The sequence below is a fragment of the Paracoccus versutus genome (genome assembly GCF_029909795.1).
GTDB classification, from domain to species: Bacteria; Pseudomonadota; Alphaproteobacteria; order Rhodobacterales; family Rhodobacteraceae; genus Paracoccus; species Paracoccus versutus.
The window spans coordinates 57672-115342 of the sequence record NZ_CP038197.1; the positions used below are offsets into that span (position 1 = coordinate 57672).

Genomic DNA, 57671 nt, shown 5'->3' on the forward strand with positions numbered 1-57671 from the left:
CGCCGCCGGCACCGACATGCCACAGGAAGGCGGCGAAGACGGCCACCGTGGCCGTGGCGATGGCCAGCGACAGCAGCGGCGCCCACCCTGCGCCGCGCAACAGGCCGATCCCGGCCAGGACATAGGCAAATCCCGCGACGAAGTTGAACCACAGCACGAATGGCACCACTGCGCCCATATCGACGCCGCCGAACAGCGCCCTGCCGCCCGAAACGATGGTCAGCAGGCCGAAGATCACCGCGACGGCGGCGGCAACGGTCTGGCTGCGCGGTCTTCTCGTCATGTCTGCCTCCGGAGTTCGGGGTTTGGGGAGCGGCCGGGCGGGCGTGGCCCGGCCTGCCATGGGTTGCGGGTTGCGGCGCGCGGAACGGACCCCGCCTCAGGCCCGGCCAAACATGCGCCGCAGCACATCGGTCTTGAGCCAGAAATGATGGTAAAGTGCGGCGAGGATATGCAGGAGGACCAGCGGAACCAGCGCCAGCCGCGCGATGGAATGGGCTTCGCCGATCGCCTCGACGCCGGAAATCCACGCCGCCATGCCGGAAAGCGCCATCAGGATCAGCAGGAGGTTGAGAGCCGCATGCATGCCCGTGGCCAGAACTTTCAGGGCCGGGTGCTCGCCTTCCGGCAGGCCCGGAACGCCGCGCCGGCGGCGCAGCACCAGCCGCCACAGAACGAGAACGAGGATCAGCGCGCCGGCAACGGCATGAGGATTGATCGTCGGCTGGTTCGGCAGCATGCCGTCCATCCGCCCGTCCCATACCTTGACGATGCCGTCATGCATGAGGATCTGGAAAAAGACGAGGGCCGCAATCGTCCAGTGCAGGATGATCTGGGCTCTGGAATAGGATGTCGGTTGCATCTTGGTTACACCTTTTCAAGGTCGCGTGGTATCGGCCACTGTCGTGCGACATCCGATCCGCCGCAGGCATGACGGTGGCGAGGATCGGCGTGTGAGGGCTTGGGTCATGTCTGCCTCCTGACTCCTGACCATCACGCGCTAACCAGATGGCCGTCGCGCAGGTGGATCAGGCGGTCGAAGCGGTCGAAGATCTTCTCGTCATGGGTGACGGTCACGATGCAGGCTTCCTGCTCGACCGCGAGCTTGCGCATGAGGTCCATCACCAGCCCGGCGCGCGCGCCGTCGAGCGCGGCAGTGGGTTCGTCGGCAAGGATGATGCGGGGGCGGTTGGCCAGCGCGCGGGCAATCGCCACGCGCTGCGCTTCGCCACCCGACAGCAGCGCCGGCTTGACCATCGCGCGATGGCCGACCTCCAGATAGTCCAGCAGTTCACGCGCCCGCGTCCGGCCTTCCTCGGCGGGCAGACCGGTAAGATCGAGCACGACCGCGACATTCTCCTGCGCCGTCAGGAAGGGCAGCAGGTTGTGACTCTGGAAGATGAAGCCGATCTTGTCGAGCCTGAGACGCCTCAGGTCGCGCCGTAGCCATTTGCCGTCGAAGACCGGCTCGCCGTCCAGCACCACCCGTCCCGCCGATGGGGCGAGGATGCAGCCAATGATGTTGAGCAGCGTCGTCTTGCCCGAACCGGACGGACCGAGCAGCGCGATCACCTCGCCGGCCCGCACGGTCAGATCGACCGCGCGCAGGGCATCGACGCGGGTTTCGCCCTCGCCGAAATGCTTGGCCACGTTCGAGACCTCGATGAGGATGTCGCCGAGCGCCATGTCGGTCAGCTCCCGAGCGCTGTGGCCGGGTCGACCTTCATCGCCGCCCGCACGCCGAGCGCCGAGGATAGAAGGCAGACGGCGGCGATGATGCCGGCAAGGACCATGACGTTGAACGGCTCCAGCACCACGCGACGGGGAAAATAGTCCTTCACCGCAAGGATCAGCATCAGGCCGATCCCCCAGCCCGAGGCGCCGAGGATCAGCGCCTGCTGCACGATCAGCGCGATGATGGTGCGGTCGGGCGCGCCGATCAGCTTCAGCGTGGCGATCTGCTTCAGCTTCTCCATGGTCATCGTGTAGATGATCAGCGCGATCACCACGGCGCTGACGGAGAGAAGGATGCCGAGGAACAGCCCGATCTGGCGGCGCGCCTTGTCGACGACCGAGGCCAGCAGCAGTTCCTCCTGTTCGGCCTGAGTCATGGCGGCGAGGTGCTTCCATTGGCGCACGGTCGCGGTCAGCAGATCGACATCGGCGCCCGGCGACATGCGGGCAATTATGGCGGCGACCGATGCGGACTTGACGGAGACAGCCCCGCGCGCGGCCTGCACCCGCTGAGCGGCCGGGTCGAGCTCGGTCTGCAGCGCCATCGCGTCGGCCAGCGTCACATAGACCGCCGGATCCCCGCCCGAGTTCATCGCCCCTTCGACCAGGCCGACCACGGTAAAGCGGTTGCGCCCGAGCCGGATCGTCTCGCCGGGCAGCAGGCCGGTCTTGCGGTCGGCCACCAGTTCGAAATGACCGGCGCCGATGCCGCGCCCCTCGGCGATCGCCTGCGGCCCGCCGGGACGCCCCGACTCGTAGCCGACGACATAGAGTCGCAGCGTGCGCCCAGCATGAGGCGCCTCGAGGTTCTGATAGTTGACCGCGCCGGCCTCGGCCACGCCGGGCATCCGCGCCACCGCGTCGCGCGTGTCGGCGGGGATGCTGGAGGCTTCCGCGAACGGTCCCTTGGTACCGGCCTCCACCACCCAGACATCTGCGGCCGGTGCCTTTACCACCGCCAGCGCGTCCGAGACGAGGCCGTTATAGATACCGATCATCGCCAGCACGACCGTCATCAGCAGCCCCAACCCGAAACAGGTCAGCACGAACCGGAACAGGCCATGGCGGATGTCCTTGAGCGCGAGGTTCATGGCGCCTCACTGCCGCGGGCGCGCCGACCCTCGGCCGCGCCCTTGGGCGGATGGGCGACGATGGCGGCTCCCTCGGGCAGTCCGCCCGTGACCTCGACGCGACCGCGATCATCGCGGACGCCGAGGGTCAACTCCACCCGCGCGAGACGGCCGTCTCGCACCGTCCAGACCGTGCCGCGATGGCCGTCGAAGCCGGTGATCGCGACCTCGGGCACCATCAGCGCGGTCGTTCGTGTGCCGGTCAGGATGCGCACTTCGGCCTGTTCGCCAAGAAACATCTCGGCGGGGCAGTCGGCGCAGGTCAGCCAGACGCGGCGTTCTTCGTTCACCCGGTCGCTTTCGATGCCGATGCGGGCGATGGTGCCATGGAATTCGGCCGAAGGCTGCGATCGCAGCCGGATCGTGCCCGGCTGGCCCCGGACAAGCTGGCCGGCACGTTCTTCGTCGACGTACGCCTGGATCCAGATGGTGGCCGGGTCGATCAGGGTGAAGATCGCATCGCCGGCCTTCACCACTGTGCCCGGCTCGGCATGGCGCGCGACGATCAGTGCGTCATAGGGCGCAAGCAGCCGGTGATGGGTGAGAACGGCTTCCTCCTGCCGCAGTGCGGCAGCCGCGTCAAGGCTCTGTGCCCGGATCACTGCCGCATCAGCCTCGGCCACGGCCAGATCGGCGCGGGCCACATCCTCGTCGCGTTGCGCTTCCTCGGCGCGTTGGACCGACGCGATATCACGCTGTACCAACCCTTGCTGACGGCGGTTCGCCGCTTCGCGCTCGGCCAGAACGGCACGGGCGCGCACCACGGCTGCGGTGGCCTTGGCAAGATTGGCCTCATTGGCCGTCACCGCTGCGTCCGCGCGGGCAACGCGCGCTTCCTGCTCGGCGGAGTGAAGGACGGCCAGTTCCTGCCCCTTGGCCACGCTGTCCCCGGCATCGGCGGCCAGCGAGGTCAAGGCAGCGCCCACCTCGAAGCCGACACGGCTGAGTATCCGCGCCTCGACGGTGCCGAGCCCGTAGATGCGAAGGTCCACATCATGTTCGGGCTGAACGACCACCACCGTCAGCGGGCGTTCGGTGAAGAACAGAAAGCCGGCAGCGACAGCCGCCGCCAGAAGAAGACCCGACAGCCAAATGCGCCGCATCGTCTATTCTCCTTCCGCAGCCAAAAGCCGGCACTGTGCGTCGAACAGGCGCAGCCCCTCGGCTCGCAAGTCGAAATCGCGGGCGCCGAGCGCCCAGCGGATCGCCACGCCCTGCACGAGCGACGTCAGTAGCGCCGCCGCATCGTTTGCGGCGATGTCGCCGCGCAACGCGCCGGTGTTCTGGCCGGCCCCGACCTCCATCGCCAGAAGGCCGTGGAAGGTCGTGAGCCTGCCGTGAAAGGTGGCGCGCAGCTTTGCGTTGGTGACGTTCAGTTCGCGCGAAAACAGCAGCATGGGAAGGGCAGGGGTGGCAGCGATCTGCGCGAACTGTGCGGAAATCAGTGCACGCAACCTGACGATCGGGGTGTCTCCGAGGCGCAATGCATCCTCCCACGCCGTTGCCAGCCCCTCGGCCACATGCTCGGCAACGGCCTGCCAGAGTGCCGCCTTGGTCGGGAAGTGCCGGAACAGCGCGGCCTGCGTGACGCCGATCTGCGACGCGACCGCCCCCGTCGTCACCCGGTCCGGCCCGATCCGGTCGGCTAGGTCGAGCACGGTGGCCACGATCTCGGCCTTGCGAAGCTCCGCTGACTTTCGCACGGGGCACCCCGTTAGTTAGTGAGTAGTCACAAACATATTTAGGCAGCCTCATGCGATGCGTCAATCACTGGGCATCATTTTCTGCATGCATTGATTGCCGCGACACCGGGAACTAGGTGGGCAAGAGGGAGGCCGGCCTATCTCTGCCCCCGACGCGGCGAATACGGAAGACAACACGTAAGTTCGTCTAACGAAAGCTAAGCCGCAGCTCTGAAAAGTGCAGAACCATCTGGTTCAAGTTGTTTTATTAGGAGGATTACATTTGGTGCGGGGGAGCGCCGATAAAGATGGTTGCGCGCTCCCGCAACCATCTTTACTTGTTCGGGCAGCAAGTGAAGATTAGATCCAGCCCCCGCAACCACTGAAACCAACACCCCCGAGCGGATCCCGCCGGGAGTTTTGTTTTTTGTGCCGGTCTTTCCCTCCTGACGCGCCACCCATTCCAGAATGGTCGCCAGATCGCCGTGCAGGCGGGCGTAAACCTCGCCGCGGCTCGGGCCGGGGGTGAGGACGATCTTCTCGATCAGCACCCGCATCGGTGCAGCAGCCTCCTGCCGCTCCTCGGGCTGGTTCAGGGCCTCGATCAGCCGGGCGATCTTTCTGGCATAGAGCGTGGCCGCATTCGGCAGCATGTCGGGCACGTCGCGCGGCGCCTCGGCGAGCAGGGCGGCCAGTTCCTGCTTGCGGGCTTCCAGCCCACTCATCTTCTCCTTCATCGACGGATGATACATGCCGTCGGCGATTGCCTCGACGATCTGGGCGATCTGCTTCTCGATCCTGCCGAGTTCGTTCTCCCATCCGGCGGTGTTGGCGCGATGCTCGCGGTTGAGCCGGTTCAGCTCCTCGGCATAGCTGCGCACTGCTGCCTCGGCCGCCTCCGGCGTCATCAGCCGGTCTTTCAGCCCGGCCAGAACCCGGTCCTCCAGCACCTCGCGCGGGATCGTGCGGTTGTTGGTGCAGGTGCCCTTGGTGCTTTAGGTCGAGCAGGCGAAGCGGCCGGAGCCGCGAATGGCGTAAGGCCCGCCGCAGCAGCCGCAGAACACCAGACCCGAGAGCAGGGTCTTCGGCCGATGGGTGCCGTTCAGCCGGTTCTCCCGGAAATGCCGGCGGATGCCCTCGCCGACATTGTGACCTGCCCCCCCCCGGAAGTTCCCTCGCCGTGATGTAGCGTCTGCCCAATCTGAAGGAGCAGACGAGATGAGGAAGAGCCGTTTTACCGATGAAGAGGGGACCGTGGCCCCAGTGGGGCCGCGTAAGCCCCGATGAACAGATTATCGGGATGATCAAGGAACAGGCGGCTGGTTTGCCCACGTCCGAGCTTTGTCGGAAGCATGGGCTGAGCCCCGCGACATTCTACAAGCTGAAGGCGAAATATGGCGGCATGGACCTGTCCGACGCCAAGCGGCTGAAGCAGCTTGAGGACGAGAATGCGAAGCTCAAGCGCCTGCTGGCCGATGCCATGCTTGACAACGTGGTGCTGAAGGATCTGCTGGGAAAGCCTTGACGACGCTGGTGCAACGGCGGGACGCGGTGCTGCGGGCGCTGAGGGATCATCCGATCTCTCAACGTCGCGCCTGCGTTCTGATCGGTGTCGATCCGAAGACGGTGCGGCGCAAGCGGCCGCCCGACAACCCGGAGATCCGTGAGGAGATGCACAAGATCGCCGAGCAGCGCCGCCGCTTCGGCTATCGGCGCGTGGGCATCATGCTGGAGCGCAAGGGCATGGTCATGAACGAGATCGGAGCCCGTAAAGCAAACGATCCGGGGGATCGTTTGTAGGGCGAAGGGCTCTACCGGATTTACCGGGAGGAAGGTCTGTCGGTGCGGCGCAGGCGCGGTCGCAAGCGGGCGCGTGGCAGTCGGACCCCCATGCCAGTGCCGTTGCTGCCGAACCAGCGGTGGTCGCTGGACTTCCTGGCCGACACGTTCGGGGCCTGCCGCAGGTTCCGCATTCTGGCCGTGAACGACGATTGCTGCCGCGAAAACCTCGCCTTGATCGCCGACACCAGCATCTCGGGGGCCAGGGTGGCGCGGGAACGGGATGCGCTGGTCAGGATCTACGGCAAGCCGGCCTGTGTCGTCAGTGATCGACGAGGATCAGAAAACGATCCGGGGGATCGTTTTCCCGAGGAGGGGCACCGAGTTCACCAGCAAGGCGATCCTGAAGTGGGCCAACGAGGCCGGCGTCGAATGGCATTATATCGATCCGGGCAAGCCCCGGCAAAATGGCTACATCGAGTCATTCAAAGGCAGCCTGCGCGACGAATGCCTCAACGAGGAGATCTTCGAAAGCCTGGCCGATGCCCGCCGAAAGCTGGCCCTCTGGCGCTACGACTACAACCACGTCAGGCCGCATTCCTCGCTCGGCAACCAGACCCCGGCAGAAGCGCGCAGGGCGCTTGAGCAAACTGGGGGCTCCGCGCCCGACCCGCTTGCCCAACCCGAAACCAACCAATATCAACCCAAAGGACTCTCGTTATGAACGAGGGACGACCGGGGGGCAGGTCACAAGTCTCGAACATGGTCTTTTCCTTAAAGGCCGGGAACGTCCAGCAGGTGCTGGAAGATCACGTGGACAATGCCGGTCATCGCGAGGCTGAGGATCAGCAGCCGGACCGGGAAGCCCAAGGTCCGCGGGCCGAAAGGGGTGCCCAGCCCCAGCATCAGCAGGAATACCGCCGTCGCGCTGATCTATTTCGTCGTCGCCTTCCCGCGGACGCGGCTGGTGACATGGCTGGAAAAGCGCATCCTGAAACGCTTCGCGATCTGATGGGGGTGAAGATGTTCCAGATCCGTCGAAAATCCCAGTCATGGTATGGGAAAGCATCGGTATCCTGATCCTCGATGCCGCCTATCCCTGCATTCCCGGCAATGTCGGCAATGCCAGCACCTATCCCTTTCCGGTGCGCTATCACCAGGTCGAGGGGGCGTCGATCGACCGGCTGCTCAATCAGGCCGATCCGGCGCTGGTCGCGCCCTTCATCGAGGGCGCCCGGAAATTGCAGGCCGAGGGGGTCAAGGCCATCACCGGCGCCTGCGGCTTCATGGCCCTTTTCCAGCGCGAGGTTGCGGCGGCGGTCGAGATCCCCGTCCTGCTGTCGCCGCTGCTGCAGATCCCGTTCATCGCCCATATCACCGGCCGCCCGGTCGGCGTGATCACCGCCAACGCATCCCGCCTGACGCCGGCGCATTTCGCGGCTTGCGGAGCCGATCCCAAGGTTGCGCTGCATATTGCCGGGATGGAGGATCAGCCGGAATTCCGCAGCGCCATTCTGGAGGAAAAGGGGACACTCGACAGCGCGCGGATCGAAGAGGAGATCATGACCGTCGCCGCCGATCTGGTCCAGCGCCATCCCCGGATCGGCGCGATCCTGCTGGAGTGCTCGGATCTGCCCCCCTATGCGCAGGCGATTCAGGCCGTGACCGGAAGGCCGGTTTTCGATTTCAACAGCATGATCCGCCATGTCGAACGCGCCTGCGTCGCCTGCGCATAGGGGGGCGATGTAGTGCCGGCTTTCCGGGCCGTCGCCCCGACGCGGTCATTCCCGACGGGCATGAGGTCAGCCCCATTCAACGAAAGCTGCCCCGGATGCCGGAACAGCGCGCTGCGGTTGCGAGGGGGAAATGAAAGAGTTTCGGTGTATTGGCCGTATTGTGGCCAAGGTGCTTTCTGAACCCCGGATGGCGGGCACGAGGTCGATGGCAGGGAAATATCTGACAATCGCTTTGTGGCCAGCTTTATGCTGACGCCCGGTGTAAGACAGGAATAGCCCCGAGACGCACAATCGGTCATGCGGTATCCAGCCCGCGCATCAGAGCTTGTTCACCGACGTCTTCAGACCTTGTGCCCACCTTTGGGCGTCCAGATCGCAATAAACGCCCCGGCGTCCCCGATCGCGTGAGAGAACCCTTGAAAAAAGACATCAGAGCGGTCACTGGACACCACCTTCCGGTCCTGTGCCTGATCGTCTCAATGGAGTGTTGTGCCATCCCAGTGCGCCATAGGGCGCCTCGATTAGGACCAGATATCGGCGTCGACGCCCTTTGCCATTTCGGGATGTTCGCGAATGCTGAACTTCGGGATGCGTCCCGCTTCGCGTTGCGCGAAATAATGCTGCGTCAGCGCCACAACCGTTCCCGACAGGGCGACAATGGCGATCAGGTTGATCGTCGCCATCAGCCCCATCGAGGCATCGGCAAGATCGAACACCGTCGTGACCGCCTGCAGCGCTCCCCACAACACCATGACCAGTACCAGGCACCGCAGGGTGGTAAGCCCGGCCTTGTTGCCGATGCCAAGAAAAGTCATCGCCATTTCCGAATAGGCGTAATTGCCGATGATCGAGGTAAAGGCGAAGAAGAAGATCGCCACCGCCACGAATAATGGGCCGGCGGTTCCGATATGGTCGGCCAGGGCAGACTGGGTCAGTTGCGTGCCCGTCAGTTCACCCCCCGGCACATAGACCCCCGAGAGCAGGATCATCAGTGCAGTGCAGGTGCAGATCAGGATGGTGTCGATGAAGACGCCGAAAGCCTGCACGAAACCCTGGCTCGAGGGATGGTGCGGGTTGGGCGTCGCCGCCGCCGCGATGTTCGGCGCCGAGCCCATCCCGGCCTCGTTCGAGAACAGCCCGCGCTTCACCCCGTTCAGCATGGCGGCGGCGATGCCGCCCGTGATGCCGCCGGCCGCCTCGGTCAGGCCGAAGGCGTTGGACACGATATGGCCGAGCATTCCCGGAACCGCGCCCAGGTTCATCAGCACGACGATGATCGCGACCAGCAGATAGATGCCGGCCATGAAGGGCACGACATATTCCGCCACGGTGGCGATCTGCCGGATGCCGCCGAAGATCACCACGCCGGTCAGCGCGGCGATGGCAAGCCCGGTGGCCAGCTTGGGCATGCCGAAGGCCCCCTCCATCGCATCCGCGATCGAGTTCGCCTGCACCGCGTTGAACACCAGCCCGAAGGACAGAATCAGGCAGACCGAGAACACGCCGCCAAGCCAGGGCAGGCCAAGGCCGCGCGCGATGTAGAAGGCGGGACCGCCGCGATAGACGCCGCCGGGCTCGCGGCTGTCCTTGACCTTGTAGAGCTGGGCCAGCGTCGATTCCGAATAGGCGGTCGCCATGCCGACAAAGGCGACCATCCACATCCAGAAGATCGCCCCCGGACCGCCAAGGACCAGCGCCACCGCGACCCCGGCAATGTTGCCGGTCCCCACGCGCGAGGCCAGGCTCGTGCAAAGCGCCTGAAACGGGGAAATCCCCTGACGGTCTGCCGCAGGGGCGGCGGCGATCGACCGGATCATCTCTCGGAAATGCAGAATCTGCTGGAAACGCAGCCGGATGGTGAAATAGATCCCGACGGCCAGCAGGCCGTAGATCAGGACATATCCCCAGAAGATCGTATTCAGAAAACCGATAACTGCCGTCACCTTGGGTTCTCCAGTTCGGAACGGATAGGGTTGACGCCTGTATGGAAAGACTAGCCTACGTCCGGGGATTGGGCAATTCCGATGGTCTTTCGGACTGCCCGCCTCCCGGCATCGCCGGGATCAGTGCCGCGCGGAAGGGCGAGAAAGGCTCCGGCTCATCTGGCCGCTTCCGGGCTCGGGCCGGAGCTTCCGGCGAGATACTGCCGCAGGACGACCGCGGCCAGGATCGCCGCGCCGATCACGGTCGAGACGATTTCCGGCGCGATCATCATCAGCGCTGCGACGGGCAGCAGCAGCCGCTCAACCAGCAGCAGCGGTCCCAGCAGCCAGTTCGTGATCGCCGCCGACAGCGCCACGATGCCCAGGACCGCGCCGGTGAAGGCCAGCAGGAAGTCGGGCAGGGTGAACGACTGCGTGACCAGCAAGAGCGAAGGTGAGAAGACGAAGACGAAAGGCACCAGCGCCTTGCCCATCGACAGCCGGAAGGCGGTGTTGCCGGCCTTGAAGCCGTTCGCTCCGGCGATCCCGGCGCCCGCATAGGCGGCCAGCGCGACCGGCGGCGTCACATCGGCCAGCACGCCGAAATAGAACACGAAGAAATGCGCCACCAGCGGCTCGACGTTCATCATGCCCAGGACCGGGGCGGCCACGGCCACCATGATGATGTAATTCGCCGTCGTCGGTACGCCGCAACCCATCAGCACGCAGACGACCGCGGTCATCAGAAGCGTGAAGAGCAGCGTCAGCGTCTGGATGCTGAGCAGTTCAAACGGCAGCACAGCCAGCAGCCCATGGAAGGACGTGGCCCAGTTCTGCGCCACGCTCGTCACCATGAAGGCGATCTTGAAGCCGACGCCGGTCAGGGTGACGACGCCGATCACCACGCCGACAAGCGCCGCCGCCGCCGTCACGGCCAGCGATTGCCGTGCGCCTGCGACGAAGCCCTCATAGATGCCGGCGGCGGTTTCTTTGATGCCCTCGACGGCGCCGGCCGCCATGACCCGCTGGATCAGATAGACGATCATGCAGGCGGTGATGGCCCAGAAGGCCGACAAGAAGGGCGTGCGGCCGGACATCAGCATCCAGACCAGCAGGACCAGCGGAAAGACCGACAGCCACCCCTCGCGCAGGACCTTGCCGGCTTTCGGCAGTTCCTCGCGGCGCAGGCCGCGGATGCCAAGACGCTTGGCTTCCAGATGGACTTGAACCAGCACGCCGAAGAAATGCATGAAGGCCGGGACGACGGCGGCGATCAGGATGGTGCGTAGCGGGATGCCCAGATATTCGACCATCAGGAAGGCGACCGCGCCCATGACCGGCGGCGTGATCTGCCCGCCGGTCGAGGAGGCCGCCTCGACCGCGGCGGCGAAGTGGCGCTTGAAGCCGATCTTGATCATGGCCGGGATCGTCAGCGCGCCGGTGGTTACGGTATTGGCGATCGACGAGCCCGAGATCGTGCCCAGCATCGCCGAGGACACCACCGAGACTTTGGCCGGTCCGCCGGCGAAACGCCCGGTCAGCGCAGTGGCCAGGTCGATGAATAACTGCCCCAGGCCGATCTTTTGCGCCATCACCCCGAAAAGCACGAAGTGGAACACATAGGTGGCGATGACGCCGAGCGCGGTGCCGTAGATGCCCTGCGAGGTCAGGTAGAGGTGGTTGACGATATTGGCCCAGTCCGCGCCCGGATGCACCAGGATGCCGGGCATCGACTTGCCGAAATAGGCGTAGGCGATGAACAGGATCGCGATGACCGGCAGCGGCCAGCCCATCGAGCGGCGCACCGCCTCCATCAGCGCCACCAGCAGCACCGTGCCCATGGCGATGTCGATGGGCTGCGGATTGCCGACGCGGAAGGCCAGCTGGTCATAGATCCACGGCACGTAGAAGGCACTGACGGCGCCGCCTATGGCCAGCATCCAGTCTGTCACCGGCACGCCGAGGACGGCGAAACCGTCCGTCTTGTGGCGATTGCGCGCCAGCGACGAGAAGCTGAGATAGATGATGAACAGCGACACGCCCATGTGCAACCCGCGATGCGTGGTGGCGCGCGGGATGCCGAAGCCTGCCGTGTAGAAGTGATAGACCGACAGCAGGAACAGGATGACCCCGGACAGGATCGCGATGGGGCGCGTGACCGTGCGGAAACGCGCCTCAGGATCGTATTCCTCCTCCAGCGCGCGAAGCTCGTCGTCGGAGAGCGGGCGTGTTTTCTCGGTCATGTCGTTTTCCTGCCGTTCGGTTCAGGACCAAAGGACGCGGACCGGGGTCCGGCCGCGTCCTTTCCGTCAGTTCTTGGCCATGCTCATTCGAGCTTGCCGGCTTCCTTGTAGAAACGCTCGGCGCCCGGATGGAAGGGGATGCCCGCGCCCTGGGTCGCATTCTCCAGCGTGATCTGCTTGCCTTTGGCATGGCCGGCCGCGAACAGCTTTTGCGTGTTCTCGTTGTATAGCGCCTGGGTGATGCCGTGGACCAGCTCCTCGGGCTGGTCGGCGCTGGTCACCAGCTGCGCCCCGACCGAGATCGTGGCGACATCGGTGTCCTGTCCCTCGTAGGTTCCGGCCGGAACCGTGTCGGCGGCGAAGAAATTGTAGGTCTCGCGCAATGTGTCGACCTCGGGACCGGTGATTGGCACCAGCGCCACGTCGTGCTGGCTGGCCAGTTCGGCGATGGCGCCGGCCGGATAGCCGCCGACGAAGAAGAAGGCGTCCATCGCCCCGTCGCGCATGCGGTCCGCCGCTTGGTCGGGCTTGAGATATTCCGGGGTGATGTCGGATTCCGAAAGGCCGAAGGCCTCGAGGATGATCTTGGCATCGACCAGCGTGCCCGAGCCCGGCTCGTCCAGCGACACCCGCTTGCCCCTGAGATCGGCCACCGAGGCGATGCCCGCGTCCTTGCGTGCCACCAGATGGATGCTTTCTGGGTAGAGGTTGGCGATCAGCCGCAGCTTTTCGACCGCCGGCTGGCCTTCCCACAGCCCGGTGCCGGTTTGCGCCCAATAGGCCACGTCGGATTGGCTGAAGCCGGCCTCCATCGCACCGCCGTTGATCGCGTTCACATTGCCGACCGAGCCGTTCGAGGCCACGGCGGTCGCCACCAGCCCCGGCACGCCGCAAGAGCCGCCGTCCTCGCAGGCGCGCGAGCCGGGCGGGTTCGAGATCGCATTCGCGATCAGCCCGCCGATCGGGTAATAGGTGCCGGCGGTGCCGCCGGTGCCGATGCGGAAGAATGACATCTCCTGCGCCACCGCAGCCTGGCCGAAGGAGGCGGCGACGGCGAGGGCCGCCAACATTGTCCTGAATTTCATGTGCATGTCCCCTGTTTCCCAGATCGTTCAGGTCGAGGTTAGGCAGAGCCGCCACGCAAGACAACCGCCGGGATGCGCGAAAATGCGCGGGTGTCGTTGCGTCCCGAAGGCCGAGCACGCCCTTGCCGTCCGGCTTTGGAGGGCGCCGGCGGGAATTTTCGTCGCCCTCGGCCAGCCGCCTTTCGCCGCAGCCGCCCAGCTCGTGGCGTTCGAGCCCAGGATGCCGGACATGTTGCAACAATGTCTTTGATGTGTTTGGCGCCTACATGGCGCTGAACATCGGGGCCAACGATGTGGCCAACAACATGGGTCCTGCGGTGGGGGCGAACGCGCTCAGCATGGGGGGCGCCATCATCATCGCGGCGGTGTTCGAAAGCGCGGGCGCGCTGATCGCCGGGGCCGACGTGGTCTCGACCATCGCCAAGGGCATCGTCGCCCCCGAGGCGCTGGACACGCCTGCGACCTTCATCTGGGCGATGATGGCGGCGCTGCTGGCGTCGGCCCTGTGGGTCAATCTGGCGACATGGATCGGGGCGCCGGTCTCGACCACGCATGCGGTGGTCGGCGGGGTCGTGGGCGCGGGCATCGCCGGGGCCGGCTTCGGCGCGGTCAGCTGGGACCAGATGTTCGCCATCGCCGCCAGCTGGGTCATCTCTCCGGTGATGGGCGGGGTCGTGGCGGCAGGCTTCCTGTGGCTGATCAAGTCCCGCATCGTCTATCGCGAGGACAAGATCGCCGCGGCCCGCGTCTGGGTGCCCATCCTGGTCGGCATCATGGCGGGCACCTTTGCCGCCTATCTGGTGATGAAGGGGCTGAAGCAGCTGGTCGAGGTCTCGATGGGCGCTGCGCTGCTGCTGGGCCTGATGGTGGGGCTGGGCTGCTGGTTGCTGATGATTCCGGTCACCCGCCGCCAGTCCGAGGGGCTGGAGAACCGCAACAAGTCGGTGAAGGTGCTGTTCGGCATCCCGCTGGTCGCCTCTGCCGCCTTGCTCAGCTTTGCCCATGGCGCCAACGACGTCGCCAATGCCGTCGGCCCGCTGGCGGCCATCGTGCAGACGGTGCAGACGGGCGATTTCAATGGCGACGTGACCATTCCCCTGTGGGTCATGCTGATCGGGGCCTTCGGGATCTCCTTCGGGCTCAGCCTGTTCGGCCCCAAGCTGATCCGCATGGTCGGCAGCGAGATCACCAAGCTCAACCCGATGCGCGCCTATTGCGTCGCCCTGTCGGCGGCGATCACGGTCATTCTGGCAAGCTGGCTGGGGCTGCCGGTCAGCTCGACCCATATCGCGGTGGGGGCGATCTTCGGCGTGGGCTTCTTTCGCGAATGGGATGCCGAGCGGCGGCTGAAACAGGCCCGCATCGCCGTGCCCCGGCCGGAATACATACCCGCGGACGAGCGCCGCCGCCGCAAGCTGGTCCGCAGGCTGCATGTGCTGACCATCGGGGCGGCCTGGGTCGTCACCGTTCCTGCCGCGGCGCTTCTGTCGGCGCTCCTGTTCCTGATCCTGCGGCAGATACCGGCCTGATTCGCGCCCCGGCGCGGCAGATCGAAACCCGTGATGATGGCGTCAGAACCACCGCGCCCCCTTGGCGCCGATGGGGCGATGGACGCTGAAGGGATCGCCTGCCGCGCCAAGGCTTCGGCTGCTTGCGCAAGGGGATCCCGAGCGGACCGCCTTTGCGCAGCGGCGCCAAGGCAAACCCGACCTCGCCGGTCTCTGTCCCTGTCCTGGTGGGAACGTCTTTCGCGCCATGGCCGTCTTTCGCCCCCGTTCGCTGCGGCAAGGGCCGTGCCGCGGCCGAACTTGACATCCGGGACCGAACGGTTCCGTTTGCGGCCCTTGCAATCACGAGAGGCGGTATTGATGGGACTCGACCAGATGGAAGCAATCCTGGGGAAAATCGGCGGGATCGTCTGGGGGCCTTACCTTCTTGTCCCGCTGCTGTTGGGCACCGGGCTTTACCTGACGATCCGGTTGCAGGGCATCCAGCTTGTCCGTCTGGGCGCGGCTCTGCGGCTTGGGCTGCTCAAACGCAGGGATGACGATGCCGAGGGCGACATCTCGCAATTCCAGGCGCTGACCACCGCGATGGCCGCGACGGTCGGCACCGGCAACATCGTCGGGGTGGCGACGGCCATTGCGGCGGGCGGTCCGGGGGCGCTGTTCTGGATGTGGGTCACGGCGATCCTCGGCATGGCATCGAAATATGCCGAGGCCTTCCTCGGCGTGCGCTTCCGCACCACCGACGAGGTTGGCGAGAAGAACGGCGGCCCGCAGTATTACCTGGAGCGCGGCATCCCGAACGGCTTTGGCAGGTTCCTTGCGCTGTGCTTTGCGATATTCGCCGTCTGCGCCTGCTTCGGCATCGGCAACATGACGCAGGGCAACTCGATCGCCTCGAACCTCGAGCGCAGCTTCATGATCCCGACCTGGATCACCGGCATCGTCCTGGCCGGCCTGACGCTGGTGGTGCTGGTCGGCGGGATCAAGTCCATCGGCAAGGTGACTGCCGGGCTGGTGCCGGTGATGATCCTGTTCTACGTCCTGGGCGCGCTTTACATCCTGCTGGTCAACATCGGGTCGGTGCCCGCCGCCCTGGGCGAGATCTTTTCGCAGGCCTTTACCGGGACGGCGGCGACGGGGGGCTTCCTGGGCTCCACCATCATGATCGCGGTGCAGTTCGGCGTGGCGCGCGGCATCTTCTCGAACGAATCCGGCATGGGTTCCGCCGCGATTGCCGCCGCTTCGGCGCAGACCACGCATCCGGTGCGGCAGGGCCTGGTGTCGATGACCCAGACCTTCATCGACACGATCATCGTCGTGTCCTGCACCGGCCTGGTGATCATCACCACCGGCGTCTGGACCGAGATCGACCCGCAGACGGGGCTGCAGATCTCGCCCTCGATCATGACCGGACAGGCGTTCAGCCACGGCCTGCCGGGACAATGGGGGCATTGGGTCGTGACCGTCGGCCTGGTTCTTTTCGCCTATTCGACCATCCTGGGCTGGGCCTATTACGGCGAACGCAACCTCGAGCGCCTGGTGGGTCATCGCGGCGTCATGCCCTTCCGCATCCTGTTTTCCCTGGTGGTGCTGCTGGGCTGCACGGTCCAGCTGGGCGTCGTCTGGGGCTTTTCGGACGTGATGAACGGGTTGATGGCCATCCCGAACCTGATCGGGCTGCTGATCCTGTCGGGCCTGATCGCGCGCGAAACCCGCTTCTACCTTCGCCACGACCCCCGGCTGGAGGCCGACCGCCAGCAGATCGAGGGCTTCATGAAGGGCCAGCCGAGCTGGGACGAATGGAGGGCGAGCGAGCGGTCGTAAGCCTTGCCGGCCACCCCGCCGGTGCCGGCGGGGTGGTTCGCGGGCCAGGTGCTTTCTGCCGGCGACCCCAGCGGGCCGACGAGCGCGCCCGCACGGCCTGGCGGTAAGGCACCGCCGACGCGGCCCGACCGGCGCGCGCAGCCGGGCGACCGGAAGGGCCGGCATCCTCCGGCTGCGGACAGCCGGTCGAGCCGCTGCAATCGGAAGGGCTTAGCAGGCTGCTGAAAAAGTCCTTGCGACAGGACAGCGCGGGCGGGGAACCAGGAAATCCGCCTCAACTTTGCCGAAAACACCCCATTTTCGGGCCGATATTAGCTGGCTCCAGAACGATTTCCGCTGCGTCGCCCTCTCAAAATCCTTTTTCAGCAGCCTGTTAGGACCATTCTCAGAGCCGCCCGGAACTATACCAAGCGCGTCCTGAATGAAATTGCAGCAGGTGAGGTGCGGCTGGAAATTTCGCTGCGCCGGATCAAGGGGGGCAATATCGCACAGCGCACCTGAGCCATTCTCCGATGCGCTTTCAGTGAATGCCAGCCTCCGCCAGGTCAATCGAGGCTTGGCGCCGCGGGTTCAACCCTTCCCGCGCCGGAACATGCTGGCGCGTTCATACAGCGCCTCAAGCCGCGTCATGCGGTCCTGCGCCTGTGGCCAGTTCAGTTCCTGCACCGCCGCAAGCAAGGTCTCGATCAGCACCATCAGTGCCGTGCTGCTGTCCCAGGCCGAGGGCACCTCGATCTGTGCAGCGAAGCGGAAGCGGGCATAGGCCGATATCGGGCTGATCCAGGGATCGGTGATCAGGACGACTTCTGCACCCCGCTCGGCTGCCATTTCGGCCAATTGCAGGGTCGCTCTTTCATAGCGGCGGATGTCGAACACGATCAGCACGTCGCCGGGACGCATCTCCAGTAGCGCCGAGGGCCAAGCGCTGGACTGGCTGGGCAGCGCGGATACTCCCGGCCGGACAATTCCCAGCTGAGTCACCAGATAATCCGCCAGCGCATGGGTGATGCGCCCGCCCGTCACCAGAACCCGGCGTTTCGGATCGGCCAGCATCTCGGCGCATGCATCGAAATCGGCGTGGTCGATCCGGCTGAGCGTCCGGGTCAGATTGGCCAGAACGGCGTCTGCGAAACGATTCAGGATATGGGTCTGGGGCACCCCGTCGGTCCAGCGCGCGTGCTTGGACAGGGGCGATTCCAGCCGGGCCTCGATCTCATTGCGCAGTTGCGCCTGAAATTCCGGATAGCCGCGAAACCCAAGCTTCTGAACCAGGCGCAGCACCGTGGGCGTCGAAACCCCCGCTTCTTTCGCAAGATAGGTCATCGAGGCCAGCCCCGCGACGGGAAAGTTCCGCGTCAGGTGGCCGGCCAGCAGGCGCTCGGTCGGGGTCAGGGTGCCGAAGCGCTGCATCAGGCGGTCCTCGATAGTGCCCGCGGCTTCATGTTCCTGCGACATCGACGGCCCTCCCGACAGCGTCACCGTGTTCGTAACATTCTTAACAGGAAAAACACACTCTGAAAAATAATTGACAGACTCGCCCCGGCTGCTTCAACCTGAGCAGCAATGGAGCGCGCGCATGTCTGATCCTGCATTCTTTTTCCAGATAGATAACGCGGAAGGCAGCGGTGATGCGGTCATCGTGTGCGAGCATGCCTCGAACGATCTGACGGCTGCGGCCAATGCGCTTGGGCTGAGCGTCGATCAGCGCCAGGCCCATATCGCATGGGATCCCGGCGCGCTTGGCGTGGCGAAGGGGCTGTCCTCCGCGCTGGACGCGCCGCTGATCCACGCGACGGCTTCGCGCCTGATCTATGACCTGAACCGCCCCCCCGATTCACCAGGCGCGATGCCTGCGCGTAGCGAGGCATATGACATTCCCGGCAATCGCGATCTGACCCCCCGGCAGCGGCTGGAGCGGACCAGGGCGCATTACATTCCCTTTCATGCGGCGCTGTTTTCCCTGTTGGCCCGCAGGCTGGCCAGCGGCAGGCCGACCGCGCTGATTACCGTCCACAGCTTTACTCCCGTCTATTTCAGTACAAGGCGAGAGGTCGAATTCGGCATCATCCACGAGGCCGACGACAGGCTGGCACGAGCCATCCTGGCACGCGACGTCGGGCTTCTCACCCGCCTGAACGATCCCTACAGCGCCGCCGACGGCGTGACCCATACGCTGGCGCTGCATGCCACGCCCCTTGGGCTGGACCATGCGATGCTGGAAATCCGCAACGACCTGATCGCGACGCCGGTGGCGCAGCAGGCCATGGCGAACCGTCTGGCCCCGGCGATCCGCGAAGCCGTGAAGGAGTGCCTGTGATGCCGAACTGGGCGATCTGCTATGTCAGGCGCATCGAGGCGCTGAACTACCGCCTTGGCCGCATCGTCATGTATCTGCTGTTCGTGATCATGGGCGTCCTGCTGTGGTCCTCGTTCACCAAGGTGATCAGGATGCCGTCGCTGTGGACGCTGGAGGTGGCGCAATTCACGCTGGTCGCCTATTACCTTCTGGGCGCACCCTATTCGATGCAACTGGGCGCGAACGTGCGGATGGACCTGCTCTATGCCCGGATGCCGGTGAAGCGGCAGGCGATCTGGGACATCTTCACCATCTTCTGCCTGTTGTTCTATCTGGGCGTGATGCTGTGGGGGGCGGTGGACAGCACCGCCTACAGCTTTCGGATAGGCGAGCGCGCGCCAAGCGCGTGGCGCCCTCCGTTATGGCCGATCAAGGTCGTCATCACGATCAGCTTTGCGCTTATGATCCTGCAAGCCATCGCCCATCTGATCCGCGACATCGCCATTCTGCGCAACGTCGACATTCCCCGCCCCTTTGTCGGCGAGGTCAACAGATGAGCCATGAGTGGATCGCCATCCTGATGTTCTCGACGATGCTTCTGATGATGATCACGGGGCAGCGGGTCTTCGGGGCCATCGGCTTCGTCGCCGTGGTGGCGGCGCTGCTCTTGTGGGGGCCGGGCGGCACCGACATGGGCTTTTCGGCGGTGATGAAGGTGATGCGGTGGAACGCGTTGCTGACGCTGCCGATGTTCGTCTTCATGGGCTATGTCATGTCGGAATCGCGGCTGGCCGACGACCTTTATCGGATGTTTCACGTCTGGTTCGGGCCGCTGCCGGGCGGGCTCGCCATCGGCACGGTGCTGTTGATGGTGATGATCTCGGCCATGAACGGGCTGTCGGTCGCCGGCATGGCCATCGGCGCCACCATCGCCTTGCCCGAGTTGGTCAAGCATCGCTATGACAAGCCGATGATCTCGGGCGTCATTCAGGCGGGGTCCAGCCTCGGCATCCTGATCCCGCCTTCCGTCGTTCTGGTGCTGTATTCGCTGATCGCGCGCCAGCCGGTCAGCCAGCTGTGGCTGGCGGGGATCGGGCCGGGGTTGCTGATGGCCGCGCTGTTCATCGCCTATATCCTGATCCGCACCTGGCTGAATCCGGCGCTGGCCCCCCCGATGCCGGCCGAGGAACGCGCGGCCATCACCTGGCCGCAACGGTTTCGGCTGTTGCGCGCGGGCATCCTGCCGATCATCATCTTCGCCGCCATGATGATCCCTTTCGTCAAGGGCTGGACCTCGCTGACCGAAAGCAGCGTCATCGGTGCCGTGTCGTCGGTGGTCGCCGCCGTCCTCAAGGGCCGCTTCACCCGGCACGTGTTCGAAATCGCGACCCGCCAGACGCTGGCGATCACCTGCATGTTCATGCTGATCATCATGGCCGCGCTCAGCTTCGGTGCGGTCTTCGACGGGCTGGGCGCGGGCCGCGCCATCGGGCGGCTGTTTCTGGGCGAGATGCATCTGACGCCCTTGCAGGTGCTGCTGATCATGCAGGCGTCCTTCCTGATCCTGGGGATGTTCCTGGACGACACCGCGATGCTGGTGATCGTCGCGCCGATCTATGTCACCATGGCGCGCAGCCTCGGCTTCGATCTGGTGTGGTATGGCATCCTTTATACCATCACCTGCCAGATCGCCTACCTGACGCCCCCGTTCGGCTACAACCTGTTCCTGATGCGTGCGCTCGCGCCTCGGGATTTCACGCTTGGGGTGATCTATCGCTCGGTATTGCCCTTCGTGATGATCATGCTGCTGACGCTCGGGCTGGTCATTGCGTTCCCCGGCATCGCCATGTGGCTGCCCCAGTCGATCTATGGACAATGACAACCGGCAAGGAGGTAAAGACGATGAACACGACCAGACGAGAGCTCTTGACCAGCGGCGTCGCCGCGGCCGGGGTCGGCGCCCTTGCCGCCCCCGCCATCGCACAGGGCGCACCGCTGAAATGGCGGATGCAGACCTATGCGGGTGCGGCACTGGGCGAGCATGTCTGCAAGCCTGCGGTAGACGCCTTCAACAAGATCGCCAACGGCCAGATGGAGATCGAGCTTTACTATGCCGACCAGATCGTGCCCACGCCCGAGCTGTTCCGCGCGCTTCAGAACGGCACCATCGACGCGGTGCAGTCCGATGACGATAGCATGGCCTCGCCCACCGAGGTGACGGTCTTCGGCGGCTATTTCCCCTTTGCGCTGCGCTATTCTCTGGATGTGCCGGCGCTCTTCAACCACTATGGTCTGGACGAGATCTGGAAAGAGGAATACGCCAAGCACGGCATCCAGCATATCTCGGCAGGGTCTTGGGATCCTTGCAACTTCGCGACCAAGCAGCCGATCAACAGCCTGGCCGACCTTCAGGGCAAGCGTGTCTTTACCTTCCCGACGGCGGGACGGTTCCTCGCGCAATTCGGCGTCGTGCCCGTCACCTTGCCCTGGGAGGATATCGAGGTCGCGCTGCAGACGGGCGAGCTGGACGGCGTCGCCTGGTGCGGCATCACCGAGGACTATACCGTCGGCTGGGCCGAGGCGACGGGCCATTTCCTGACCAACAACATCTCGGGCGCATGGATCGGCCATTTCTTTGCCAACCAGCAGCGTTGGGACGAGGTGCCCGACCATCTGAAGGAGCTGATGAAAGCCGTCTTCGACCAATCCCATTACTATCGCCAGCATTGGTATTGGGCGGGCGAGGCGCGGCTTCGCGTCGGCGGCGACAAGATGCAACTGACGACGATTCCCGCCGAGGAATGGGCCACCGTCGAGGAGGCCGCCAAGAAATTCTGGGACGAGATCGCCGCGGAATCCGAGGTCAAGGCCCGCGTCGTGGCCCAGATCAAGGAATACAACGAAGCGATGGAGAAGGCAGGTCCACCCTATCGCTATTCGTGATCACTGCGACTGGGCGCATCCGCGATGGTGCGCCCTCCTTACCGGAGTCACCCATGCCTGCCAACCTTTCCTTGAAAAACCTCGAGCAGGCGGTCCAAGCCGGCGAAATCGACACCGTGATCGTCGCGTTGGTCGATATGCAGGGCCGTTTGATGGGCAAACGCTTCCACGCAGCCCATTTTCTCGAGAACCACGACGAGACGCATTGCTGCAACTATCTGCTGGCGACCGATCTGGAGATGAACACGGTGCCGGGCTATGCGGCGGCAAGCTGGGCGGCGGGCTACGGCGACTACGTGATGAAGCCGGACCTTTCGACCCTGCGCCGCCTGCCCTGGGCGGCGGGAACCGCGCTGTGCATGTGCGATCTCTACGACCACAAGACCCACGAACTGGTCCCCCACGCCCCGCGCAGCGTGTTGCGCCGGCAGGTCGAACGCGCGGCCGCCCTGGGTTTCCAGCCGATGATGGCGACCGAGCTTGAATTCTACCTGTTCGAGCAATCCTTCAAGCATCACTTCGACAGCGGCTATCGCTGCCTTGTCCCGACTGCGCGCCACAATGTCGACTATGCCCTCAGCGGCACCTTCGGTGAGGAACCCGTGATGCGGGATCTGCGCAACGGTCTTTACGGCGCCGGCATCCCGGTCGAGAATTCGAAGGGTGAAGCCAACGCCGGCCAGCACGAGATCAATGTCAGATATTCGGATGCGCTGGATACCTCGGACATGCATGTCGTGGTCAAGGCTGCAACCAAGGAGATCGCGAGCAGGCACGGCCTCTCGGCCACCTTCCTTGCGAAAGTCGCGCATGGCCAGGCAGGCTCGTCCAGCCATGTGCATCAATCCCTGTTCAGGGACGGCGAGAACGCCTTTTTCGACGAGAGTGCCGAACATGGCATGTCCGACCTGATGCGGCATTACATGGCGGGCCAACTGGAACATGCGCGCGCGCTGACCTTTTTTCTTGCCCCCTATGTCAACAGCTACAAGCGTTTCGTGACCGGCCTTTTCGCACCGACGAATGCGATCTGGTCGGTGGACAACCGCACAGCAGGTTTCCGCGTTTGCGGCGACAACACCAGGAGCGTGCGCATCGAATGCCGGATCGGCGGATCGGACCTGAACCCCTATCTGGCCTGCGCCGCGCTGCTCGCCGCCGGGCTGGAGGGGATCGAGCGGAAACTGGCGCTGGAGCCGGAATTCACCGGCGACGCCTATGCGGCCCAGGATGCCCGGCAGGTGCCCAAGACCCTGCATGAGGCCGCCGATGCCCTGGATGGCTCGGCCATGTTGCGCGCGGCGATGGGCGATGGGGTCATCGATCACTATGTCCACGCCGCCCGCTGGGAAGTCGAGGAATTCAACCGCGCCGTCACCGATTGGGAACTGGCCCGCGGGTTCGAGCGCGCCTGACACGATCCGCCGGAACCTCCGCCAATACGAGGAAGAGATGAGCAAGACCATCGCCCTGATATCGCCCACCACCGGCAAGACCCTTGTCGAAAGGCAGACCCTGGGCATCGAGGACGCGCGCGCCGCCGTTGCCCGCGCCCGTGCCGCCCAGCCCGGATGGGCGGCGCTGCCGCTGGACGAGCGGGTCGCCCGCATCCGCGCCGGGATCGCGGCGCTGAACGCCATGAAGGACGCGATAGTGCCCGAACTGGCCGATCAGATGGGCCGCCCGATCCGCTACGGCGGTGAATTCGGCGGCGTCAACGAACGCGCCGACCATATGATGAAGATCGCGGCCCAGGCCCTTGCCCCGACCATGGTCGAAGACAGCGATCATTTCGCGCGTGAGATCCGGCGCGAGCCGGTGGGCGTGGTCTTTGTCATCGCGCCCTGGAACTATCCTTTCCTGACCGCCGTCAACACGGTCGTGCCCGCCCTGGTCGCCGGCAATGCCGTGATCCTGAAGCATGCGACCCAGACCCTGCTGGCGGGCGAGCGTCTGGCCGAGGCGCTGCATCGAGGCGGCGTTCCCGCCGACATCATGCAGAATGTCGTCTTGGACCACGAGACGACCGAGGCACTGATCGTCGAGCGCAGCTTCGGCTTCGTGAACTTCACGGGCTCGGTCGCCGGGGGGCGTGCGATCGAGCGGGCCGCCGCGGGGACCTTTACCGCGACCGGGCTGGAACTGGGCGGCAAGGATCCCGGCTATGTCCGCGCCGATGCCGATCTGGATGCGGCGGTGGACGGGCTGATGGACGGCGCCATGTTCAACAGCGGCCAGTGCTGCTGCGGGATCGAGCGGATCTATGTCCACGAAAGCCTCTTTGACGCCTTCGTGGCCAAGGCCGCCGATTGGGTGAACGCGCAGAGGCTGGGCAATCCCCACGACCCGGATACGACGATGGGGCCGATGGCGCACCGGCGCTTTGCCGATCTGGTCCGCGCGCAGGTCGCCGAGGCCGTGGCGCAGGGGGCAAGGCCGCTGATCGACCCGGCGCACTTTCCCGCCGATGATGGCGGCGCCTATCTTGCGCCGCAGGTGCTGGTCGACGTGACCCACGATATGCGCGTGATGCGAGAGGAAAGCTTCGGCCCCGTCGTCGGCATCATGCCGGTTCGCGACGATGCCGAGGCGATCCGGCTGATGAATGATTGCGACTATGGGCTGACCGCCTCGATCTGGACCGCCGATGCCGATGCCGCCGCCCGGATCGGCAGCCGGCTTGAAACCGGCACCGTCTACATGAACCGCTGCGACTATCTGGACCCGGCGCTGTGCTGGACCGGCTGCAAGGACACCGGACGCGGCGCAGCGCTGTCGGGCCTTGGCTATCTGGCCGTGACGCGGCCGAAATCCTACCATCTGAAAAAGGTGACGAAATGACGCTTCGGGCGAACTGGTCCTATCCGACCACCATAAAATTCGGCGCGGGCCGCGTCACCGAACTGGCCGAGCATTGCAGGGCCGCGGGCATCGCGCGTCCCCTGCTTGTGACAGACAAGGCACTGGCGAGCCTGCCCATAGCCGCGCAGGCCCTGGATATTCTGGATGCCTCCGGCCTTGGCCGCGCGGTCTTTTCCGAGGTCGATCCGAACCCCCACGAGGGCAATATGGAGGCCGGCATCGCCGCCTACAAAGCCGGCGGACATGACGGCGTGATCTGCTTTGGCGGCGGCTCGGCGCTGGACCTGGGCAAGATGATCGCGCTGATGGCGGGCCAGACCGTATCCGTTTGGGACCTGGAGGACATCGGCGACTGGTGGACCCGCGCGGATGCCGGCAAGATCGCGCCCATCATTGCCGTGCCGACGACGGCGGGCACGGGCTCCGAGGTCGGGCGCGCCGGGGTCCTGACGAACTCGGCCACGCACAAGAAGAAGATCATCTTCCATCCCAAGCTGATGCCGGCCGTCACTGTCTGCGACCCCGAACTGACCGTGGGCATGCCGAAAGTCATCACCGCCGGCACCGGCATGGATGCCTTCGCCCATTGCCTCGAAGCGTTCTGCTCGCCCCATTACCACCCCATGTCGCAGGGCATCGCGCTTGAGGGGCTGCGGCTGGTGAACGAATACCTGCCCCGCGCCTATGCCACGCCCGACGACATCGAGGCCCGCGCGAACATGATGAGCGCCGCCGCCATGGGGGCCGTCGCCTTCCAGAAGGGGCTGGGCGCGATCCATAGCCTGAGCCATCCGGTCGGCGCGGTCTATGGCACCCATCACGGCACCACGAATGCGGTGGTCATGCCGATGGTGCTGGACTTCAACCGACCGGCCATCGAGGACCGGCTTGCCCGCGCCGCCGACTATCTCGGCATCAAGGGCGGCTTCGACGGCTTTCGCGCGCGGGTGATCGAGCTGCGCAGCGAGCTTGCCATCCCCCAGAACCTGACCCGGTTGGGCGTCCAGTCCGAACGTCTGGACGAACTGACCGAGATGGCGCTGGAGGATCCGAGTTGCGGCGGAAACCCCGTCGAGATGACGCGCGAAAACACTCGCGCGCTGTTTGAAAGCTGCATGTGAATATATCGCGCGGCCCCGCGATCCTCCAGGGGCCGTGCCCGTCCCTGCCTTCGCAAACGCAGTCCCTGCGACGAAGCCGGGATCATCGCACGGCGCAGCTGCTTGGCTGCCCCGATGCGCTGTTGGCGAATGCTCGCCCCCGGATGCGCTGGCGGCGTTCTCTCGGACCGCTGTCACGGTCGGGAAGACGATTCGGGATGACGGATCAAGCCGGCATGTAAAATATTTACAAATCGCATATCCAACCTGTCAATTTATTAACAAAATTTCCTTTATATATAAACGCTTAACATGGATGCGGTGATCGGTTTAACATCGTTCTCGAGCTTTCTTGCAGCGGCCCGACGTGGAGGCGTCGATATGGCGCCGCAGGGAAGGGGAAAAGATGCGATTGCTTATGAGGGGGAGCCATGTCCGTTGAAAATGTTGCGAAACATCCCATTCCGCCCGGCTTCGAGGATGCCCTGGTCCAGCCGGCCGATTACGCCCGCATGTATGCCGAATCGATCTCGGACCCCGACGGGTTCTGGGGGCGCGAGGGCAAGCGGCTGGACTGGATCCAGTCCTATACCAAGGTGAAGAACACCGATTTCACCATGGGCCAGGTCTCGGTCAAATGGTTCGAGGACGGCATCCTGAACGCCTCGGTCAACTGCGTCGACCGCCACCTGCCCAAGCGCGCGAACCAGACCGCGATCATCTTCGAGCCGGACGACCCCAGCCAGCCGGCGCGCCACATCACCTATGCCGAACTGTCGGAAAAGGTGAACCGCTTTGCCAACGTCCTGCTGAGCCAGGGGGTGATGCGCGGCGACCGGGTGGTGATCTACATGCCGATGATCCCCGAGGCGGCCTATGCCATGCTGGCCTGCGCGCGGATCGGCGCCATCCATTCCATCGTCTTCGCCGGCTTCTCGCCCGACGCGCTGGCCAACCGCATCAACGATTCGGGTGCCAAGCTGGTCATCACCGCCGACACCGCGCCGCGCGGCGGCCGGCGCACGGCGCTGAAGTCGAACGCCGACGCGGCGCTTCTGCATTGCTCGGACCGGGTGCGCTGCCTGGTGGTCAAGCATACCGGCGACCAGACCAGCTGGATCGAGGGCCGCGACGTCGATGTCCTCAAGCTGATGGACGAGGTCAGCCCCGACTGCCCGCCGCGGCCGATGAATGCCGAGGATCCGCTGTTCATCCTCTATACCTCGGGTTCGACCGGCAAGCCCAAGGGCGTGGTCCATACCACCGGCGGCTACCTGCTGTTCGCCGCGATGTCGCATCAATACGTCTTCGACTACAAGGACGGCGACGTGTTCTGGTGCACGGCCGACGTGGGCTGGGTGACGGGGCACAGCTATATCGTCTACGGCCCGCTGGCCAACGGCGCCACCACGCTGATGTTCGAGGGCGTGCCGACCTGGCCCGATGCCGGCCGCTTCTGGGCCGTCTGCGACAAGCACCAGGTCAACCAGTTCTATACCGCGCCGACCGCCATCCGCTCGCTGATGGGGCAGGGGCCGGAATGGGTCGAGAAATACGACCTCTCCAGCCTGCGCGTGCTGGGCACGGTGGGCGAGCCGATCAACCCCGAGGCCTGGGTCTGGTATGACAAGCATGTCGGCAAGGGCCGCTGCCCGATCGTCGATACCTGGTGGCAGACCGAGACCGGCGGGCACATGATCACCTCGCTGCCCGGCGCCATCGAGGCCAAGCCGGGCTCGGCCACGCTGCCCTTCTTCGGCGTCAAGCCGGTGGTTCTGGACGCGCAGAGCGGCGTGCCGCAGGACGGCCATGGCGAAGAGATCGACGGCGTGCTGTGCATTGCCGACAGCTGGCCGGGGCAGATGCGCACCGTCTGGGGCGACCACCAGCGCTTCATGGAGACCTATTTCCAGCAATATCCGGGCTATTACTTCACCGGCGACGGCTGCCGGCGGGACAAGGACGGCTATTACTGGATCACCGGCCGGGTCGACGACGTCATCAACGTCTCGGGGCACCGCATGGGCACGGCCGAGGTGGAATCGGCCCTGGTCGCGCATGAGAAGGTGGCCGAGGCCGCGGTCGTGGGCTATCCGCACCCGCTGAAGGGGCAGGGCATCTATGCCTATGTCACGCTGATGAACGGGGTCGAGCCCAGCGACGAGCTGCGCGCCGAGCTGGAGAAATGGGTCCGCACCGAGATCGGCCCCATCGCCAAGCCCGACCTGATCCAATGGGCGCCGGGCCTGCCCAAGACGCGCTCGGGCAAGATCATGCGCCGCATCCTGCGCAAGATCGCCGAGGACGATTTCGGCGCGCTCGGCGACATCTCGACGCTGGCCGACCCCGGCGTCGTCGACGAACTGATCGAGAACCGGATGAACCGCGCCTGAACCCAGGCGCGGAACACGCTCCCGGCCCTTTTCGCCGGGAGAAACGGAGGAGCAAACACGTCGAAAAAGACGGAACGACATGTTTGAAAAAGGGAGGATTTTAAGGACATGAGTGACAGACAATCGTCAAACGCATACTGGCAGGCCAATCTCAAACTGATCTGGCTGTGCATGATCATCTGGGCCCTGGTGTCCTATGGCTTCGGGATCATCCTGCGGCCGATGGTGGCGGGCATATCGGTGGGAGGAACCGACCTGGGATTCTGGTTCGCGCAGCAAGGCTCGATCCTGGTCTTCATCGTGCTGATCTTCTTCTATGCCTGGCGCATGAACAAGCTCGATGCCGAACACGGCGTGGACGAGTGAGGAGCATCCCATGAGCCAATTTACCCTCAATCTCCTGGTCATCGGCGCGTCCTTCGCGCTTTACATCGGCATCGCGATCTGGGCCCGCGCCGGGTCCACGGCCGAATTCTATGCCGCCAACCGGGGCGTCAGCCCGGTCATGAACGGCATGGCCACGGCGGCCGACTGGATGTCCGCCGCCTCGTTCATCTCGATGGCGGGCCTCATCGCCTTCACCGGCTATGACAACTCGACCTATCTGATGGGCTGGACCGGCGGCTATGTGCTGCTGGCGATGCTGCTTGCGCCCTATCTGCGCAAGTTCGGCAAGTTCACGGTGCCGGAATTCATCGGCGACCGCTTCTATTCGGGCACGGCGCGGATCATCGGCGTGATCTGCCTGCTGATCATCTCGATCACCTATGTGATCGGCCAGATGACCGGCGTCGGCGTGACCTTTTCGCGCTATCTGGAAGTGTCCAGCTCGACCGGGCTGTGGATCGGCGCGGCGCTGGTCTTCGTCTATGCCGTGTTGGGCGGGATGAAGGGCATCACCTATACCCAGGTGGCGCAGTATATCGTGCTGATCATTGCCTATACCATCCCGGCGGTGTTCATCGCGCTGCAACTGACCGGCCATGTGCTGCCGCAGACCGGGCTGTTCGGCACGCTGAACGCATCGGACACCAAGTTCCTGGCGACACTGGACCAGGTGGTCACCGATCTGGGCTTCCGCTCCTATACCGGCCATCACCAGTCGACGCTGGACATGGTGCTGTTCACCATGGCGCTGATGATCGGCACCGCGGGCCTGCCGCATGTCATCATCCGCTTCTTCACCGTGCCGAAGGTGGCCGATGCGCGCAAGTCGGCGGGTTGGGCGCTGGTCTTCATCGCGCTGCTCTATACCGTCGCTCCGGCGGTCGGCTCAATGTCGCGCTTCAACCTGACCGCGACCATGTGGCCGGGCGCCGAGGCAGGCCAAACCTTCAGCCAGCCGGCCGTGTCGCTGAGCGACATCGAGACCCGCGAAGACCTGAACTGGATGCGCAACTGGCAGCTGACCGGGCTGCTGAACTGGGAGGACAAGAATGGGGACGGCCTGATCCAGTATTACAACGAGGCCGGGGCCGCCAATGCACCGGTAGCGGCGATCGTCGCCGAGCAGGGCCTGGTGGGTAACGAACTGACCACCGTGAACAACGACATCATGGTTCTGGCCAACCCGGAGATCGCCAACCTGCCGGGCTGGGTCATCGCCATCGTCGCCGCCGGCGGCCTGGCGGCGGCGCTGTCCACCGCGGCGGGCCTGCTTCTGGCGATCTCGGGCGCGGTCAGCCACGACCTGATCAAGGGCGCGATCAACCCCGGCATCAGCGAGAAGGGAGAGCTGCTTGCCGCCCGCATCTCGATGGGGGTGTCGATCCTGGTGGCGACGATCCTGGGGCTGAACCCGCCCGGCTTTGCCGCGCAGACGGTGGCTTTGGCCTTCGGCCTGGCCGCAAGCTCGATCTTCCCGGTGCTGATGCTGGGCATCTTCTCGACGCGAATGAACAAGGAAGGCGCGATGGCGGGGATGCTGGCCGGGGTCATCTCGACGCTGGTCTATATCTTCACCTACAAGGGCTGGTTCTTCATCTCGGGTACCAACATGCTGCCGGACACGGCCGATGCGTGGCTGTTCGGCATCTCGCCGGCCTCGTTCGGGACCGTCGGCGCGCTGATCAACTTCGCGGTGGCCTATCTGGTGTCCAGCGTCACCAGGGAGCCGCCTGTCGAGGTGCGTGAGCTGGTCGAGTCGATCCGCGTCCCGCGCGGCGCCGGCGCGGCGCAGGCCCACTGACGAACGGTCGCGTCCCTTCGTGGGGGCGCGATCTTTCCGCCAATCGGCAGGGCAGAACCATGACCGACATCGCTGCATTCATCGCCTCGGTTCATCCCTATGACAGCCTGCCGCAGGACGAGCTGGAGCGGGCCGCGGCGTCGTTCAAGCGCAGGACCTATCCGGCCGGCAGCGTGATCTATCGCCACGGCGACAGGCTGGCGGGGGTTTACCTGATCGAGAGCGGTTTGGTCCGGGTCTCGGATGCCGTGGGAGATTCCGTTTCCGAACTGATGACGCGCAACTCCTTTGGCGAAAGGGGACTGCTGCGCGACGGGGTGGCGGTTACCACGGCGACGGCCATCGAGGATTCGACCGTGCTGATGCTGCCCCGTGCCGAGCTGATGCGGCTGATCGGCAGCCATCGCGCGGTGGCGCGCTTCTTCGACCGCGGCGGCTTGCCCGGCAATCGAGAAGGCGATCTGGCCCTGCTGAAGGTCGGCGACCTGATCGGGCGGCAGGCGCCGCTGACCTGCACCCCCCAGACCCCTGCCATCGAGGCCGCCCGCGCCATGCGCGACGCCCGCGTCAGCAGCATCGGCGTCCTGGACGGGGATCGGCTGGTCGGGCTGGTCACGATCCGCGACATGTCGAACCGCATCGTCGCCGAGGGGCGCGACGGAAACGTGCCCGTCGCGCAAGTGATGACGCCCGAGCCGATCACGCTGTCGCCCTCGGAACTGGGCTATGACGTGCTGAACATCATGCTCGAGCGCCGCATCGGCCATCTGCCGGTGGTCGAGAAGGCCCGCTTCGTCGGCATGGTCAGCCAGACCGACCTGACGCGGGTGCTGGCGATCTCGGCCTCGGCGCTGATCCGCGATATCGCGCAAGCGGCGGATGTCGCCGAGATGGCGGTGGCGACCGGCCGCATTCCCGCGCTGCTGGTGCAACTGGTCAACGGCCATCACCGGCACGAAACCATCACCCGGATGATTACCGACATCGCCGATGCGGTGACCCGCCGCCTGCTGGTCATGGCCGAGGCGCGGCTGGGTCCGCCGCCCGGCCCCTGGCTATGGGCGGCCTGCGGCAGCCAGGGGCGGCAGGAACAGACCGGCTTGTCGGATCAGGACAATTGCCTGATCCTCGGCGACGATTGCGACTCGGACGATCCGTGGTTCGCCGAGCTTGCGCGCTTTGTCTGCGACGGGCTGAACGCATGCGGCTATGTCTATTGTCCGGGCGAAATGATGGCCATCACCCCGCGCTGGCGCCAGCCGCGCAGGGTCTGGCGCGGCTATTTCCACGACTGGATCGCCCATCCCAGCCCCGAGGCGCAAATGCTGGCCTCGGTCATGTTCGACCTGCGCGCCATCGGCGGCGATGCCGCGCTGCTGGACGGGCTTCAGGCGGAAACCCTGCACATGGCGGCGAAGAATTCGATCTTCGTGGCGCATATGATCTCGAATGCGATGAAACACCGCCCGCCCTTGGGGTTGATCGGCGGCTTCGCGACCGCGCGCACGGGCGAGCATCGCCACCATATCGACATGAAACTCAATGGCGTCGTGCCCGTGGCGGATCTCGCGCGGATCTATGCGTTGCAGGGGCAGCTGACCCCCGTCAACACCAGGGCACGGCTGGTCGAGGCGCAGGCGGCGGGCGTCATCTCGGGTAGCGGCGCGCGCGACTTGATCGCGGCCTATGACCTGATCCAGACCACGCGGTTGGAAAACCAGGCCGCGCAGATCCGCGGGGGCGAACGGCCGGGGAACCACCTGTCCCCCGCCGCGCTGCCCGACTTTCAACGCAGCCACCTGCGCGACGCCTTCGTGGTGGTGCGGGGGATGCAATCGGCGCTAGGCCACGGCAAGGGGATGTTGGGATGAGGGGCGTATGACCGGGATAGGGGTCGAACTGCTGGGCGTGATCGCGGTCGGCGTGGGCGCGGCGGCGCTGCTTTATGCCGGAATGCACCTGTTGCGCAAGCTGGGGTGGGCGCCGGCGCGCTGGCTGCTGCCGGCGGGCATCGGCCTTGCTATGGTCGCTTATGCGGTCTGGAACGACTACGCTTGGTATGACCGCGCGGTCGCCCGGCTGCCCGCGGACGCGCAGATCCTGCTGGTGGGCCGCGACAGTCAGCTCTGGGCGCCCTGGACTTATCTGGCACCGGTCGTGATCCGCTTTGCCGCCCTTGATCCGGCCGGCATCTCGGAGACCGCCGAGGGCATCCGCCGGGCCGGGATCACGCTGGTCGAGCGGCGTGGCCCTACGTTGGTCGTGCCGCAGGAATTCGATTGCGCGAAGGGGCTGGTCCGGCCGGCGCGCGGCGCATGGTCGCCCCCCGGCCCATCGGACCCGGCCTATTCCGTCGTCTGCGGGGGAGGAGGCTGATGGCAGATATCCTTGTGGTCGAGGATGAGGACAATATCGCTACCGCCCTGGATTTCCTGCTGTCGCGCGACGGCCACAAGCACCGCCGCATGGCCACGGGTGCCGGCGCGGTCGAGGAGATCCGGGCCAACCGTCCCGATCTGGTGCTGCTGGACGTGATGCTGCCCGACGTCTCGGGCTATCAGATCGTGCAGGATGTGCGCGCCGATCCGGCGCTGAACGATGTGCGGGTGCTTTTGATGACCGCACGCGGCTCGGTCGTGGAACGCCGCAAGGGGCTGGCGCTGGGGGCGGACGGCTTCATCGCCAAGCCCTTCGAGCTGTCCGAGCTGCGCGCGGAACTGGCGCGGCTGCTGGGGGGACGATGCTGACGCAGCTGTCGCTGAGGGCTCGGGTTCTGTTGATCTTTGCCGGGCTTGCGGGCGCCGTCCTCGCGATCTTGGCGGCGGCGCTGTGGGTGGCGGGGGCAAGCCTTACGGGCCGGGGCGTCCCGGTCCAGGCGATGCTGGACGCGCTGGCGCTTGCGGCGCTGATCGCGGGGTTCGGCGCGTTGGGGATGATCGTCTGGATCTGGTTCCTGTTCGACCGCAACGTGGCCCGCCCGATCGAACTGCTGGCCGGGGGCTTGCGCACCGGCCAGACCCCCGAGATCGAGGAGGCCCGCTATCTTGCCGATCTGGGCCCCGCCGCGCGCGACGCCGCCGAGGCGCGGGCGCGTTCGGCCGAGGCGCTGGCCGATGCGGTCGCCGAACATGCCGCCGACCTGCAACGCGAGAAGGAGGCGCTGGAATCCATCCTTGCCGATATCGGTGCCGGCGCGGTGATGACCGATCCGGCCGGACGGGTGATGTTTTACAACGCCTCCGCCGCGCATCTCTTGCCGGGCATCGCGCTGGACCGCCCCATCGAGCGCCATCTGCCCGGCGGCGCGTTGGAGGCCGGGGCGGCGCGTCTGGCGGCGGGGGCGGCGGCGACGGACCTGACCTGCCTGACCTCGGCCGGGCAGCGGCTGTGGGGGCGCATGCGACGGGTCGATGGCGGCACGCTGCTGATCCTGAACGACCGTCCGCCGCAGCATCCCGCGCCGCGCGACCTGCTGGAGACTCTGCGCCGCCATGCCGCGACCCTGGTGCCAATGCTGGGTGCGTTGGAGGGACCGATCCCGCCTGCTCTGGCGCAGGCGATCCAGAGCGAGGGGCAGGGATTGGCCAATGTCCTGCGCGTACTGACCGAGGCGATGAGCGGTGACGCCCCGCGCGGAGGGGCTGGGCTGAACGAACTGGCCGCCGGGCTGGACCTGGCGCCCGACCAGCCTCGGCTGGTGCTGCTGGCTGACGCGGCCGGCGTGAACGGGCTGCTGCGCCATCTGGACCGCCGCCTGCGCGAACAGGGTGCGGCCCCCCGCCTTGCCGCCGAGGCCGAGGCCGGGGCCGAGGCGTCCGAGGCGCGGCTCTTGCTGCTCTGGACCGGGGCGGCGCTGCCCATGGACCGGCTGGAGGCCTGGCTGGCCGAACCGCCCGATCCGGCGCAGCCCGAACTGACCGGGCACGAGATCCTGGCCGCGCATGCCACCGGCATCTGGACCGAGGCGCGGGACGGTCAGGCGCGGCTGGTTCTGCCACTGCCGATCGCGCCGGGCCGGCCGGACAGCGCCGGGCTGACCTATGACTTCGCCCTGTCGCGGCGCGGCGCGGCCTCGTCGCGGCTGGCCGATCTGACCTGCGTGGTCTTCGACACCGAGACGACCGGGCTTGACCCCGCCGCTGACCGCATCGTGCAGATCGCCGGGCTGCGCATCGCCCGCGGCCGCCTGACCGGCGAGCGTTTCGACACGCTGGTTGATCCCGGCCGGCCGATCCCGCCTGCCTCGACCGCCGTGCATGGCATCACGGATGCGATGGTGGCCGGTGCCCCTGACATGACCGCAGCACTGACCGCCTTTCACCATTTCGCCGAGGATACGGTGCTGGTCGCCCATAACGCACCCTTCGACATGGGCTTCCTGCGCCGCGCCGTGCCCGAGACCGGGGCGCATTTCGACAATCAGGTGCTGGATACGGTGCTGCTTTCGGCGATGCTCTGGGGCCAGTCGGTGCCGCATTCGCTGGATGCGCTGACCGAGCGGCTTGGCATCATAATCCCGCCCGAGGCGCGCCACACCGCCATGGGCGACGCCCGCGCAACGGCCGAGGCCTATTTGCGGCTGATCGCGGCACTAGAGGCCAAGGGGCTGGAACGATTCGAGGACATACTGGCCGAGGCTCGCCGCCACCGCCGCCTGATCGACAACGCCAACAAGCCGGCAGGCGAGACCGCCTCCGACCCTGGGCCGGGGGCAGGCTGACCGCCCAACCTTCTGCGCGGCCATGGGGCGGATCGAATATCCGCCAGCCGGCAATTCCGCCGGCCGGCGCCGTCGGAACGGATAGGCCTGCCCGCCCGTTCCGATGCGGCGCTTCCGGTTCACCAGCCAATCCCGCAACGCCACTGCTGTGGCGTGTCCAAAGAGGAGTGCACCACCGGGAATACTTTAAGAAGCGTTAAGAGGCCCATGTGCGAATCGTCAAGCTGAAGCGTCTTGGTGTGGCGACAATGGCAGTGGGGCGGGCAGTGAAGCTGCGAGATCGTTGAGCGAATAGGTAGATCGCGTTGTTTTTTTTCTGGCGCGGGACAGATGGTATGAATTTTGTACGCTATCACCCATGCACTGGGTTGGTTGAGCCGATAGACTATTAGTATTGTGGCATAGTTGCTTTGCGTGATGACAACTACGCAGCAGTTCGAAACAGACCATAACTGCCATATGGTGGAAGTGAGCCTTTGGTGAGATGATTGGTTGAAGTAAACTGCCAGGATTGATGAATGCGCACACCTGCAACCACCTTTACTTGCTCCGGGCGCAAGTAAAGATCATAGCTTGCCCCGCAACCAACGATAATTGCGAAACCTCCAAAGCCCCGGCTGCGGAGGTTTTTTGCTGCCTAGGCGACGGCCTCCGCGACGCCTCCATCCGCCCCAGAAGATTGTCCAGCGCCTCGGCCTCCGACAGGAAATCCGGGTTCTTCCTGCCCGCCGCGAAGCGCAGGATCGCGCCGAGGTCGCCGCGCAGCACGATGGCCAGTTCGCCATCCTCCGGCACCAGCGTCACCTGCTCGACCAGCGAGTGCAGGATCTCCGCCGCCTGCGCACGGTTGTCCTCGTGCCGCAGGTTCTCGGAAAGCTCTGCGATGCGTTGAGCATAGAGCGCCGCCATGTTCGGGTGCAGCAGGGGCGGCGGCTCGTCGGCATTGGCCAGTTTTGCGGTCAACTCGGCCTTGCGGGCTTCCAGCCGCTTCATGTCGTCGACGATGGCCTGGATCGGGCCGCCGGCCTTCAGCGCGGCCAGCAGCTTCGACAGTTCCCGGTCGATACGGGGAAGCTCGTCGCGCAGGCTGCCATTGAATGACTCGATGTAGCCATTTTGCCGGGGCTTGCCCGGATCGATATAATGCCATTCGACGCCGTTCTCGTTGGCCCATTTCAGGATCGCCTTGCTGGTGAACTCGGTGCCCCTCCTCGGGAAAACGATCCCCCGGATCGTTTTCTGATCCTCGTCGATCACTGACGACACAGGCCGGCTTGCCGTAGATCCTGACCAGCGCATCCAGTTCCCGCGCCACCCTGGCCCCCGAGATGCTGGTGTCGGCGATCAAGGCGAGGTTTTCGCGGCAGCAGGGGAACGATCCCGCCGGTGCAGCGCCAGTCACCACCCTGGTCGAGCTGACCTTCCAGCGAAAGAAGATCGAGCGCTGGATCAGGTTCGGCCGCAAGAGCTATGAGCAGATCATCGACCGCCGCCGCAGCCTCGTCGGTTTCGCGCCGGATGCGGTCCTCGCCTTCGTCCGCTGGGCCTCGAACGACTACGGCACGATCGTTTCCCGCATCGACATTGTGCGGGCAATCGGTCGCGGCGAGCCGTTCCAGACGCTACCCTTCGTCCGCCCCGGCGGTGAAATCCTGTTGCGCCTCAGTGGCTGGCCGAAGGTGCAGCACGCCTTGCAGGTGATCGACGCCGTGGAGGCGCTTGGCTTTGATCCGACGGAAGTATCGCCGGACTATTGGCGGTACGTCCACAATCGCCTGACCGCCGGTCTGGAGCCGCATCCCTATACGCCCGAACGCCATGCCGCATGGATCGGCCGCCGGAGGATCGACCCATGACGTCCGCCGGATATTTCTGGGCAACATATCTGACGGCGCTGACCGTCCTCGGCCTTTCGCTGCTCGACATCGCGCCGCGGCTGATCTGGAATGCCAGCGCCAGCGTGCCGGTCGGGTTCTACATGCTGCGCCCGGAGCCGCAGCCGGCCATCGGCGATCTGGTCGCCGTCATGCCGCCTGAACCGCTCGCCGGTTTCATCGCCGAACGCGGCTATGTCGCGACGGTCGTGCCGCTCCTGAAGCGCGTGCTCGGCCTGCCGGGACAGCGGGTTTGCCGTGACGGTCTGACGGTCACGCTGGACGGGATCGGGATGGGCGAGGCGCTGGCGCGCGATCGGCTCGGCCGCGATCTGCCCGTCTGGCAGGGCTGCCGCGTGATCCGCGAGGGCGAGCTGCTCCTGATGAACCGGGAGGTCCGCGACAGCCTCGACGGCCGATATTTCGGCGCCATCCCCGCAAATTCCGTCATCGGTAGGGCGATCCCGCTCTGGACCGATGAGGAAGGCGACGGCCGCTTTGAATGGCGCGCGCCGACGCAGTGACTTCGCACTTCAACCATCAACCACAGGAGACTTGCCATGCCCCAGATCGGTCAGTTCACACGCGGGAAATCCGGGTTCGCCGGCCGCGTCCAGACCCTCACACTCGCCTTTGATCTGGCGATCAGACCCGCAAGCTCACCGACGAGATAGATCAGGATCGGTTCACGCGGCTCGACCGCGCCATGGCCGAGGAAGCCGATGCGCGGCATCTCGATCTGCGCCTTGAGCCCAGCACGCCCCCGGCGGCAATTCGAGCGAAGCCTTCGCCTGCGCCGGCTTGCCAGGCTGGAGAGCATGGGCCTCGCCACCGAACACGCGCCCGGTATCTGGGAATTGAGCGAGCGGCTGGAACCCACCCTGCGCGAGTTGGGCGCACGCGGCGACATCATCCGCACCATGCACGAGGCGCTGAAGGCCGATGGTCTGGACCGCGATCCGATGAGCTTCCAAATCCATGACGGATCGCCCGCATTGCCCATCACCGGCCGCGTTATCGACAAGCACCTGTCCGACGAACTGGGCGAGAACCTGACGGTCGTGGTGGACGGGATCGACGGCCGCACCCACCACATCGCCGGCATCGCGCCCGAGCGGCTGGAGGATGCCCGCATCGGCAGCATCGTCGAGATCGGCCCGGCCGAAGCGGCAGCCCGGCCGTCCGACCGCACCATCACCGCCATCGCCGAGGACGGCATCTATCGACCGAGCCGCCATCTGGAGCAGGCGAAGTTCGAGGGCCGCGTTCCGGGCGGCGACTATGAGGGCTATGTCGATGCCCATGTGCGCCGGCTGGAGGCGCTGCGCCGGGCCGGGATCGTCGAGCGCATCGACGCAGATCAATGGAGCATCCCCGATGATCTGGTCAGCCGCGCCGCCGCCCATGACGCCGGCCGCGACCGGCAAGCCAGTGTGCGCGTCCTGTCCCCGGTCGGTCTGGAAAAGCAGATCGGATTGGACGGCGCGACATGGCTGGACCGCCGATTGATCCATGGCGAGACGGCCGACCTTGCGCCGACCGGCTTCGGCCAGCAGGTGCGCGAGGCGATGGACCAGCGCCGCGAGCATCATATCGAACAGGGCGACGCCACCCGAGCACGGAATGGCCGCGTCTTTTACCGGCGCAACCTTCTCGCCACCTTGCGCGAGCGCGAGGTTGCCCGCGTCGGCGCGGTGATGGCCGAGAGCAAGGGGCTGCCGTTCCGCGCCGCCACGGACGGCGAGAACGTCAGCGGCAAGTTCACCGGCACCGTGCAGCTATCGAGCGGCAAGTTCGCCGTGGTTGAGCAATCCCATGAATTCACCCTTGTCCCGTGGCGGCCGGTCATCGACCGCCAGCTCGGCCGCGAGGTCATGGGCGTCGTGCAGGGCGGATCGGTGTCGTGGCAGTTAGGACGGCAGCGGGGGCTGGGCCTGTAGGTTGACCGCATCAGGCCGTGGTGCGGCGCGCAGACCTTGGCGCCGTGAATCCTCCTTGATGCGTCGGTGTTTATCTGTGGATGTGCCGTTGCCTCTTGCCGAGGCACACAATAGTGTGATGCGCGGGTCAGCTACCAGCCAGCTCAGTTGTTCAGCGTCATGTGTCGCTGCTCATGGTTGGAGAGCGGAATTCCGGAATGACCCCAGAAGAAAGCGACAGTCTCAGGCAGTTTGCAGTCATGTGGCATGGCCATATGCAGGAATCAGTTGTTCGGGGGCTGCTGTCCATGTCGGCGAGGGACGCGGGACATGGGCGAGCGTGACGATCCGCATGGGGTTTTCGGCGCTTTGATGAGCGGCTACGACAGGTTGACGCGCCGTCTGACGCGACGGTTGGGCACCGTATCCGATGCCCAGGACGTGATGCAGGATACGTGGCTCAAACTCGCCAGGGCGCAGGATGTTCAGGACATATCGAGCCCCGGCGCCTATGTCGGGCAGGTGGCGGAAAATCTGGCGATAGACCGACTTCGCGCGCAAGGGGTCCGCGAGAGGTACTTCACGACGGCGGAGTTCCATGACCGGCCTGCCGACCTTCCTTCGGCAGAACGTATCGTCGATTTTCGTCAGCGCGTGGCGCGTCTGGAAGCGATCATCGCTGACCTGCCGGCCCGGCAGCGACAGGTTTTTCTCATGCACAAGTTCGACGGGCTGAGCCATTCCGACATCGCCACCCGTCTGGGGATCAGCCGAAGCGCGGTGGAAAAGCTGATCATGAAGGCGCTCGCACAGTGCCGTGACGGTTTGGGTGACCTGCTTGATGACCTCTGATATGCGAAATCCACAACCGGGGGTGAGGTGGTTGGGTTCCTCATCCGTCTTGGATAGAGAAGGATCTCTCCACCTCGTCCCCATTTCCGTCCGGAAGACATATCCATTAGCCGGTGACCCCGATGGCACGAGCCAAAGATAGTCCAGACCTGCAAGGCCACGGAGGCGATGTCCGTGACGAGGCGCTTGCCTGGTTCGTGCGCATGAACTCGGGGGATGCCACAGAAGCCGACCGTGCCCGCCATGCCGCCTGGCTTGCCGCCGATCTCCGGCACCGGCAAGAATATGCGAAGCTCGGCGGAATCTGGAGCGACCTTGATGCTGTCCGGGATCCGCGGTCGATTACCCCGATGCCGCCGGTTACTCCGGTAATATCCCGACGCATGGTGCTGTCAGGCAGTATCGCGGCGGGGCTGGCCGGCGGCTACCTCGCGCTGAACGGCCTGCCGGATTTCCTGCAAAGCGACGAATACACCGGCACGGGCGAAACCCGTCGTGCCACGCTGGAAGACGGCAGCACCGTCGATCTTGATGCCGATACGGCCTTTGCGCTGGAATTCGACAATCAAGTCCGAGGCATCCATCTGCAGCGAGGGCGGGCGTTTTTCGACGTTGCAGCAGATCCTCGTCCGTTCCGCGTGCGTGCGGAGGGCGGGATCATCACTGCGCTGGGCACCCGTTTTTCCGTCCATCTCTGGGATGGCAGCACGACCATCGCGGTCGAGGAGCACGCCGTCACCGTGCAATCGACCGGGCTGGACGAGGTCCGGGTTGAAGAAGGCGAGCGCATCTCCTTCGGCAACGGTGCGCCCGGCACAGTGGAGCCTTTCGATGCCTATATCGAAACCGCATGGCTGCGCGGCAAGCTGATCTTCGAGGACCGGCCGCTCCGCCAGGTTCTGGCCGACGTCAATCGTTACCGCAGCGGAACCATCCAGGTCACCAGCGACAGGCTGCTGGACATGCGGGTCAGCGGCATCTTCGACATCTCCAACCCCGATGGGGTTCTGGAGGCCATCGAGAACACCCTTCCGGTGCGCAGCACTCATGTAACGCGCTATCTGGTCGTGCTGCGTCCCGCCTGACCGGGCCGCAGCCGATTTCCCGACAAAAAAGTTAAGAAAGTTTGCCGGAGGGGGTGAGGTGCCCCCGCCCAGTAGCCGTCTAGGGGATATCAGGCATCGTTTCGGGTGCCGCCTCAACCATATGGACGGGAGTTTTGATATCATGAGGCAGAGTTTCCCCCGCAGTCATGCCAAGGCGGGTCTTGGCATGCGCATTACCCTCGCGCTGTTGACGTCGACAGCCATCATCTCGGGCGGCGGGCTTTATCTTCCCGCAGCAGCCCAGGAGGCGTCAATTACTTATGCGGTGCCTGCCGGACCGCTCGGTTCGGCCATCACGCGTTTCGGTGAACGCTCTGGCCTCCAGATCCTCTACCCGGCCGATCTCGTGCGCGGCAAGCAGTCGCCGGGTGTGTCCGGAAATCTGACAGCGGATGAGGCGCTTTCCCGTCTCCTTGCGGGCAGCGGTCTGACGTATCAATACACCGCCGCCAATACGGTGACGATCGTGCCGATCAGCGCAGGGGCATCGGGCGTGGCCCCGGACGGCTCGATCATGCTGGACACGATTACGATTCAGGCAGGCGGTGCGAACACCGAGGGTAGCAACAGCTATACGACGACGGCCAGTACCATCGGGAAAACCGACGAGACCCTGCGGGAGACGCCGCAATCTGTCACAGTGATCACCACGCGGCAGATTAAGGATCGCGGTCTGACGGACCTTGGCGCCGCCATGAACAGCGCGACTGGTGTGACCGTGACCCCGGATCAGTACTATGGCGCGGGCCGATTTTTCGCGCGTGGCTTTGAAATCAGCAATTTGCGCATCGACGGCGGCGCGGTCGGCGTGACCAGTTCCTACGATGCGATCGGCAGTATCGGCTTATCGCGCTATGATCGCGTTGAGGTGCTACGTGGGGCCGATGGGCTGTTCTCGGGTAATGGCGAGGCGGGCGGTATCATTAGCCTGGTACGCAAGCGGCCGCTGGACGAGCGGGCAAGCACAGCCGAACTGTCCTACAGCAACTGGAATCGGGCGACGGTAAGCTATGACTACAGCACCCCGTTAACTAAGGATGGCGACGTGCGGGCGCGTATGATCCTTTCTGCGGAAAAGGGCGACACCTTCTATAACGGGGGCGAATTGGACAACCGGTCGTTCTACGCGATCATCGAAGCGGACCTAGGCGACAGCACCGTTCTAACCTTTGGTGGTAGCTACGATCGGCAGCGCAGTGCTCCCTGGTGGGCTGGTATGCCGCGCTATCTGGACGGTTCTGATATCGGCCTTCCAGTCGAAGCCAGCCTCGGCACCGATTGGGCCGATCTGGATCATAAGGGCTGGGAGATTTTTGCGGGTTTGCGGCATGACTTTGCCAATGGTTGGGTTTGGAATAGTAATCTTACTTATGCCGAGCATAAATACCGCGGCCTCTATGGCTACCTGGCAGGTGCGGTTGATCCGCTGACCGGCGATGGCTTGGTCTTTAACGGGTCACATAATTGGGCCGATGGTTATCAGATCCAAGCTGATACGAATATCTCTGGCGATTTTGATCTGCTTGGGCGTCGCGCAGATATTGTTATTGGCTTAGACTATGCAAAGCACAGCTCAGACGTAAACCGCAGCGAATTCACCGGACCAGCAGTCAATCTGGACGATGTGGACGATGCGAATTGGCCGATTGCGACTATACCGGATTTTCCTGGAGATTATTATTTCAATTTCCACCCATACACGGAAACGCGCTATGGTGTATACGCGCGTGGAAAGTTCGAAATGAGCGATCAAACCCGGATCATCCTTGGCGCGCGTTATGGAAATTACAAGTATTCCTTTCATCGAGCGAGTTACAATCGCGACGGGTCGGTGAATTGGCGTGAGGCTATTGATTACAGCGATAATGGGGTGCTGACGCCTTTTGCTGCAGTATCGCATGACCTCAACCGGGATTGGACAGCATATGCAAGCGTTGCAACGATTTATCAATCGCAATCACGCTATTTGCGTGGCCCTGAGCCGGGATCGCCGTTAAACCCGATTACCGGACGCACCTTCGAAACTGGTCTTAAGGGAGAACTTCTGGGGGGAGCAATGAACGCAAGCCTCGCGGCTTACTATACTAAGCGCGAGGGCGAGGCCGTTCGGGATCCCCGTTACGCTGGTGCGTCTAACCCAGGAAATGGTAGTAGTTGCTGTTATCTCGACGATGGTGAGGTAACTAGCAGGGGGTTGGACATAGAGGTTTCAGGTGAGGTCGCGTCAGGGCTTCAACTATTCGCCGGCTATACGCTTAATATCAACAAAAATAAAGAAACTAACGGTGTTTACAGCGCCATCACACCAAGACATCTGTTGAAGGTATGGGCGAACTACAACCTTCCTAATGATTATTCGAAGTGGACGATCGGCGCCGGCCTGCGCGCGCAAAGCACCACCAAGGTTAGTGGGACGGAGTGGGTTGAGCGTGCCGGTGGGGAGTGGAGCGAGGTACCCTTCAATTTTGGGCAAGGTGGATATGCCGTAGCGGATCTGAGTGTACGCTATGATTTCAGCGACGACGCGTCACTGACATTGAATATCAACAACGTCTTTGATAGAGGCTATTATGCGCAGCTCGGCACCTTGTCCAAGAACAATTTCTACGGCCCCCCGCGCGAGATCGCGTTGACGTTCCGCAGTACATTCTGAGGTAATCGTATTCATGTGAGGGTTCGGGAGTTTCAGAGTCTCGTGAGAACCCGAACCAATTCGTAATGGATGCGGTCATTGCTGGTCGTTTCCGCCCCTTCCCTTGAACCACCGTACTTGCGGCTCGAAACAGGAAGATACTGATGATCCCCTTAACTATCCGCACAGACTTGCTCCGTATGGTGCTGCCAGTGGCTTTGGCACTGACCTTAGCGATGCCCGCTGTCGCACAGCAGGCGCCGAATGAACCCGCACCGCTGACAACGGCCGAATTTGCCCCCGCCATGATCCGCACCGACACGATCCCCGGCGCCTATGAGGTCGTGCATTGGATGGAGGAAGGGCTGGCCTTCGTCGCGTCGGTGCCGTCCTTCGATGAAGGCACGGCGGGCTTCATCCATGTGCTGGACGCCGATGACCTGCACCCCATTCGCCAGATCCAGCTGCCCCGCCGGCCCTTTGCGCTGGCCTTGGACCGCAGAACCGGGCGGCTCTACGCCGGCAATACGCTGGACGGCTCGCTGACCGTGATCGACGCGAAGGGCGGGCAGATTCTCGACACCATCCAGCTCGGATTGGAAAAGGAGGAGGGCGGCTTCGAACACACCCGCATGATCACGCTGGACGAAGACAGGGGCCTTGCCTTCGTCACCAGTCCCGGCCGCGAGGGCGTGGTCTGGATTGTGGACCTGAAGGCGGGCGAGTTGCTGCACCGGATCGAGGGCGGGCTATGGCCGGCCGGTGCGGTTTATAATGCGAATGCGGGACGTTTCTACGCCAGCGGTGGCGGGATCGAGGAAATCTCGGTCATCGACGCGGTCAGCGGCGAGCGGGTAGGCATGATCTCGACCGGCGATACGACCGAGGAGGCGGCCGAGGCTTCACAGCATTTCTTCCTCAATCTGGCGATCGACACCGAAGGCCAGCGCCTGTTTGCGGCCGACGCGAACAAGGGTGCGATTTACGTCTTCGATATCGCCAACGGCAAGGTGGTCAATCAAATCCCTGTCGGCCCCGGCACGCTGGACGTGGCATTCAATCCTGCCCGGTCGGAGATTTATGCCACCTGGCGGGGCACGACACGGAAGGAAAACGCAGGCACCGGCGGGCTGGTGGTGATCGGTGCGCAGGACTATGCGGTAAAGCAGCGCATTCCGCTGCCCGTGCACCCCAACAGCATTGAGGTCAGCGAAGACGGCCAGACCCTGTTCGTGACCGTCAAGGTTCCGCATGACAAGGAGCATTCCGACTATCGCGAAGGCGCGCTGGATTCGGTCATTCGGGTCGATCTGGAGAAGCTGCCCGCTGCGTATCGATGAGAGTTTGAACGCGCGGTGCAGCATCCTGTTGCACCACGATTTGCGGTATGGGACATGAGCCTGGGCATGTGCCGGGGCTGCTGTCCGGCGCCGGAGCGTCCTGAGCCAGCCCTGCCGGCTGCCGGCCTCGCTATCTGCGAGAGCCCGGCACCGGGCCGCCAAGCCAGGTCAAGACGTATAGGATCGTGTTCGGGTCATCCGGGCAGGTCATACCGAACCATCGCAAGCCGTCGTCGCCAGCCCCGAACGGATCAAGGATGGGTTTGCCGAATGAACGCCCTCAATCACGGCGCGAAGATCCCTGCGCCATGGCAGGAATCGCCCCCGACCCGGCGCCCCGGCAAGCGGTGGGTCGTGCTGACCGTGCTGGCGCTGGCCGCCCTAGCCGGCGCGGGGCTGTGGCATCTGCGCGGGGGACCGCCCGCCGTCGCCTATGACACCGCGCCAGTCATCCGCCGCGACCTGGAAAACGCCGTGACCGCCTCGGGCCGGATCGAGCCCCATGCCCATGTCGATGTCGGCGCGCAGGTCTCGGGGCAGTTGCGCCGGCTGCATGTCGCCGCCGGCGACCGGGTCGAGGCCGGGCAGCTCTTGGCCGAGATCGACGCCGAGGTGCAGGCGGCGCAGGTCGAGGGCTTGCAGGCCGAACTGGCCCGCCTGGCCGCCGAGCGCAGCGAATTGCAGGCGCAGCTGGGCTTTGCCGAGCGCCAGGCCGGGCGGCATTCCTCGCTGGCCGGGCGCAGCAGCAGCCGGGTGACGCTGGAAGAGGCCGAGCGTGACCGCGACGTGCTGCGCGCCCGGATCGAGGCGCTGGACGCCACCATCCGCCGCAGCCGCGCCGGGTTGCGGGCCGAGGAGGCGACGCTGGCCCGCTCGCGCATCACCTCGCCCATGGCCGGCACCGTGGTCGCGGCGCTGGCACGCGAGGGGCAGACGCTGAACGCCAATTACGACACGCCGCTGATCCTGCGCATCGCCGACCTGGCCACCATGACGGTGCGCAGCGACGTCTCCGAGGCGGATGTGGTGCATCTGCGCCCCGGCATGCCGGTCTGGTTCACCACGCTCGGCTTTCCCGACCGCAAGCATCGCGCCACCCTGCGCCAGGTGCTGCCCGCGCCGCCGGTCAAGGAGGGCGAGGAGGCCAATTCCGTCGTCACCTATGTGGCGCTGTTCGACATCGCCAATCCGGGCGGCGCGCTGCTTTCGGGCATGACCGCGCAGGTCTTCTTCGTCACCGAAAGCGCGGCGGATGTGCTGGCCATCCCGGTCTCGGCGCTGGACGAGGACGGGGCCGTGCGCGTTCTCAGTGCGGCCGGCACGCCGGAAACCCGCCACCCCCGGACCGGGATGCGCACCCGCTCCCATGTCGAGATCACCTCGGGGCTGGAGGAAGGCGAGCTGGTGATCACCGGAGAACGCCCCACCGAGGGCGAGCCTTTGCTGAGGATCGCACCGTGACCGCCCCGGCGGATGACCCCCCGCTGATCCGCATCCGCGGGTTGCACCGGGTCTTCGGCGAGGGTGCGGCGCGCGCCCATGTGCTGCGCGGCATCGACCTCGACATCCGCGCGGGCGAGTTCGTGGCCATCGTCGGCACCTCGGGGTCCGGCAAGTCGACGCTGATGAACATCCTCGGCCTCCTGGACCGGCCGACGGCGGGCAGCTATCACCTGGCCGGGCAGGACGTGGCGCGGCTGTCGCGCGACGCGCAGGCGGGGCTGCGCAATCGCCTCTTCGGCTTCGTCTTCCAGCAATACAACCTGATCCCGACGCTGACGGCGCTGGAGAATGTCGCGCTGCCCGCCAGCCATGCCGGGGCCGCGCGCGAGGCGCGGCGGGCGCGGGCGGCGGCGCTGCTGGAAAGCCTCGGGCTGGGGCACCGGATGGGCGCGCGTCCCGCGCAGATGTCGGGCGGCCAGCAGCAGCGCGTGTCCATCGCGCGGGCGCTGATGAACGGCGGCGCGGTGATCCTGGCGGACGAGCCGACCGGCGCGCTCGACGCCGAAAGCGGCCGGCAGGTCATGCGGCTGCTCTCGGATCTTGCCGCCAAGGGCCATACGGTGATCCTGATCACCCATGACGCCGACATCGCCGCCCGCGCCGATCGGGTGATCCGCGTGGCCGAGGGGCGGATCGCCGGCGACAGCGGCTTTGCCCCGCCGGCCGAGCCCGCCCCGGCGTTGCCGCCGCCGGTCCACCGCCGCCCGGCGCTTCTCTCTACCCTGCGCGAGGCCGCCCGCGCGGCCTTTGCCGCCATCGCCGCCAGCCCGGTGCGCACCGCGCTGACGCTGTCGGGTATCGTCATCGGCGTGGCCTCGGTCGTCGCCATGCTGGCCATCGGTCGCGGCGCGCAGGAGGAATTCATCCGCCGCGCCTCGGCCATCGGCACCAACTGGGTCGTGGTCAGCTCGGACCAGGACACGCGCATGCCGCGCCGGCCGCTGACGCTTCAGGATGCGATGGCGCTGAAGGGCCTGCCCAATGTCGCGGGCGTGATGCCGGGGCGGTGGGAACAGGCGAGGGTCGCCGCGGGCGGGCTGTCCATCGACAGTGACATCCTGGGCACGGACCGCGATTTCCGCGGCGTGCATGGCTGGGACGTGGTGCGCGGCAGCTTCTTTTCCGAAACGGACGAGCGCGGCGGCAGCCCGGTGCTGCTTCTGGGCGCGACCGTGGCGCGGACGCTGTTTCCCGACACCCGCGATCCGACGGGCGAGTTCGTCATGGTCAACATGTCGCCCTTTCTGGTCGGCGGCGTGCTGGAGGCCAAGGGGCTGAGCCAGAACGGCAGCGACCGCGACAAGGTGGTGGCCATGCCGCTTGCCAGCCTGGAAAGCCGGGTCTACGGGCCGGGCGAGCTGTCGGTGATCGTGGTCGCATTGCAGGACATGGCGCGGCTTGAGGAAACCAACGCGCTGCTGCGCCGGGTGATGACCCAGCGCCACGGGGCCGAGGATTTCTGGCTGGCCGATGCGGCCGGGGCCTTTGCCGCGGCCGAGGCCGAGCGCGCCTCGCAGAACCTGCTGCTGGGCGCCATCGCGGCGATCTCGATCTTCGTCGGCGGCATCGGGGTGATGAACATCATGTTCATCACCGTGCGCGAACGCACGCGCGAGATCGGCATCCGCGCCGCCACCGGCGCCTCGATGCGCGACATCCTGGTGCAGTTCCTGACCGAGGCCACGGTGCTGTCGGCGCTTGGCGGCCTGGCCGGGCTGGCGCTGGCGGGCGGGATCGGCGCGGTCGCCGCCTCGGGCTTCGGCATGCCGGTGGTGTTTTCCGTCACCGTGGCGCTTGGCGCGCTGGCCGGCGCCACCGCCATGGGCGCCGCCTTCGGCCTGGTCCCCGCCATCCGCGCCGCCAGGCTAAGCCCAGTCGAGGCGCTGGCCAGCCAATGAGGAATTGAACCACCAACCGATTTTGCCTTTGCACGCCTGCCATCCGGATCTCCGCGTTCTCGTCCGGTCAGCCAGCCAGAACCATGGGCGGCAAACACGACGAGGGACAGGGCAGTAAGAGGAGGAACAGCATGGTCCGGGATTTTTTGCAGCCTCTGCAGGCATGTGGGTGTGAGGAGAATGGCCCATGAGCGGTGATGAATCCTCAGGTCAGCGGATGACCGCCCGCAGCAGCGTTGCCCGCGTCGGGCGGCGGATATCGCTGCTGTCGCTGACGCAGGTTCTCGCGGTGGCCGAACACCTGAACTTCCGTCATGCGGCCGAGGCGCTCGGCATGAGCCAGTCCAGCCTCAGCACGCGGATCCGCAACCTGGAAGAAGAGATCGGTATCATCGTCTTCGAGCGCCGCCACAGGGGCGTGCGTCTGACGGAGGCCGGGCGGGCCTTCGTGGCCGAGATCGCCGCCGGTCTCGGCCAGATCGACCACGCCGTCACCGAAGGGCCGGTCGAGGAAGCGGTTCCCGCCGTCATCGGGGATCATGTCGATATCGCCCTGGTGGTCGGCGATCCGCGTGCCCCGCAATGCCACAGCCGGTTGCTCTGGTCGGAGCCGCTGGTGTTGATGCTCGGCGAGAGCCATCGGCTTGCCGGGAGGGATGAGATCTTCTGGCGCGATCTGGACGGCGAGACCTTTCTGATCAGGCACGGTGGGGCAGGGCCGCTGGTGCGGGACCATGCCGTGCGGCGGATGGCGGAACATGGAATAACCCTGCATTTTCGCCGCGTCGACGTGGAACGGGACACGCTCATGCAGATGGTCGCCCATGGCGAGGGCGTCACTTTTTCCGGCACCAGTCTGAAGGCCTCGGTATCGGAAGGTCTGATCTGGCGCCGGATCGCGGATGACGACGAGCCGGTGCGGCTCTACGCGCTCTGGTCGCCGCAGAACCGCAGCAAGACCCTGCGCGATCTGCTCGCCCTCGCCGGAAAGACGCGGGCACGTTATCGCCCCGAAGATCGGTGCGAGCCATAGAGGCAGGATGAATCAGCAACGACACCAGCAGTATTTTCGGACTGGACAGCGCCGGCCGTCGAATATCGGCAGTCTCATCAACCGGATCTACGAGAGTTCAGGTCCGGCGGGGAAGCTCCGCGGCAGGGCGCAGGATCTGGTCACCACATATCTGTATCACGCACGGGAGGCGGCAGCGCGTAACGACAGCGTCGCGATGGAAGCCTGTCTGCAATATGCCGAGCATTACCGGCGGATCATGAACGGGATCAGGGAGGAGAGTGAGGAACGCCACCGGCAAGCGGCCCGGGACATCTGATCGCCCGTCCGAGCCGGTTCTTTCAGGCGAAGCGACCGCTGGCCTGGATGTCCGCCTTCCCATCCCAGGCCGGAGCTGCGACGAATGGCCCGGATTCGGACAGCGATCTGCGTCATGGCGGAGGTGGTCATTACAGAGGCGGGGCGGTAAAACGAGGCATCCGATCCATCCAGCCGGCGGTTTGCGACGGGATCGCCGCTACCGCCAAGCCAGAGACCATATCGGCAGAGATTCTTGGCTGGTGGTTTTCGATGACTGAAACATGGCAGGATTGCGTGATCGCGGGCGGCGGGCCCGCGGGGATGATGGCGGGGCTTTTGCTGGCCCGCGCCGGGCTGCGCGTCACCGTGCTTGAACGGCACCCGGATTTCCTGCGCGACTTCCGCGGCGACACGATTCACCCCTCGACCCTGCAACTGATGGTGCAATTGGGTTGGCTGGACGAGTTTCTGGCCCTGCCGCATCAGAAGGCCGCCGACCTGCATGCCGAGATCGCCGGGCGGCAGGTCACCATCGCCGATTTCAGCCGCTTGCCGCTGGATTGCCGCTATATCGCCTTCATGCCGCAATGGGATTTCCTGAACTTTCTGGCCGCGAAGGCCGCCGGTCTGCGCGGTTTCACCCTGTTGATGGGCCATTGCGTCACCGGTCTGCTGCCGGGCGGCGGTGTCGCGTGGGAAAGCGATAGTGGCACGGGCGAAATCCGCGCGCCGTTGGTGATCGGCGCGGATGGGCGACATTCCGTGGTGCGTGCGCAGGCGGGGCTTGAGGTGATCGACTTCGGCTCGGCCGTGGACGTTCTGTGGCTGCGGCTGTCGCGCCTGCCCGACGATCCGGCCCCGGCGATGAGCTATGCCGGGCCGCAGCAGGGGCTGGTGCTGATCGACCGGGGCGATTTCTGGCAATGCGGCTATGTCATCCGCAAGGGCAGCTTCGACGACGTGAAGGCCGCTGGCCTGCCGGCCTTTCGTCAGGCGCTGGCTGCGCTGGCGCCTCTGCCCGCGGATCGGTTCGAGGAGATCGCCGATTGGGATCAGGTGCATCTGCTGTCGATCCGCATGGACCGCTTGCGGCGCTGGTGGGCGCCCGGCGTGCTGTGCATCGGTGATGCCGCCCATGCGATGTCGCCGGTCGGCGGCTTCGGCGTCAACCTTGCCATCCAGGATGCGGTGGCGGCGGCGAATATCCTCGCCCGCCCGCTGCGCGAGGGGCGGCTGCGCGATGCCGATCTGGCAAAGGTGCAGGCGCGGCGGATGTTCCCGACCCGCGCCACCCAAGGCTTGCAGCGGATGATGCGCCGCAAGCGCAACGCGAAGGGCAAGGCCGCGCCGCGCCCGCCGGGCTTCGTGCGCCTGATCGCCCGCTGGCCGGTGCTGTCGCGGCTGATGGGGCGGCTGATCGGTATGGGCTTCCGCCCCGAACGCATAAGGAAGGACCCGAGCCATGAGCCAGGCTGACGCCCGCCCCGTTTCTAACCGGCTCTTCGACCTCTTCCGGCTGGTCGCCGTAGTCGAGGGCGTGACGACGATCCTGCTGTTCCTAGTCGCGATGCCGGTGAAATACGCGCTGGACAATCCCGCGTGGGTGCAGGTGATGGGGCCGGTCCACGGCTATGCCTTCCTCGCCTATGTCGCGCTGATGATCGCCGCGCTGTGGGGGCGGGGGTGGAGCGTGACCGACTGGCTGCGCACCTTCGCCGCCTCGCTGTTCCCCTTCGGCACCTTCCTGAACGAGCCTTTCCTGAAGCGCCGACGGACCCGCGCATGACTCGTCCCGCGCGGCAATCGACTGCCCTGCGCTGGCTGTTCCTGGCGCTGGGGCTGTTCTTCACCGGGCTCGGCTTCGTGGGGGCCTTCCTGCCGGTGCTGCCGACGGTGCCCTTCCTGATCTTGGCAGCGGCCTGTTTCGCGCGATCCTCGCAGCGGCTGGAGAACTGGCTTCTGGCCCATCCGCGCTTTGGCCCGCTACTGCGCGACTGGCGCGAGCGCGGGGCGATCCCGATGCGGGCGAAATGGATGTCGCTGGGCGGCACCATGCTCGGATTCGGGCTCTTTCTTTGGGGCGGTCGTCCGGGCTGGCTGCTGATCGCACTCGTCGGCGGGCTGATGGGATTCGGGCTGGTCTATGTGTTCACAAGGCCGACGGCATGAAGGGCGAGCATTGCAGCCGGATGCCCGCTGCAACCCGTCCTTTTTGCCGCCGATAGTATCCGGCAGCCCTCCCGGGTGCGATTTCCGGTTGATATCCGTGGGGGCACCCATCCTCTGATCGGCTTCGTATCATTTGATGATCGGAGTCCCGATGCGCGGAGGACGAATCCTTTGGGGCCAAATCGCTGTCGTCTTCACCATCGTTCTGGTGATGACCTGGGCAGCGACGCAATGGGTTGCCTTCCGCCTCGGCTTTCAGCCGCAGCTTGGAGCGCCATGGTTCGAACTGGCGGGCCTGCCGATCTATCACCCGCCGGCCTTCTTCTGGTGGTGGTTTTCGTTCGACGCCTATGCGCCCGCGATCTTCGTGGAGGGTGGCATCATCGCCGTATCGGGTGGCTTCCTCGCAATCGTCGCCGCCATCTTCATGTCGATCATCCGGGCGCGGGAGGCCCGCAACGTCGTCACCTACGGATCAGCGCGATGGCGGAGGAAAAGGAAATCCGCAGCCCCGGCTTGCTCGGCCCCGATGGCGTGGTGCTCGGCCGTTACGACAGGGACTATCTGCGCCATGACGGTCCCGAGCATGTCCTATGCTTCGCCCCGACCCGCAGCGGCAAAGGCGTCGGGCTGGTGGTGCCGACGCTGCTGACATGGCCGGGAAGCTGCATCGTCCATGACATCAAGGGCGAGAACTGGACGCTGACAGCGGGCTTTCGCGCGAAGCATGGCCGAGTCCTGCTGTTCGATCCGACCAATGCCGGATCATCCGCCTACAACCCGCTGCTGGAGGTGAGACGGGGCGAGTGGGAGGTTCGGGACGTGCAGAACATTGCGGATATTCTGGTCGATCCCGAAGGCAGCCTCGACAAGCGCAACCATTGGGAAAAGACCAGCCATAGCCTGCTGGTCGGCGCGATCCTGCATGTTCTCTATGCGGAGAAGGACAAGGCCTTGGCGGGCGTCGCCAATTTCCTGTCCGACCCCCGCCGTCCGGTCGAGGCGACCTTGCGCGCCATGATGGATACGCCGCATCTTGGGCCGAGCGGCGTTCATCCCGTCATCGCGTCGTCGGCCCGCGAGCTGCTGAACAAAAGCGAGAACGAACGCAGCGGCGTGCTGTCCACCGCCATGTCCTTTCTCGGCCTCTACCGCGATCCCGTGGTGGCGCGGGTGACGGCACGATGCGACTGGCGCATTGCCGATCTGGTCGGCAGCCGCCAGCCTGTCACGCTCTATCTTGTCGTGCCGCCGTCCGACATCAACCGCACCAAGCCGCTCATCCGCCTGATCCTCAACCAGATCGGTAGGCGCTTAACCGAGGAATTGACCACCTCCGGCAAGCGCCATCGGCTGCTGTTGATGCTGGACGAGTTTCCGGCGCTCGGCCGGCTCGACTTCTTTGAATCGGCGCTCGCCTTCATGGCGGGGTATGGAATCAAAGGCTTCCTGATCGCGCAGAGCCTCAATCAGATCGAACGCGCCTACGGGCCGAACAACGCCATTCTCGACAATTGCCATGTGAGGGTGTCCTTTGCCACGAACGACGAAAGGACCGCGAAAAGGGTGAGCGACGCGCTCGGTACCGCGACCGAGCTGCGCGATTCCACCAACTATGCCGGGCACAGGCTGGCCCCGTGGCTCGGGCATCTCATGGTGTCGCGGCAGGAGACGGCCCGGCCGCTGCTCACGCCGGGCGAGATCATGCAGCTACCCCCCACCGATGAAATCGTGATGGTCGCGGGCACGCCGCCGATCCGTGCGACCAAGGCCCGCTATTTCGAGGATGCGCGATTTCAGGAACGCATCCTGACCCCGCCCGAATTGGTCGCCGCTCCGCTGGCGTCCAGCCCATCCGCCGATGATTGGTCCGGCCGCGTGGTCGCGGCGGAAAGCCGTTCCGCGACCGACGCCGCAGACGGAGCCGAGGGCGATCCGGCCAATGCCGGCATACGCCGCGAGCCGGAATTGCCCGAGCATGAGGAAATCGTCGCCCCGCCGCCATCGCCCGAACAGGAGTTCGAGTTTCTGGACGACGAGCCGGACGTTGACGCGGCCAAGGCCCGCACTATCCGACAGCGCATGAGGATGGTCGCACGGCAGGTGGCGATGAACCCGGATGACGGCATCGAGCTTTGAAGGACCGCCCATGACCACGCGCACCCGCATGAACGTCTATTTCGATCCTGAATTGTTGAAGCAGGTCGAAATGCTGGCGCTGCGCCGCAACGTGTCGAAATCCGCCATCGTCGAAGCCGCCGTCGCCTCCTTCCTTTCCGGTGACGCGGCGGATCGGCTGGAAGCGGCCATGTCGCGCCGCCTGGACAGGATCGGCCGTCAGATGGACATGCTCGACGAAGATCTCGCGGTGCTTGGCGAAACCGTCTCGCTGTTCGTCTATTTCTGGCTTGCCGCCACGCCTCCGCAGCCCGAAAGCGCCCAAGCCTCGGCCCGAGCCAAGGGGGCCGAGCGGTTCGAGGGATTCATGCAGACCCTCGGCAAGCGCCTGGCAACCGGCGACAGGTTCCTCAAGGAGCTGTCGCGCGATATGCCTGCATTCTCCACACAGGATGAGCCGTCGCGCGGAGCGAGCATCGACGACATCTTGAAAAACCCATCACGATAGGTTATCTGATCCCATGGTCACCATCCACCGCGCGCATGGGCTGCGCATCGTCATCTATACCGACGACCACGAGCCGGCGCATGTGCATGTGTTCGGCGACGGTCACGCCAAGATCAACCTGGCCGGACCCGAGGGCGGGCCGGAACTGGTCTGGGCGGAGGACATGAAGCGGAACGAGCTGCGGCGCGATGGCTGTCGTGACCGAACACAGGGACGCATTTCTGGCACGATGGAGAGAGATACATGGCTGACCTGACCGATGCCGCAATCGACGCCGCGCTGGAGCGGGGCCGCATGGCGCGCGCCAATGAGCCACGCGCCGCCGCCGCACGCTACGACCGGGCTTCAGGCCGGGTGATCGTCGATCTTGAGAACGGCTGCACCTTCGCCTTTCCGCCGCGTCTGGCGCAGGGGCTTGAGGGGGCAACGGACGACCAGCTTGCCGCTGTCGAAATCCTCGGTCGGGGCTATGGGCTGCATTGGGAGGAACTGGACGCCGATCTGTCCCTGCCGGGACTTATGGCGGGCATTTTCGGCACGAAGGCATGGATGGCCCGGCGTGCCGGACAGACCACCTCCGCCGCCAAGGCCGCCGCGGCCCGTGCGAACGGAGCCAAGGGCGGCCGTCCACGCAAGGCGATGCAGTAATAAGGATAATCCACATGCGGCTGTTCGTGCTCGGCGCGTCGGGAGGGGTCGGCTCCAGCCTGCTGGAACAGGCGGCGGCGCGCGGCCATCGCATCACGGCGCAGACCCGGACGGCGGGAAGGATCACCGAGACGGCGGCGGTGCGGGTGGCCATCGGCTCGCCGGTGAATCGGGCCTTTCTGGAGCGGCATATCGGCGGACAGGATGCCGTGGTTCAATGCCTCGGCATCGACGGCATCGGCCGGACCAGCCTGTTCTCCGACGCGACCGGGGCGCTGCTTCCGGTGATGAAGGCGGCCGGGGTGAACCGACTCGTCGCCGTCACGGGCGTTGGTGCTGGCGAGACGCACGGCCACGGTGGCTGGCTCTATAATCGCATCATCTTTCCGCTGTTTACCCGGAACCGCTATGCCGACAAGGACCGGCAGGAGGCCCTGATCGAGCAAAGCGATCTGGACTGGACGATCATCCGGCCAGCCCCGTTTGCGACGAAGGCCGTCCCGGGGTCATTGCAGGTTTACACGGAAATCCCGCCGGGATTACAGCTTAGTTCGATTACCCGCGCCGAAGTCGCCTCGTTCATTCTGGACAGTCTGGAGAAGGGCAGCTTCATCCGGCAAAAGCCGTTCGTCGGTCACGCCTGATCCGGGTCCGGGGGTGAACAAAGAGCCGGCGGGTCATTTGCGACCCGTCCCATTCACCGCCGATTACCGCCGATGCCCGCACGGGCACAGATACTTGTTGAAGCTGCTCATTTCCGGGCTTTCTTAATCGACCCCATCGCCGGGGTCGTCTGTCGCGTCCCCGCCGGAAGCCGGGGCCGACATGACCATCAACCACCACAGACAGGAAGCGATTCAGCGCGGCGCGCGCATGTTGCGCACCGCGCTCGGCCCCGCCATTGCCCGGCTGCTTGCAGACCCGGCCGTGGTCAAGGTGATGTTGAACCCGGACGGCCGCCTTTGGGTGGACCGGCTGTCCGAAGGGCTTTCCGACACGGGCGAACGGCTGTCCGCCACTGACGGCGAGCGCATCGTCCGGCTGGACGAAGCAAGGGGCAATCGAAGGGTTGCTGCCGCATGGGCCTCACAACGTCCGGGACGTGCTGGCCGCCCATATCCTCAAGCAGACCGGCTCGTACGAGCAGGCAAGCTATGCGATCCAGGACATCCCCGAGATGGTCGCTCAGCACTACGGCCGCTTCCTGCCCCAAGACAAGGCGGAGATCGCTGCGAGAATCCTCAATCAGGTCTGGGCGGCTGCATAGAGTGATGAAGGAACTAACTGATAGTTGGGTAACGAGAATGGCGGAGAGCGAGGACGATAAGGGTTACGAAGGAGGAGAGGGGGCTTCGAGCGCCCGGATCGCAGATATGAAGCCCGATGAGGGCGCCATCTCGCAGAATCCGGCAGTTGCCGGAACTCGGCCTGGAGAGGTCTTTGGAATGCTTGGGTTTGGGGGAAAGGCTCGAACTCTGGAAGAGATGGAGCTTGGGATTCTGACTGAAGCTAGACATCATAGGCGGTGAATGCCACAGGACAACCTTTGAGTTTGGGCCTCATGCCTTTAAATGGGTTGCGAAGATGAGGGCCTTGGATCCTATTTTAATAAACAGAGGCTTCAAGCGAGTGTTGGTCTCGGTGATCGCCTGCTTCCGCGACCACTGAAACCAACACACCCATAGCGTCCGCTGTGGGTGTGTTGGTTTTGCGTTGCAGCGGGCCGAAACAGGTTACCTGCAGCAGCTTCATTACGATTTATACGGTCTTGTGCTGCTTTTGTGTCATAGTGGTCCTCCTTCATGGTTAAAACTGTACTTCCAGGTGAGCTCCTTCAATGAGGATGGACCAGAGAGGCGCCCTTTAGGCCGGATCGTAGCGTGGATTGTCGAGGAAATAGTCCTGACGCCGTTCCACCAGTGCAGCGACGGCAGCAAGCAATGCGCTGTTTGATTTTGCGCCAGACTGTGCCGCGCGGCATAGCGGAAACCAGGTTCCGTGCGCGACGTCGAAGAGATTTTCATCATTGGGGCCCAGATATGCAGCCACAAGGCCGATGGGCTCCGGTGCGGTTGCCTGCATGCGGCCAAACGAGCGCTCCATGAGATCGGCGGGCAGCCAATCCGTCTCGATATCGGGAAGTTGCTCCGCCAGGCCGTCAGGCCCGATTATCCGCACAAGACCAGCCGGTCTCCAGGCTTCGCGTGGGCTTTGGTCGGAAACGATGAGGTGCGCGATTGCGACATAAGGAAACCCGAGCTTCTGAAGGGCGGTTGCCTGGGTAACCCCAAAATCATTCGGCGACTTGCCTTGTTTGGCGAAGCTTGCCCTGACGATCTTTATTTCGATGGCTATCGTTCTATCCAGAACAAGCTCGTTCCCCTCGTAGGGAACGATGAGGAGATCAATGTCGCCTGGGAATGTTGCGCCAGGAACTAATTCGGCAATCGGCACAGCCGGGCGAACGAGTACACCGCTGTCCTGCGGCATTCGATCAAAATAGCCGGGCTGTAGGCCCCAATATGATAGTCCAAATAGCTTACGCCGCGTAATAAATGAAATTGTCGCCGCCAGCTCATGGCGATGGCGAAGCATCTTCACTGGAATAGCGAACGCCGGCTCGCCGTCTTGCAGGGGCCGTGCCCGA

At 65.0% G+C, this 57671-nt stretch carries 49 protein-coding genes and 5 pseudogenes (2 of these 54 cut by a window edge); 41 read left to right on the forward strand and 13 right to left on the reverse strand.

The genetic code is table 11. The annotated features are described in order from the left end of the window. The 7 genes from E3U25_RS11315 to E3U25_RS11345 all read right to left on the reverse strand — a co-directional run. Positions 1-283: the 5' portion of a hypothetical protein gene (locus E3U25_RS11315; RefSeq protein WP_072464027.1), read on the reverse strand. The gene continues 98 nt to the left of window position 1, outside the view; the window shows 283 of its 381 coding nt (coding positions 1-283); the start codon lies at positions 281-283; its stop codon lies off the left edge, out of view. A 96-nt stretch (positions 284-379) separates the two neighbouring features. Beyond that, positions 380-862, reverse strand: a complete 483-nt coding sequence (locus tag E3U25_RS11320; protein WP_036760157.1) for a cytochrome b — start codon at positions 860-862, stop codon at positions 380-382. A 131-nt stretch (positions 863-993) separates the two neighbouring features. Next, positions 994-1686, reverse strand: a complete 693-nt coding sequence (locus E3U25_RS11325) for an ABC transporter ATP-binding protein (RefSeq protein ID WP_116222524.1) — start codon at positions 1684-1686, stop codon at positions 994-996. 5 nt (positions 1687-1691) lie between these two features. Then, complete coding sequence (locus E3U25_RS11330; RefSeq protein WP_036760159.1) at positions 1692-2825, reverse strand: ABC transporter permease; 1134 nt, start codon at positions 2823-2825, stop codon at positions 1692-1694. Continuing rightward, positions 2822-3967 (reverse strand): efflux RND transporter periplasmic adaptor subunit, encoded by a 1146-nt coding sequence (locus E3U25_RS11335; RefSeq protein WP_116222525.1) that lies wholly within the window; start codon positions 3965-3967, stop codon positions 2822-2824. Before E3U25_RS11335 ends, E3U25_RS11330 begins: the two co-directional genes overlap by 4 nt. A 3-nt stretch (positions 3968-3970) precedes the next feature. Next, a complete protein-coding gene (locus tag E3U25_RS11340) occupies positions 3971-4531 on the reverse strand; it encodes a TetR/AcrR family transcriptional regulator (protein ID WP_244295277.1) in 561 nt (186 codons plus the stop codon). Positions 4532-4764: 233 nt separating this feature from the next. Then, on the reverse strand, positions 4765-5496 hold the full coding sequence (locus E3U25_RS11345) for a hypothetical protein (protein WP_208861629.1): 732 nt from the start codon (positions 5494-5496) through the stop codon (positions 4765-4767). A 290-nt stretch (positions 5497-5786) separates the two neighbouring features. Between E3U25_RS11345 and E3U25_RS11350 the strand changes: the two are divergent. The 3 genes and pseudogenes from E3U25_RS11350 (at position 5787) to E3U25_RS11360 (ending at position 8061) form a co-directional block, all read left to right on the forward strand. Further along, positions 5787-7049: pseudogene (locus E3U25_RS11350) on the forward strand (IS3 family transposase). Positions 7050-7145: 96 nt separating this feature from the next. Beyond that, positions 7146-7337, forward strand: coding sequence for a hypothetical protein (locus E3U25_RS11355; protein WP_208861630.1), 192 nt, complete (start codon positions 7146-7148; stop codon positions 7335-7337). Between the two features lie 40 nt (positions 7338-7377). Next, positions 7378-8061, forward strand: a complete 684-nt coding sequence (locus tag E3U25_RS11360; RefSeq protein ID WP_116222526.1) for an aspartate/glutamate racemase family protein — start codon at positions 7378-7380, stop codon at positions 8059-8061. Between the two features lie 521 nt (positions 8062-8582). Here E3U25_RS11360 and E3U25_RS11365 read toward each other — a convergent pair. The 3 genes from E3U25_RS11365 to E3U25_RS11375 all read right to left on the reverse strand — a co-directional run bounded on the left by E3U25_RS11365 (position 8583) and on the right by E3U25_RS11375 (position 13311). Then, positions 8583-10004 carry an alanine/glycine:cation symporter family protein gene (locus E3U25_RS11365; RefSeq protein ID WP_116222527.1) on the reverse strand — a complete coding sequence of 474 codons (1422 nt, stop codon included), beginning with the start codon at positions 10002-10004 and terminating at the stop codon, positions 8583-8585. 155 nt (positions 10005-10159) lie between these two features. Next, positions 10160-12226, reverse strand: a complete 2067-nt coding sequence (locus E3U25_RS11370) for a TRAP transporter permease (protein WP_116222528.1) — start codon at positions 12224-12226, stop codon at positions 10160-10162. Positions 12227-12309: 83 nt separating this feature from the next. Next, a complete protein-coding gene (locus E3U25_RS11375) occupies positions 12310-13311 on the reverse strand; it encodes a TAXI family TRAP transporter solute-binding subunit (RefSeq protein ID WP_036761200.1) in 1002 nt (333 codons plus the stop codon). A 251-nt stretch (positions 13312-13562) separates the two neighbouring features. Between E3U25_RS11375 and E3U25_RS11380 the strand changes: the two are divergent. Both E3U25_RS11380 and E3U25_RS11385 read left to right on the forward strand, forming a co-directional pair. Further along, positions 13563-14840 (forward strand): annotated as a pseudogene (locus E3U25_RS11380) (inorganic phosphate transporter); the annotation flags it as partial. Between the two features lie 339 nt (positions 14841-15179). Next, the gene (locus tag E3U25_RS11385; protein WP_116222530.1) at positions 15180-16643 is read left to right on the forward strand and encodes an alanine/glycine:cation symporter family protein; all 1464 of its coding nucleotides are present in this window, start codon (positions 15180-15182) and stop codon (positions 16641-16643) included. A 570-nt stretch (positions 16644-17213) separates the two neighbouring features. On the opposite strand, the gene E3U25_RS11390 is transcribed toward E3U25_RS11385, so the two are convergent. Further along, positions 17214-18098 (reverse strand): MurR/RpiR family transcriptional regulator, encoded by an 885-nt coding sequence (locus tag E3U25_RS11390; RefSeq protein WP_036760996.1) that lies wholly within the window; start codon positions 18096-18098, stop codon positions 17214-17216. Positions 18099-18219: 121 nt separating this feature from the next. Here E3U25_RS11390 and E3U25_RS11395 point away from each other — a divergent pair, with 121 nt between their 5' ends. The 14 genes from E3U25_RS11395 (at position 18220) to E3U25_RS11460 (ending at position 35145) form a co-directional block, all read left to right on the forward strand. After that, a complete protein-coding gene (locus tag E3U25_RS11395; protein WP_116222531.1) occupies positions 18220-18960 on the forward strand; it encodes an N-formylglutamate amidohydrolase in 741 nt (246 codons plus the stop codon). Continuing rightward, on the forward strand, positions 18960-19496 hold the full coding sequence (locus tag E3U25_RS11400) for a TRAP transporter small permease subunit (protein ID WP_036761001.1): 537 nt from the start codon (positions 18960-18962) through the stop codon (positions 19494-19496). Before E3U25_RS11395 ends, E3U25_RS11400 begins: the two co-directional genes overlap by 1 nt. Continuing rightward, positions 19493-20818, forward strand: coding sequence for a TRAP transporter large permease (locus E3U25_RS11405; protein WP_036761004.1), 1326 nt, complete (start codon positions 19493-19495; stop codon positions 20816-20818). Before E3U25_RS11400 ends, E3U25_RS11405 begins: the two co-directional genes overlap by 4 nt. A 23-nt stretch (positions 20819-20841) precedes the next feature. Further along, entirely contained in the window at positions 20842-21882 is a 1041-nt protein-coding gene (locus tag E3U25_RS11410; RefSeq protein ID WP_036761014.1) for a TRAP transporter substrate-binding protein, read from the forward strand. A gap of 53 nt (positions 21883-21935) precedes the next feature. After that, positions 21936-23297, forward strand: coding sequence for a glutamine synthetase family protein (locus tag E3U25_RS11415; protein WP_116222532.1), 1362 nt, complete (start codon positions 21936-21938; stop codon positions 23295-23297). A 37-nt stretch (positions 23298-23334) separates the two neighbouring features. Continuing rightward, entirely contained in the window at positions 23335-24723 is a 1389-nt protein-coding gene (locus E3U25_RS11420) for an aldehyde dehydrogenase family protein (RefSeq protein ID WP_116222533.1), read from the forward strand. After that, positions 24720-25865: an iron-containing alcohol dehydrogenase gene (locus tag E3U25_RS11425; RefSeq protein ID WP_036761013.1), complete on the forward strand. Its 1146-nt coding sequence runs from the start codon at positions 24720-24722 to the stop codon at positions 25863-25865. The genes E3U25_RS11420 and E3U25_RS11425 overlap by 4 nt, the downstream gene beginning before the upstream one ends. A 410-nt stretch (positions 25866-26275) precedes the next feature. Then, entirely contained in the window at positions 26276-28237 is a 1962-nt protein-coding gene (acs, locus tag E3U25_RS11430; RefSeq protein ID WP_116222534.1) for an acetate--CoA ligase, read from the forward strand. Positions 28238-28345: 108 nt separating this feature from the next. Next, a complete protein-coding gene (locus tag E3U25_RS11435; protein ID WP_036760348.1) occupies positions 28346-28603 on the forward strand; it encodes a DUF4212 domain-containing protein in 258 nt (85 codons plus the stop codon). Between the two features lie 10 nt (positions 28604-28613). Beyond that, positions 28614-30425: a sodium:solute symporter family protein gene (locus E3U25_RS11440; protein WP_036760346.1), complete on the forward strand. Its 1812-nt coding sequence runs from the start codon at positions 28614-28616 to the stop codon at positions 30423-30425. A 59-nt stretch (positions 30426-30484) separates the two neighbouring features. Further along, positions 30485-32296: a DUF294 nucleotidyltransferase-like domain-containing protein gene (locus E3U25_RS11445; protein WP_116222535.1), complete on the forward strand. Its 1812-nt coding sequence runs from the start codon at positions 30485-30487 to the stop codon at positions 32294-32296. Between the two features lie 7 nt (positions 32297-32303). Beyond that, a complete protein-coding gene (locus E3U25_RS11450; RefSeq protein ID WP_036760342.1) occupies positions 32304-32801 on the forward strand; it encodes a hypothetical protein in 498 nt (165 codons plus the stop codon). After that, entirely contained in the window at positions 32801-33172 is a 372-nt protein-coding gene (locus E3U25_RS11455) for a response regulator transcription factor (protein WP_036760340.1), read from the forward strand. The genes E3U25_RS11450 and E3U25_RS11455 overlap by 1 nt, the downstream gene beginning before the upstream one ends. Beyond that, positions 33166-35145 (forward strand): 3'-5' exonuclease, encoded by a 1980-nt coding sequence (locus E3U25_RS11460; protein ID WP_116222536.1) that lies wholly within the window; start codon positions 33166-33168, stop codon positions 35143-35145. Before E3U25_RS11455 ends, E3U25_RS11460 begins: the two co-directional genes overlap by 7 nt. 1071 nt (positions 35146-36216) lie before the next feature. Here E3U25_RS11460 and E3U25_RS11465 read toward each other — a convergent pair. Continuing rightward, positions 36217-36514 (reverse strand): annotated as a pseudogene (locus E3U25_RS11465) (integrase core domain-containing protein); the annotation flags it as partial. Here E3U25_RS11465 and E3U25_RS11470 point away from each other — a divergent pair. The 22 genes and pseudogenes from E3U25_RS11470 (at position 36489) to E3U25_RS11575 (ending at position 56291) form a co-directional block, all read left to right on the forward strand. Next, a complete protein-coding gene (locus E3U25_RS11470) occupies positions 36489-37001 on the forward strand; it encodes a DUF2840 domain-containing protein (RefSeq protein ID WP_244295334.1) in 513 nt (170 codons plus the stop codon). The pseudogene E3U25_RS11465 and the gene E3U25_RS11470 overlap by 26 nt on opposite strands. Continuing rightward, positions 36998-37543, forward strand: coding sequence for a S26 family signal peptidase (locus tag E3U25_RS11475; RefSeq protein WP_208861631.1), 546 nt, complete (start codon positions 36998-37000; stop codon positions 37541-37543). Before E3U25_RS11470 ends, E3U25_RS11475 begins: the two co-directional genes overlap by 4 nt. Positions 37544-37579: 36 nt before the next feature. Beyond that, complete coding sequence (locus tag E3U25_RS11480) at positions 37580-37693, forward strand: DUF736 family protein (RefSeq protein ID WP_072464205.1); 114 nt, start codon at positions 37580-37582, stop codon at positions 37691-37693. 144 nt (positions 37694-37837) lie between these two features. After that, positions 37838-38959, forward strand: coding sequence for a DUF3363 domain-containing protein (locus E3U25_RS11485; protein WP_208861632.1), 1122 nt, complete (start codon positions 37838-37840; stop codon positions 38957-38959). Between the two features lie 309 nt (positions 38960-39268). Further along, the gene (locus tag E3U25_RS11490; RefSeq protein ID WP_036760333.1) at positions 39269-39790 is read left to right on the forward strand and encodes an RNA polymerase sigma factor; all 522 of its coding nucleotides are present in this window, start codon (positions 39269-39271) and stop codon (positions 39788-39790) included. Between the two features lie 122 nt (positions 39791-39912). Further along, positions 39913-40875 (forward strand): FecR family protein, encoded by a 963-nt coding sequence (locus E3U25_RS11495; protein ID WP_116222539.1) that lies wholly within the window; start codon positions 39913-39915, stop codon positions 40873-40875. A gap of 187 nt (positions 40876-41062) precedes the next feature. Then, positions 41063-43549 (forward strand): TonB-dependent siderophore receptor, encoded by a 2487-nt coding sequence (locus tag E3U25_RS11500; RefSeq protein WP_166435574.1) that lies wholly within the window; start codon positions 41063-41065, stop codon positions 43547-43549. 143 nt (positions 43550-43692) lie between these two features. After that, positions 43693-44868: a YncE family protein gene (locus E3U25_RS11505; protein WP_116222541.1), complete on the forward strand. Its 1176-nt coding sequence runs from the start codon at positions 43693-43695 to the stop codon at positions 44866-44868. A 270-nt stretch (positions 44869-45138) separates the two neighbouring features. After that, positions 45139-46329: an efflux RND transporter periplasmic adaptor subunit gene (locus E3U25_RS11510; RefSeq protein ID WP_116222542.1), complete on the forward strand. Its 1191-nt coding sequence runs from the start codon at positions 45139-45141 to the stop codon at positions 46327-46329. Continuing rightward, positions 46326-48269 (forward strand): ABC transporter permease, encoded by a 1944-nt coding sequence (locus tag E3U25_RS11515; RefSeq protein ID WP_116220569.1) that lies wholly within the window; start codon positions 46326-46328, stop codon positions 48267-48269. Before E3U25_RS11510 ends, E3U25_RS11515 begins: the two co-directional genes overlap by 4 nt. 187 nt (positions 48270-48456) lie before the next feature. Then, positions 48457-49302 carry a LysR family transcriptional regulator gene (locus tag E3U25_RS11520; RefSeq protein ID WP_244295279.1) on the forward strand — a complete coding sequence of 282 codons (846 nt, stop codon included), beginning with the start codon at positions 48457-48459 and terminating at the stop codon, positions 49300-49302. A 7-nt stretch (positions 49303-49309) separates the two neighbouring features. Beyond that, complete coding sequence (locus tag E3U25_RS11525) at positions 49310-49600, forward strand: DUF4167 domain-containing protein (protein WP_166435575.1); 291 nt, start codon at positions 49310-49312, stop codon at positions 49598-49600. Positions 49601-49851: 251 nt separating this feature from the next. Further along, positions 49852-51057 (forward strand): FAD-dependent oxidoreductase, encoded by a 1206-nt coding sequence (locus E3U25_RS11530; RefSeq protein WP_116222544.1) that lies wholly within the window; start codon positions 49852-49854, stop codon positions 51055-51057. Then, positions 51044-51367 (forward strand): DUF3817 domain-containing protein, encoded by a 324-nt coding sequence (locus E3U25_RS11535; protein WP_036757573.1) that lies wholly within the window; start codon positions 51044-51046, stop codon positions 51365-51367. The genes E3U25_RS11530 and E3U25_RS11535 overlap by 14 nt, the downstream gene beginning before the upstream one ends. Continuing rightward, on the forward strand, positions 51364-51750 hold the full coding sequence (locus E3U25_RS11540) for a YbaN family protein (RefSeq protein WP_036757570.1): 387 nt from the start codon (positions 51364-51366) through the stop codon (positions 51748-51750). The genes E3U25_RS11535 and E3U25_RS11540 overlap by 4 nt, the downstream gene beginning before the upstream one ends. A gap of 151 nt (positions 51751-51901) precedes the next feature. Then, positions 51902-53889: pseudogene (locus tag E3U25_RS11545) on the forward strand (conjugal transfer protein TraG). Between the two features lie 10 nt (positions 53890-53899). Then, positions 53900-54376 carry a ribbon-helix-helix domain-containing protein gene (locus E3U25_RS11550; RefSeq protein ID WP_036757568.1) on the forward strand — a complete coding sequence of 159 codons (477 nt, stop codon included), beginning with the start codon at positions 53900-53902 and terminating at the stop codon, positions 54374-54376. A 13-nt stretch (positions 54377-54389) separates the two neighbouring features. Next, positions 54390-54632 (forward strand): DUF4160 domain-containing protein, encoded by a 243-nt coding sequence (locus E3U25_RS11555; RefSeq protein WP_181180967.1) that lies wholly within the window; start codon positions 54390-54392, stop codon positions 54630-54632. Then, positions 54620-55024 carry a DUF2442 domain-containing protein gene (locus E3U25_RS11560; protein ID WP_036757567.1) on the forward strand — a complete coding sequence of 135 codons (405 nt, stop codon included), beginning with the start codon at positions 54620-54622 and terminating at the stop codon, positions 55022-55024. The genes E3U25_RS11555 and E3U25_RS11560 overlap by 13 nt, the downstream gene beginning before the upstream one ends. A gap of 14 nt (positions 55025-55038) precedes the next feature. After that, positions 55039-55668 (forward strand): NAD(P)-dependent oxidoreductase, encoded by a 630-nt coding sequence (locus tag E3U25_RS11565; RefSeq protein ID WP_116222545.1) that lies wholly within the window; start codon positions 55039-55041, stop codon positions 55666-55668. Positions 55669-55897: 229 nt separating this feature from the next. Then, positions 55898-56068, forward strand: a pseudogene (locus E3U25_RS11570) (P-type conjugative transfer ATPase TrbB); the annotation flags it as partial. Between the two features lie 58 nt (positions 56069-56126). After that, positions 56127-56291, forward strand: a complete 165-nt coding sequence (locus tag E3U25_RS11575; protein ID WP_208861634.1) for a hypothetical protein — start codon at positions 56127-56129, stop codon at positions 56289-56291. Positions 56292-56887: 596 nt separating this feature from the next. On the opposite strand, the gene E3U25_RS11580 is transcribed toward E3U25_RS11575, so the two are convergent. Next, positions 56888-57671: the 3' portion of a hypothetical protein gene (locus E3U25_RS11580; RefSeq protein WP_147304538.1), read on the reverse strand. The gene runs 251 nt beyond the window's last position; only the last 784 of its 1035 coding nucleotides appear in the window; its start codon lies beyond the right edge, outside the window; it ends in the stop codon at positions 56888-56890.

Coding starts and splice junctions, on each gene's coding strand:
- E3U25_RS11320 (WP_036760157.1), bottom strand. CDS start 862: ATGCAACCGACATCCTATTCCAGAGCCCAGATCATCCTGCACTGGACG.
- E3U25_RS11480 (WP_072464205.1), top strand. CDS start 37,580: ATGCCCCAGATCGGTCAGTTCACACGCGGGAAATCCGGGTTCGCCGGC.
- E3U25_RS11525 (WP_166435575.1), top strand. CDS start 49,310: ATGAATCAGCAACGACACCAGCAGTATTTTCGGACTGGACAGCGCCGG.
- E3U25_RS11420 (WP_116222533.1), top strand. CDS start 23,335: ATGAGCAAGACCATCGCCCTGATATCGCCCACCACCGGCAAGACCCTT.
- E3U25_RS11360 (WP_116222526.1), top strand. CDS start 7,378: ATGGTATGGGAAAGCATCGGTATCCTGATCCTCGATGCCGCCTATCCC.
- E3U25_RS11455 (WP_036760340.1), top strand. CDS start 32,801: ATGGCAGATATCCTTGTGGTCGAGGATGAGGACAATATCGCTACCGCC.
- E3U25_RS11330 (WP_036760159.1), bottom strand. CDS start 2,825: ATGAACCTCGCGCTCAAGGACATCCGCCATGGCCTGTTCCGGTTCGTG.
- E3U25_RS11440 (WP_036760346.1), top strand. CDS start 28,614: ATGAGCCAATTTACCCTCAATCTCCTGGTCATCGGCGCGTCCTTCGCG.
- E3U25_RS11535 (WP_036757573.1), top strand. CDS start 51,044: ATGAGCCAGGCTGACGCCCGCCCCGTTTCTAACCGGCTCTTCGACCTC.
- E3U25_RS11375 (WP_036761200.1), bottom strand. CDS start 13,311: ATGAAATTCAGGACAATGTTGGCGGCCCTCGCCGTCGCCGCCTCCTTC.
- E3U25_RS11505 (WP_116222541.1), top strand. CDS start 43,693: ATGATCCCCTTAACTATCCGCACAGACTTGCTCCGTATGGTGCTGCCA.
- acs (WP_116222534.1), top strand. CDS start 26,276: ATGTCCGTTGAAAATGTTGCGAAACATCCCATTCCGCCCGGCTTCGAG.
- E3U25_RS11475 (WP_208861631.1), top strand. CDS start 36,998: ATGACGTCCGCCGGATATTTCTGGGCAACATATCTGACGGCGCTGACC.
- E3U25_RS11500 (WP_166435574.1), top strand. CDS start 41,063: ATGCGCATTACCCTCGCGCTGTTGACGTCGACAGCCATCATCTCGGGC.
- E3U25_RS11555 (WP_181180967.1), top strand. CDS start 54,390: ATGGTCACCATCCACCGCGCGCATGGGCTGCGCATCGTCATCTATACC.
- E3U25_RS11550 (WP_036757568.1), top strand. CDS start 53,900: ATGACCACGCGCACCCGCATGAACGTCTATTTCGATCCTGAATTGTTG.
- E3U25_RS11565 (WP_116222545.1), top strand. CDS start 55,039: ATGCGGCTGTTCGTGCTCGGCGCGTCGGGAGGGGTCGGCTCCAGCCTG.
- E3U25_RS11395 (WP_116222531.1), top strand. CDS start 18,220: ATGTCTGATCCTGCATTCTTTTTCCAGATAGATAACGCGGAAGGCAGC.
- E3U25_RS11485 (WP_208861632.1), top strand. CDS start 37,838: ATGGGCCTCGCCACCGAACACGCGCCCGGTATCTGGGAATTGAGCGAG.
- E3U25_RS11460 (WP_116222536.1), top strand. CDS start 33,166: ATGCTGACGCAGCTGTCGCTGAGGGCTCGGGTTCTGTTGATCTTTGCC.
- E3U25_RS11530 (WP_116222544.1), top strand. CDS start 49,852: ATGACTGAAACATGGCAGGATTGCGTGATCGCGGGCGGCGGGCCCGCG.
- E3U25_RS11390 (WP_036760996.1), bottom strand. CDS start 18,098: ATGTCGCAGGAACATGAAGCCGCGGGCACTATCGAGGACCGCCTGATG.
- E3U25_RS11370 (WP_116222528.1), bottom strand. CDS start 12,226: ATGACCGAGAAAACACGCCCGCTCTCCGACGACGAGCTTCGCGCGCTG.
- E3U25_RS11385 (WP_116222530.1), top strand. CDS start 15,180: ATGGGACTCGACCAGATGGAAGCAATCCTGGGGAAAATCGGCGGGATC.
- E3U25_RS11325 (WP_116222524.1), bottom strand. CDS start 1,686: ATGGCGCTCGGCGACATCCTCATCGAGGTCTCGAACGTGGCCAAGCAT.
- E3U25_RS11435 (WP_036760348.1), top strand. CDS start 28,346: ATGAGTGACAGACAATCGTCAAACGCATACTGGCAGGCCAATCTCAAA.
- E3U25_RS11510 (WP_116222542.1), top strand. CDS start 45,139: ATGAACGCCCTCAATCACGGCGCGAAGATCCCTGCGCCATGGCAGGAA.
- E3U25_RS11560 (WP_036757567.1), top strand. CDS start 54,620: ATGGCTGACCTGACCGATGCCGCAATCGACGCCGCGCTGGAGCGGGGC.
- E3U25_RS11495 (WP_116222539.1), top strand. CDS start 39,913: ATGGCACGAGCCAAAGATAGTCCAGACCTGCAAGGCCACGGAGGCGAT.
- E3U25_RS11425 (WP_036761013.1), top strand. CDS start 24,720: ATGACGCTTCGGGCGAACTGGTCCTATCCGACCACCATAAAATTCGGC.
- E3U25_RS11445 (WP_116222535.1), top strand. CDS start 30,485: ATGACCGACATCGCTGCATTCATCGCCTCGGTTCATCCCTATGACAGC.
- E3U25_RS11405 (WP_036761004.1), top strand. CDS start 19,493: ATGAGCCATGAGTGGATCGCCATCCTGATGTTCTCGACGATGCTTCTG.
- E3U25_RS11450 (WP_036760342.1), top strand. CDS start 32,304: ATGACCGGGATAGGGGTCGAACTGCTGGGCGTGATCGCGGTCGGCGTG.
- E3U25_RS11540 (WP_036757570.1), top strand. CDS start 51,364: ATGACTCGTCCCGCGCGGCAATCGACTGCCCTGCGCTGGCTGTTCCTG.
- E3U25_RS11415 (WP_116222532.1), top strand. CDS start 21,936: ATGCCTGCCAACCTTTCCTTGAAAAACCTCGAGCAGGCGGTCCAAGCC.
- E3U25_RS11400 (WP_036761001.1), top strand. CDS start 18,960: ATGCCGAACTGGGCGATCTGCTATGTCAGGCGCATCGAGGCGCTGAAC.
- E3U25_RS11335 (WP_116222525.1), bottom strand. CDS start 3,967: ATGCGGCGCATTTGGCTGTCGGGTCTTCTTCTGGCGGCGGCTGTCGCT.
- E3U25_RS11520 (WP_244295279.1), top strand. CDS start 48,457: ATGAGCGGTGATGAATCCTCAGGTCAGCGGATGACCGCCCGCAGCAGC.
- E3U25_RS11410 (WP_036761014.1), top strand. CDS start 20,842: ATGAACACGACCAGACGAGAGCTCTTGACCAGCGGCGTCGCCGCGGCC.
- E3U25_RS11355 (WP_208861630.1), top strand. CDS start 7,146: ATGCCGGTCATCGCGAGGCTGAGGATCAGCAGCCGGACCGGGAAGCCC.
- E3U25_RS11490 (WP_036760333.1), top strand. CDS start 39,269: ATGGGCGAGCGTGACGATCCGCATGGGGTTTTCGGCGCTTTGATGAGC.